62 protein-coding genes (1 of these 62 running past the window's edge) are annotated in these 57,671 nt (G+C 46.7%); 15 read left to right on the top strand and 47 right to left on the bottom strand.

Annotated features, from left to right (window positions below; all coding sequences use genetic code 11):
• The 5 genes in view from ribBA to glyA are tightly spaced (at most 54 nt apart) and all read right to left on the bottom strand, a layout consistent with a single transcriptional unit that may run on beyond the window.
• Positions 1 to 487, bottom strand: the start of a protein-coding gene (ribBA, locus tag DN062_RS13220; protein ID WP_112159783.1) for a bifunctional 3,4-dihydroxy-2-butanone-4-phosphate synthase/GTP cyclohydrolase II. The gene continues 638 nt to the left of window position 1, outside the view; 487 of the gene's 1,125 nt are visible here — the first part of the coding sequence; its start codon is at positions 485 to 487; its stop codon lies off the left edge, out of view.
• A 17-nt stretch (positions 488 to 504) separates the two neighbouring features.
• Entirely contained in the window at positions 505 to 1,173 is a 669-nt protein-coding gene (locus DN062_RS13215) for a riboflavin synthase (RefSeq protein ID WP_112159782.1), read from the bottom strand.
• Positions 1,174 to 1,175: 2 nt separating this feature from the next.
• Positions 1,176 to 2,267, bottom strand: a complete 1,092-nt coding sequence (gene ribD / locus DN062_RS13210; protein ID WP_112159781.1) for a bifunctional diaminohydroxyphosphoribosylaminopyrimidine deaminase/5-amino-6-(5-phosphoribosylamino)uracil reductase RibD — start codon at positions 2,265 to 2,267, stop codon at positions 1,176 to 1,178.
• A 27-nt stretch (positions 2,268 to 2,294) separates the two neighbouring features.
• Entirely contained in the window at positions 2,295 to 2,804 is a 510-nt protein-coding gene (gene nrdR, locus DN062_RS13205; protein ID WP_112159780.1) for a transcriptional regulator NrdR, read from the bottom strand.
• A gap of 54 nt (positions 2,805 to 2,858) precedes the next feature.
• Positions 2,859 to 4,112, bottom strand: coding sequence for a serine hydroxymethyltransferase (gene glyA, locus DN062_RS13200; RefSeq protein ID WP_112159779.1), 1,254 nt, complete (start codon positions 4,110 to 4,112; stop codon positions 2,859 to 2,861).
• A 197-nt stretch (positions 4,113 to 4,309) separates the two neighbouring features.
• On the opposite strand from glyA, the gene ettA reads away from it, so the two are divergent.
• Positions 4,310 to 5,968, top strand: coding sequence for an energy-dependent translational throttle protein EttA (ettA, locus tag DN062_RS13195; RefSeq protein WP_112159778.1), 1,659 nt, complete (start codon positions 4,310 to 4,312; stop codon positions 5,966 to 5,968).
• A 159-nt stretch (positions 5,969 to 6,127) separates the two neighbouring features.
• Entirely contained in the window at positions 6,128 to 6,508 is a 381-nt protein-coding gene (locus tag DN062_RS13190; RefSeq protein ID WP_239995786.1) for a PilZ domain-containing protein, read from the top strand.
• Here the strand turns inward: DN062_RS13190 and radA are convergent.
• From radA to hemE, 3 genes are read right to left on the bottom strand one after another with little or no spacing between them, the layout of a single operon-like run.
• Positions 6,499 to 7,893, bottom strand: a complete 1,395-nt coding sequence (gene radA / locus DN062_RS13185) for a DNA repair protein RadA (RefSeq protein ID WP_112159777.1) — start codon at positions 7,891 to 7,893, stop codon at positions 6,499 to 6,501. The genes DN062_RS13190 and radA overlap by 10 nt on opposite strands.
• A 15-nt stretch (positions 7,894 to 7,908) precedes the next feature.
• Positions 7,909 to 8,568, bottom strand: coding sequence for a carbonate dehydratase (gene can / locus DN062_RS13180; RefSeq protein WP_112159776.1), 660 nt, complete (start codon positions 8,566 to 8,568; stop codon positions 7,909 to 7,911).
• A gap of 21 nt (positions 8,569 to 8,589) precedes the next feature.
• A complete protein-coding gene (gene hemE / locus DN062_RS13175; protein WP_112159775.1) occupies positions 8,590 to 9,657 on the bottom strand; it encodes a uroporphyrinogen decarboxylase in 1,068 nt (355 codons plus the stop codon).
• Positions 9,658 to 9,860: 203 nt separating this feature from the next.
• On the opposite strand from hemE, the gene DN062_RS13170 reads away from it, so the two are divergent.
• The 12 genes from DN062_RS13170 to DN062_RS13115 all read left to right on the top strand — a co-directional run bounded on the left by DN062_RS13170 (position 9,861) and on the right by DN062_RS13115 (position 26,429).
• Positions 9,861 to 10,655 (top strand): helix-turn-helix domain-containing protein, encoded by a 795-nt coding sequence (locus tag DN062_RS13170; protein ID WP_112159774.1) that lies wholly within the window; start codon positions 9,861 to 9,863, stop codon positions 10,653 to 10,655.
• 100 nt (positions 10,656 to 10,755) lie between these two features.
• Positions 10,756 to 13,875, top strand: a complete 3,120-nt coding sequence (gene putA, locus DN062_RS13165) for a bifunctional proline dehydrogenase/L-glutamate gamma-semialdehyde dehydrogenase PutA (protein ID WP_112159773.1) — start codon at positions 10,756 to 10,758, stop codon at positions 13,873 to 13,875.
• Positions 13,875 to 14,576, top strand: coding sequence for a delta-1-pyrroline-5-carboxylate dehydrogenase (locus DN062_RS13160; protein ID WP_112159772.1), 702 nt, complete (start codon positions 13,875 to 13,877; stop codon positions 14,574 to 14,576). The genes putA and DN062_RS13160 overlap by 1 nt, the downstream gene beginning before the upstream one ends.
• 127 nt (positions 14,577 to 14,703) lie before the next feature.
• Positions 14,704 to 17,643, top strand: a complete 2,940-nt coding sequence (locus tag DN062_RS13155; RefSeq protein ID WP_112159771.1) for a transporter substrate-binding domain-containing diguanylate cyclase — start codon at positions 14,704 to 14,706, stop codon at positions 17,641 to 17,643.
• A 183-nt stretch (positions 17,644 to 17,826) separates the two neighbouring features.
• The gene (locus tag DN062_RS13150; RefSeq protein ID WP_112159770.1) at positions 17,827 to 18,846 is read left to right on the top strand and encodes a sensor histidine kinase; all 1,020 of its coding nucleotides are present in this window, start codon (positions 17,827 to 17,829) and stop codon (positions 18,844 to 18,846) included.
• Between the two features lie 12 nt (positions 18,847 to 18,858).
• Positions 18,859 to 19,584, top strand: a complete 726-nt coding sequence (locus tag DN062_RS13145; RefSeq protein WP_112159769.1) for a LytR/AlgR family response regulator transcription factor — start codon at positions 18,859 to 18,861, stop codon at positions 19,582 to 19,584.
• An 89-nt stretch (positions 19,585 to 19,673) separates the two neighbouring features.
• Positions 19,674 to 20,171, top strand: a complete 498-nt coding sequence (locus tag DN062_RS13140) for a GspH/FimT family pseudopilin (RefSeq protein ID WP_051514483.1) — start codon at positions 19,674 to 19,676, stop codon at positions 20,169 to 20,171.
• Positions 20,168 to 20,590: a type IV pilus modification protein PilV gene (gene pilV / locus DN062_RS13135; RefSeq protein ID WP_051514482.1), complete on the top strand. Its 423-nt coding sequence runs from the start codon at positions 20,168 to 20,170 to the stop codon at positions 20,588 to 20,590. Before DN062_RS13140 ends, pilV begins: the two co-directional genes overlap by 4 nt.
• Positions 20,591 to 20,593: 3 nt before the next feature.
• Positions 20,594 to 21,682, top strand: coding sequence for a PilW family protein (locus DN062_RS13130; protein ID WP_112159768.1), 1,089 nt, complete (start codon positions 20,594 to 20,596; stop codon positions 21,680 to 21,682).
• On the top strand, positions 21,679 to 22,149 hold the full coding sequence (locus DN062_RS13125; protein WP_112159767.1) for a pilus assembly PilX family protein: 471 nt from the start codon (positions 21,679 to 21,681) through the stop codon (positions 22,147 to 22,149). The genes DN062_RS13130 and DN062_RS13125 overlap by 4 nt, the downstream gene beginning before the upstream one ends.
• A gap of 144 nt (positions 22,150 to 22,293) precedes the next feature.
• Positions 22,294 to 25,995 carry a PilC/PilY family type IV pilus protein gene (locus DN062_RS13120; RefSeq protein ID WP_112159766.1) on the top strand — a complete coding sequence of 1,234 codons (3,702 nt, stop codon included), beginning with the start codon at positions 22,294 to 22,296 and terminating at the stop codon, positions 25,993 to 25,995.
• A complete protein-coding gene (locus DN062_RS13115; protein WP_112159765.1) occupies positions 25,992 to 26,429 on the top strand; it encodes a type IV pilin protein in 438 nt (145 codons plus the stop codon). Before DN062_RS13120 ends, DN062_RS13115 begins: the two co-directional genes overlap by 4 nt.
• 95 nt (positions 26,430 to 26,524) lie before the next feature.
• Here DN062_RS13115 and DN062_RS13110 read toward each other — a convergent pair whose 3' ends face one another.
• From DN062_RS13110 to pilM, 10 genes are all read right to left on the bottom strand, one after another.
• On the bottom strand, positions 26,525 to 27,958 hold the full coding sequence (locus tag DN062_RS13110; protein WP_112159764.1) for an FAD-dependent oxidoreductase: 1,434 nt from the start codon (positions 27,956 to 27,958) through the stop codon (positions 26,525 to 26,527).
• A gap of 61 nt (positions 27,959 to 28,019) precedes the next feature.
• A complete protein-coding gene (gene gltB, locus DN062_RS13105) occupies positions 28,020 to 32,474 on the bottom strand; it encodes a glutamate synthase large subunit (RefSeq protein ID WP_112159763.1) in 4,455 nt (1,484 codons plus the stop codon).
• A 206-nt stretch (positions 32,475 to 32,680) separates the two neighbouring features.
• On the bottom strand, positions 32,681 to 34,276 hold the full coding sequence (locus DN062_RS13100; RefSeq protein ID WP_112159762.1) for an SPOR domain-containing protein: 1,596 nt from the start codon (positions 34,274 to 34,276) through the stop codon (positions 32,681 to 32,683).
• A 28-nt stretch (positions 34,277 to 34,304) separates the two neighbouring features.
• Positions 34,305 to 35,381 (bottom strand): 3-dehydroquinate synthase, encoded by a 1,077-nt coding sequence (aroB, locus tag DN062_RS13095; RefSeq protein ID WP_112159761.1) that lies wholly within the window; start codon positions 35,379 to 35,381, stop codon positions 34,305 to 34,307.
• A gap of 35 nt (positions 35,382 to 35,416) precedes the next feature.
• Positions 35,417 to 35,932 carry a shikimate kinase AroK gene (aroK, locus tag DN062_RS13090; protein WP_272944841.1) on the bottom strand — a complete coding sequence of 172 codons (516 nt, stop codon included), beginning with the start codon at positions 35,930 to 35,932 and terminating at the stop codon, positions 35,417 to 35,419.
• Between the two features lie 12 nt (positions 35,933 to 35,944).
• Positions 35,945 to 38,044 (bottom strand): type IV pilus secretin PilQ, encoded by a 2,100-nt coding sequence (locus DN062_RS13085; RefSeq protein WP_239995785.1) that lies wholly within the window; start codon positions 38,042 to 38,044, stop codon positions 35,945 to 35,947.
• Positions 38,045 to 38,077: 33 nt separating this feature from the next.
• Positions 38,078 to 38,644 (bottom strand): pilus assembly protein PilP, encoded by a 567-nt coding sequence (locus tag DN062_RS13080; protein WP_133256764.1) that lies wholly within the window; start codon positions 38,642 to 38,644, stop codon positions 38,078 to 38,080.
• Positions 38,631 to 39,233: a type IV pilus inner membrane component PilO gene (locus DN062_RS13075; protein ID WP_112159759.1), complete on the bottom strand. Its 603-nt coding sequence runs from the start codon at positions 39,231 to 39,233 to the stop codon at positions 38,631 to 38,633. The genes DN062_RS13080 and DN062_RS13075 overlap by 14 nt, the downstream gene beginning before the upstream one ends.
• On the bottom strand, positions 39,230 to 39,778 hold the full coding sequence (locus DN062_RS13070) for a PilN domain-containing protein (RefSeq protein WP_112159758.1): 549 nt from the start codon (positions 39,776 to 39,778) through the stop codon (positions 39,230 to 39,232). The genes DN062_RS13075 and DN062_RS13070 overlap by 4 nt, the downstream gene beginning before the upstream one ends.
• Before the next feature lie 9 nt (positions 39,779 to 39,787).
• Positions 39,788 to 40,843, bottom strand: coding sequence for a type IV pilus assembly protein PilM (gene pilM / locus DN062_RS13065; RefSeq protein ID WP_112159757.1), 1,056 nt, complete (start codon positions 40,841 to 40,843; stop codon positions 39,788 to 39,790).
• A 147-nt stretch (positions 40,844 to 40,990) separates the two neighbouring features.
• On the opposite strand from pilM, the gene DN062_RS13060 reads away from it, so the two are divergent.
• Positions 40,991 to 43,363, top strand: a complete 2,373-nt coding sequence (locus tag DN062_RS13060) for a penicillin-binding protein 1A (protein WP_112159756.1) — start codon at positions 40,991 to 40,993, stop codon at positions 43,361 to 43,363.
• A gap of 175 nt (positions 43,364 to 43,538) precedes the next feature.
• Here DN062_RS13060 and rplQ read toward each other — a convergent pair whose 3' ends face one another.
• From rplQ to DN062_RS12915, 29 genes are all read right to left on the bottom strand, one after another.
• Complete coding sequence (gene rplQ / locus DN062_RS13055) at positions 43,539 to 43,934, bottom strand: 50S ribosomal protein L17 (RefSeq protein ID WP_036512012.1); 396 nt, start codon at positions 43,932 to 43,934, stop codon at positions 43,539 to 43,541.
• Between the two features lie 38 nt (positions 43,935 to 43,972).
• Positions 43,973 to 44,977, bottom strand: coding sequence for a DNA-directed RNA polymerase subunit alpha (locus DN062_RS13050; protein ID WP_036512011.1), 1,005 nt, complete (start codon positions 44,975 to 44,977; stop codon positions 43,973 to 43,975).
• A 25-nt stretch (positions 44,978 to 45,002) separates the two neighbouring features.
• Positions 45,003 to 45,623 carry a 30S ribosomal protein S4 gene (gene rpsD / locus DN062_RS13045; RefSeq protein ID WP_112159755.1) on the bottom strand — a complete coding sequence of 207 codons (621 nt, stop codon included), beginning with the start codon at positions 45,621 to 45,623 and terminating at the stop codon, positions 45,003 to 45,005.
• 15 nt (positions 45,624 to 45,638) lie between these two features.
• Positions 45,639 to 46,028 carry a 30S ribosomal protein S11 gene (rpsK, locus tag DN062_RS13040; protein ID WP_036512009.1) on the bottom strand — a complete coding sequence of 130 codons (390 nt, stop codon included), beginning with the start codon at positions 46,026 to 46,028 and terminating at the stop codon, positions 45,639 to 45,641.
• 19 nt (positions 46,029 to 46,047) lie between these two features.
• Complete coding sequence (rpsM, locus tag DN062_RS13035) at positions 46,048 to 46,404, bottom strand: 30S ribosomal protein S13 (protein ID WP_112159754.1); 357 nt, start codon at positions 46,402 to 46,404, stop codon at positions 46,048 to 46,050.
• A gap of 134 nt (positions 46,405 to 46,538) precedes the next feature.
• On the bottom strand, positions 46,539 to 46,655 hold the full coding sequence (gene rpmJ / locus DN062_RS13030; RefSeq protein WP_007021200.1) for a 50S ribosomal protein L36: 117 nt from the start codon (positions 46,653 to 46,655) through the stop codon (positions 46,539 to 46,541).
• 18 nt (positions 46,656 to 46,673) lie between these two features.
• A complete protein-coding gene (gene secY, locus DN062_RS13025; protein ID WP_036512002.1) occupies positions 46,674 to 47,999 on the bottom strand; it encodes a preprotein translocase subunit SecY in 1,326 nt (441 codons plus the stop codon).
• Positions 48,000 to 48,434, bottom strand: coding sequence for a 50S ribosomal protein L15 (gene rplO, locus DN062_RS13020; RefSeq protein ID WP_112159753.1), 435 nt, complete (start codon positions 48,432 to 48,434; stop codon positions 48,000 to 48,002).
• A gap of 13 nt (positions 48,435 to 48,447) precedes the next feature.
• Complete coding sequence (rpmD, locus tag DN062_RS13015; protein ID WP_112159752.1) at positions 48,448 to 48,630, bottom strand: 50S ribosomal protein L30; 183 nt, start codon at positions 48,628 to 48,630, stop codon at positions 48,448 to 48,450.
• A gap of 3 nt (positions 48,631 to 48,633) precedes the next feature.
• Positions 48,634 to 49,137, bottom strand: coding sequence for a 30S ribosomal protein S5 (rpsE, locus tag DN062_RS13010; RefSeq protein WP_036511994.1), 504 nt, complete (start codon positions 49,135 to 49,137; stop codon positions 48,634 to 48,636).
• Between the two features lie 12 nt (positions 49,138 to 49,149).
• Positions 49,150 to 49,500: a 50S ribosomal protein L18 gene (gene rplR / locus DN062_RS13005; protein WP_112159751.1), complete on the bottom strand. Its 351-nt coding sequence runs from the start codon at positions 49,498 to 49,500 to the stop codon at positions 49,150 to 49,152.
• 9 nt (positions 49,501 to 49,509) lie between these two features.
• On the bottom strand, positions 49,510 to 50,043 hold the full coding sequence (gene rplF, locus DN062_RS13000) for a 50S ribosomal protein L6 (protein WP_112159750.1): 534 nt from the start codon (positions 50,041 to 50,043) through the stop codon (positions 49,510 to 49,512).
• Positions 50,044 to 50,053: 10 nt separating this feature from the next.
• Positions 50,054 to 50,446 (bottom strand): 30S ribosomal protein S8, encoded by a 393-nt coding sequence (rpsH, locus tag DN062_RS12995; protein ID WP_036511991.1) that lies wholly within the window; start codon positions 50,444 to 50,446, stop codon positions 50,054 to 50,056.
• Between the two features lie 87 nt (positions 50,447 to 50,533).
• Complete coding sequence (gene rpsN / locus DN062_RS12990) at positions 50,534 to 50,839, bottom strand: 30S ribosomal protein S14 (RefSeq protein ID WP_112159749.1); 306 nt, start codon at positions 50,837 to 50,839, stop codon at positions 50,534 to 50,536.
• Positions 50,840 to 50,854: 15 nt separating this feature from the next.
• Complete coding sequence (gene rplE, locus DN062_RS12985) at positions 50,855 to 51,394, bottom strand: 50S ribosomal protein L5 (RefSeq protein WP_112159748.1); 540 nt, start codon at positions 51,392 to 51,394, stop codon at positions 50,855 to 50,857.
• Positions 51,395 to 51,408: 14 nt separating this feature from the next.
• Positions 51,409 to 51,732 carry a 50S ribosomal protein L24 gene (gene rplX / locus DN062_RS12980; protein ID WP_036511987.1) on the bottom strand — a complete coding sequence of 108 codons (324 nt, stop codon included), beginning with the start codon at positions 51,730 to 51,732 and terminating at the stop codon, positions 51,409 to 51,411.
• Positions 51,733 to 51,831: 99 nt separating this feature from the next.
• Positions 51,832 to 52,200 carry a 50S ribosomal protein L14 gene (gene rplN, locus DN062_RS12975; protein ID WP_036511986.1) on the bottom strand — a complete coding sequence of 123 codons (369 nt, stop codon included), beginning with the start codon at positions 52,198 to 52,200 and terminating at the stop codon, positions 51,832 to 51,834.
• A gap of 75 nt (positions 52,201 to 52,275) precedes the next feature.
• Entirely contained in the window at positions 52,276 to 52,572 is a 297-nt protein-coding gene (gene rpsQ / locus DN062_RS12970) for a 30S ribosomal protein S17 (protein WP_036511984.1), read from the bottom strand.
• Positions 52,572 to 52,763 (bottom strand): 50S ribosomal protein L29, encoded by a 192-nt coding sequence (gene rpmC, locus DN062_RS12965; RefSeq protein WP_036511982.1) that lies wholly within the window; start codon positions 52,761 to 52,763, stop codon positions 52,572 to 52,574. The genes rpsQ and rpmC overlap by 1 nt, the downstream gene beginning before the upstream one ends.
• Positions 52,763 to 53,176: a 50S ribosomal protein L16 gene (rplP, locus tag DN062_RS12960; RefSeq protein WP_036511980.1), complete on the bottom strand. Its 414-nt coding sequence runs from the start codon at positions 53,174 to 53,176 to the stop codon at positions 52,763 to 52,765. The genes rpmC and rplP overlap by 1 nt, the downstream gene beginning before the upstream one ends.
• An 11-nt stretch (positions 53,177 to 53,187) precedes the next feature.
• Positions 53,188 to 53,871: a 30S ribosomal protein S3 gene (gene rpsC, locus DN062_RS12955; RefSeq protein ID WP_112159747.1), complete on the bottom strand. Its 684-nt coding sequence runs from the start codon at positions 53,869 to 53,871 to the stop codon at positions 53,188 to 53,190.
• Positions 53,872 to 53,897: 26 nt separating this feature from the next.
• The gene (rplV, locus tag DN062_RS12950; protein WP_112159842.1) at positions 53,898 to 54,227 is read right to left on the bottom strand and encodes a 50S ribosomal protein L22; all 330 of its coding nucleotides are present in this window, start codon (positions 54,225 to 54,227) and stop codon (positions 53,898 to 53,900) included.
• Positions 54,228 to 54,240: 13 nt separating this feature from the next.
• Positions 54,241 to 54,519, bottom strand: a complete 279-nt coding sequence (gene rpsS / locus DN062_RS12945) for a 30S ribosomal protein S19 (protein WP_112159746.1) — start codon at positions 54,517 to 54,519, stop codon at positions 54,241 to 54,243.
• Between the two features lie 12 nt (positions 54,520 to 54,531).
• A complete protein-coding gene (gene rplB / locus DN062_RS12940) occupies positions 54,532 to 55,359 on the bottom strand; it encodes a 50S ribosomal protein L2 (RefSeq protein ID WP_112159745.1) in 828 nt (275 codons plus the stop codon).
• Between the two features lie 13 nt (positions 55,360 to 55,372).
• Positions 55,373 to 55,669, bottom strand: a complete 297-nt coding sequence (gene rplW / locus DN062_RS12935; protein WP_112159744.1) for a 50S ribosomal protein L23 — start codon at positions 55,667 to 55,669, stop codon at positions 55,373 to 55,375.
• The gene (gene rplD / locus DN062_RS12930) at positions 55,666 to 56,271 is read right to left on the bottom strand and encodes a 50S ribosomal protein L4 (protein ID WP_112159743.1); all 606 of its coding nucleotides are present in this window, start codon (positions 56,269 to 56,271) and stop codon (positions 55,666 to 55,668) included. Before rplD ends, rplW begins: the two co-directional genes overlap by 4 nt.
• A gap of 10 nt (positions 56,272 to 56,281) precedes the next feature.
• The gene (rplC, locus tag DN062_RS12925; RefSeq protein WP_112159742.1) at positions 56,282 to 56,920 is read right to left on the bottom strand and encodes a 50S ribosomal protein L3; all 639 of its coding nucleotides are present in this window, start codon (positions 56,918 to 56,920) and stop codon (positions 56,282 to 56,284) included.
• Positions 56,921 to 57,029: 109 nt separating this feature from the next.
• On the bottom strand, positions 57,030 to 57,341 hold the full coding sequence (gene rpsJ / locus DN062_RS12920; RefSeq protein WP_036511965.1) for a 30S ribosomal protein S10: 312 nt from the start codon (positions 57,339 to 57,341) through the stop codon (positions 57,030 to 57,032).
• A gap of 211 nt (positions 57,342 to 57,552) precedes the next feature.
• A partial coding sequence (locus DN062_RS12915; RefSeq protein ID WP_205126735.1) for an EF-Tu C-terminal domain-related protein occupies positions 57,553 to 57,671 on the bottom strand: 119 nt, incomplete at its 5' end.

Here is a 57,671-nt window from a genome sequence, read left to right as displayed (position 1 = left end):
CAATCACTGACGCAGGTGTCAGACCTGCCAAGCGCGCCAAATCGCATCCCGCTTCGGTATGTCCTGCACGGCTTAAAACACCACCGGGCTGCGCCATTAACGGAAAAATATGTCCCGGCTGCACGATATCATCTGGCTTGGCATCTTTTTTAACCGCCGCATGCACCGTATGAGCACGATCCGCTGCAGAGATTCCAGTTGTAACGCCAGATGCTGCTTCAATCGACATTGTAAAGTTTGTCGAGAACTGCGCACCGTTGCTCTGCACCATTAACGGCAACTGCAACTGTTCGCAACGCTCACGCGTGAGCGTTAGACAAATCAGACCTCTTGCATGCGTTGCCATGAAGTTAATGTCTTCCGGCCGTACTTTTTCCGCCGCTATGACAAGATCGCCCTCATTTTCGCGGTCTTCATCGTCCATCAGAATAACCATTTTACCCTGACGTATATCTTCAATAATCTCTTCGGGGCTGTTCAGCTCCATGATTGACTCCACAACGCTCAGCGGCGTGATAAATAACCTTGTTCAGCCAGTTTTTCCATGGTCAGACCTGTGTCTGATGGCTCATGATCCTGATGACTTGCAGAGAGAAGACGCTCTAGATATCGAGCAATCAAATCCACTTCAAGATGTACTTTTCGACCTGCCGTGTAACCATCAATAATGGTTTCTTTGGCAGTATGAGGCACTATATTGAGCCCAAAACAGTCATTATCAACCGTATTGACGGTTAAACTCACGCCATCCACGGTAATGGATCCTTTAGCAGCAATATAACGTTGCAGTGATGCAGGTGCACGCAACGTAAAGCGTATCGAGCGAGCATCATCATGACGCTCAACCACTTCACCGACACCATCCACATGACCACTAACAAGATGACCACCGAGGCGACTCGTTGGCATTAATGCTTTTTCAAGATTCACCTTTTCACCCACTTTAAGCAGGTCAAAACGTGTATGAGCCAGCGTTTCACGTGAGACATCGGCAACAAAACCATCACCTGGTAACTGCACGGCCGTTAAGCAAACACCATTAACCGCAATACTGTCGCCTAATTTAACATCTACTAGGTCTAACTGCCCTGTGCGAAGGTACAATTGCATGTCACCCTCTCGCATTTGGATATCCGCAACCTGACCTACCGCTTCTATTATACCTGTAAACATTATTACTTCTCCGAAAGAAAACGCCATGTCATACGTATATCTTGACCGATCAGACGACAATCATCCAATTCCAAACGCTTTTGATCCTTCATTTGCGACAAAGGCAGCGTCATTAACGGGCGAGCCTCACTGCCTAATAAAGTCGGTGCCATGTACACCAGCAATTCATCGACACAGTTGGCCTCAACAAACGCACCCACTAAGTTCGCACCGGCTTCAACTAGAACTTCATTAATTTGATACACCTCAGCCAAATGAGTCAGCAAAGACACCAGATCAATCCGGTTATCGACGGTGTTCAGCTGGAGGGTCGTGCAGTGGGTCGGCCAATCCTCTGTTTGTGTAACGGAAGAGGAAGTGACATGCAAAATCGGGCCGGTTGACTGTAGCATTTTAGCCGTCAGAGGCATGCGCCCTTGACTGTCCAACACAACACGCAAAGGCTGCGGCAAATCATTGCCAATCCGAACCGTCAGTTCAGGATCATCAGCCAACACCGTGCCTATTCCCGTAATGACCGCTGCACTTCGCGCACGCCATTGCTGAACATCCTGACGCGCGTCAGCGCCCGTGATCCATTTTGATTCACCACTTTGCATGGCCGTTCGGCCATCTAAACTCATCGCCATTTTGATACGGACGTAGGGCAAACCTTTTTCCATCCGCTTAATAAAGCCTGGATTAAGTGCACGCGCTTCAGATTCTAACAACCCTGAACTCACCTCAATACCAGCCTGTTTAAGCTTTGCCAAACCTCGCCCTGCGACAAGAGGGTTCGGGTCTGTCATCGCCGCCACCACACGACTCACGCCCGCGTTGATTAACGCATCGGCACAGGGTGGCGTCCGACCAAAATGACTGCAAGGCTCTAAGGTCACATACGCCGTTGCGCCCTTCGCATGCTCTCCTGCCATTGCAAGCGCCAAGGCTTCGGCATGCGGTAACCCCGCTCTCTCATGAAAGGCCTCTGCAACAATGGTATTTTCACGCACTAACACGCAGCCAACGCGAGGGTTAGGATGGGTTGTAAACAAGCCTTTTCTTGCCAACCTAAGTGCTTGAGCCATGTAGCGATAGTCATCTGCGCTAAACATAAGAATCACTTGTTAGGAGGAATGAAATTAAAGCCGGACATTGTCACTGCTCTGCTGATCTTCTTCAAGATCAACCTGCCCGTCTTTTTGTAAGGAGAGACGATCAATTTCGCGACGAAACTCGTCTATATCTTGGAAACAACGATAAACAGAAGCGAAACGAACATACGCAACTTGATCGAGTTTGCGCAGTTCGGCCATCACGGCTTCGCCCACTTGACGTGAGGGCAACTCTCGCTCCCCTGCTGCACGCAAGCGGTGTTTTATTCGGGTTAAGCTAGCTTCAACATCTTCGACACTGACGGGACGCTTTTCCAGCGCACGCTGAATACCCGCACGCAACTTTTCTTCATCAAAGGGCTGGCGCGTGCCATCGGTTTTGACAACCTTAGGCATCAGCAGCTCAGCCACTTCAAATGTCGTAAAGCGCTCATGGCAACTGATGCACTCCCGGCGACGACGGATTTGCTGACCCTCGGCAATCAGCCGAGAATCAACAACTTTGGTTTCATTGGCGCCACAAAATGGACAGTGCATGCATGCCTCAAAGCTAAAGAGCGTTGCTAATGCCGGCCGTTCGCCGGCACAGACTTAATTATAAACAGGGAAACGAGCACAGATTGCTTTAACCTGCTCTTTTACCCTTTCAATCGTACTTTCATTGTTGATATCGTCAAGAATATCACAAATCCATCCAGCCAACTCCGTCACTTCGGCCTCTTTGAAGCCACGACGCGTCACGGCAGGTGTGCCAATACGCAGACCCGATGTTACAAAGGGTGAACGTGGATCGTTGGGGACAGAATTTTTATTGACCGTAATATTAGCACGACCTAGGGCCGCATCGGCATCTTTTCCTGTGATGTCTTTTTTGATCAAATCAACTAGGAACAAGTGGTCATCCGTTCCGCCAGACACAATATCAATACCACGCTCTAAGAAGACCTTGACCATGGCTTGAGCATTTTTGACAACCTGTGCTTGATAGGCTTTCCACTCAGGCTCCATCGCTTCTTTAAAGCAAACCGCCTTCGCTGCAATCACATGCATTAAAGGGCCGCCCTGAGATTCAGGGAAAACGGCAAAGTTAAGCTTTTTCTGCAGATCTTCATCGGCGCGTGCAGACAGAATCAAACCACCGCGCGGACCGCCTAGGGTTTTATGAGTTGTCGTGGTGACCACATCAGCAAAAGGCAAAGGCGATGGGTACACATCGGCTGCAACCAAGCCCGCGATATGTGCCATATCAACAAACAGATACGCACCCACTTTGTCCGCAATATCACGGAAACGCTGCCAATCAACGACACGCGAATAGGCAGAAAAGCCGGCAATGATCATACGCGGCTTATGCTCTAACGCCAGCGCTTCAACCTGAGCATAGTCAAGTTCGCCCGCTTCGTTCAGACCGTATTGAACGGCATTGTAAATACGGCCAGAGAAAGACACGGCTGCACCGTGGGTTAAATGCCCGCCATGAGCCAAACTCATCCCTAAAATGGTATCGCCTGGCTGACACAATGCCATAAAGACAGCGCCATTGGCTTGGGAGCCGGAGTGCGGCTGTACGTTAGCATAGGTTGCACCAAACAAAGCTTTAGCACGGTCAATCGCTAAATCTTCGACAACATCAACGTACTCGCAGCCACCGTAGTAACGCTTACCAGGGTAGCCTTCAGCGTATTTATTGGTTAGCTCAGAGCCTTGCGCCTGCATAACGCGCGGGCTGGTGTAGTTCTCTGATGCGATCAGCTCAATGTGCTCTTCTTGACGCGTCGCTTCTGACTGCATCGCGGCCCATAGATCCGGATCATAACCGGCAATTGTCATCTCTTTGCTGAACATGGCTTTCCTCTGAATATAAGCGCTAGCATCCGTAAACGGGATACCTCTTTAAAGTGCGTTATTATAGTACAAAATCTTTACGTTCTGCACATGAAAGCGGGTCAGGTTTGCATGAGTAATTAGCATTCAGCCTAGCCAAGAGGTAGAATTCAAGCCTATATTTCCCGTAACCCATAAACAACAGCAGGCATTGTCTGATGGCTCAGTACGTTTACAGCATGAATCGCGTGGGTAAAGTAGTACCACCCAAGCGCGAAATTCTCAAAGACATTTCATTATCGTTTTTTCCTGGCGCCAAAATTGGTGTGCTCGGTCTTAACGGCTCCGGTAAGTCGTCCTTACTCAAAATCATGGCAGGCGTTGACCAAGAATATATTGGTGAAGCACGCCCCATGCCCGGCATCAAGGTGGGTTACCTCCCGCAGGAACCTGAGCTTGATGACAGCAAAACCGTTCGCGAAATCATTGAAGAGGCCGTGGCCGATGTTAAGTCAGCTCTCTCCGAGCTAGATGCGGTCTATGCCGCCTATGCCGATCCTGATGCCGATTTTGATGCACTTGCAAAAAAACAAGGCGAACTTGAAAACCTAATTCAAGCCAAAGACGGCCACAACCTCGATAACGCACTTGAGAGAGCGGCGGATGCCCTGCGCCTTCCCCCTTGGGATGCGAAGGTTGGCGTTTTATCCGGAGGTGAACGTCGCCGTGTAGCTCTCTGCCGTTTACTGCTCGACAACCCTGACATGCTACTCCTCGACGAGCCCACCAACCATTTAGACGCCGAGTCGATTGCGTGGATTGAGCGCTTTTTGCAGGAATACCCAGGCACCGTCGTGGCCATTACCCATGACCGTTACTTCCTAGACAACGCTGCCGGCTGGATTCTGGAGCTTGACCGTGGACGCGGCATTCCTTATGAAGGCAACTATTCTTCTTGGCTTGAACAAAAAGATCAACGTCTAGCAACCGAAGCCAAACAAGAGGCCTCTCACCGCAAAGCCATTCAAGCCGAGTTAGAGTGGGTGCGCCAAGGCGCCAAGGGCCGTCAAGCCAAGTCCAAGTCTCGTTTGAAGCAGTTTGAGGAAATGAACTCACGTGAATTCCAACAACGCAACGAGACACAAGAAATCTACATTCCACCTGGACCTCGCTTAGGCGACAAGGTCATTGAGTTACGTAACGTCACCAAATCCTATGGCGACAAGTTGTTGTTTGAAAACTTAGACCTGTCCATTCCACCCGGTGCAATTGTCGGCATCATTGGTCCGAACGGTGCGGGTAAGTCAACGCTCTTTCGCATGATCAGCGGTGAAGAAAAACCCGATTCTGGCGAAATTGAACTCGGCAGCACCGTAAAACTGGCCTATGTTAACCAGTCACGTGAGCTTGAAGGCGACAAAACAGTTTTCGAAGAAATTTCGGATGGCCAGGACATCATCACGGTTGGCACCTATCAAACCCCAGCACGTGCCTACTGTGGTCGCTTCAACTTCAAAGGCTCTGATCAGCAAAAGTTTGTCAAAGACCTATCAGGGGGTGAACGCAACCGCTTACACATGGCGAAACTGCTCAAAGAAGGCGGCAACGTCCTCTTACTCGATGAGCCAACCAACGATCTCGACGTTGAAACACTGCGCGCACTCGAAGAAGCCATTTTAGCCTTCCCAGGGTCGGCCGTGGTTATTTCGCATGACCGCTGGTTCCTAGACCGTGTCTGTACACATATGATTGCTTATGAAGGGGAATCTAAAGTCGCGTTCTTCGAAGGCAACTATACCGAATACGCAGAAGATTATCGCAAGCGTTATGGCAAAGACCATCAACCTGAGCGCATCAAATACAAGCGTATGACCTGAAAAAGCGGGTCTGGTGCAAACGACTAATCTCTGCACTAGACCCCCTTGACTTAAGTCATTTTATTTTATTCGCGGAGCCATTTGCGAACTCTCTAGATATACGAAACACAATTCATCGTCTAGAATGTTATTTAGAACCTGACCAAAAGGTAGCAGAACGTGAGCAAGATTATCAATGACCGTCGTCGCTTTACACGCATTCACTTTGATGCAGAGTGTGAGGTTCACTTTACGGGTAAAGCAGCCGTTATGCAGCTCGTCGACATTTCGTTTCGCGGCGCATTACTGACCTGCAACGACACGCTTGACTTATCACTTGACGAACCCGCTGAGCTTTGCATTTATTTAGCAAACGACATCTTAATAAAAATGCAGGTTTCACTTTCCACTCGCGAGCATCCTCACTATGGCTTCGTCATTGAAGAAATAGACATTGATAGCATGTCGCATCTGCGTCGTTTAGTTGAACTTAACCTAGGAGACGAAACGCTGTTAGAAAGAGAGCTTGAACAAATGATTCTCGATGAGCCTCAAATCTGATCCAGCGCATCAGACAAACGGGCAACACCAATAATCTGCAGACCCGCAATCGGCTCTTTGGGCACATTGGCTTTTGGCACAATGGCTCGTTTAAATCCGTGCTTAGCCGCTTCTCTTATGCGCTCTTGGCCATTTGGAACAGGACGAATCTCGCCAGATAAACCGACCTCACCAAACACAATCAAATCCTGTGATAAAGGCTGATCTCGAAAGCTAGAGACGATGGCCAACAAAAGAGCGAGATCCGCGCTCGTTTCGAGCACCTTCACACCGCCAACGACATTCACAAACACATCTTGGTCACCCGTCATTAAACCACCATGACGATTCAACACGGCTAACAACATCGCCAAGCGATTCTGATCAAGCCCAACGGCTACTCGGCGTGGGTTAGACACATGAGACGTATCGACCAAGGCCTGCAACTCAACCAATAGCGGGCGAGTTCCCTCCCAGACCACCATCACCACACTACCTGCACTCGCCTCTTCTCCACGACTTAAGAAAATCGAGCTGGGATTGCGCACTTCTTTGAGGCCCGTTTCGAGCATGGCAAATACACCCAGCTCATTGACCGCTCCAAAGCGATTTTTATGACTTCTCAGAGTACGAAAACGGCTATCTGAGGAGCCTTCAAGCTGCAGCGAACAATCGATCATATGCTCCAGCACCTTGGGTCCAGCCAAAGAGCCATCTTTCGTCACATGCCCAACTAGAAACAAAACCGTTCCTGTTTGTTTCGCGAAACGAGTCAAATAGGCGGCTGACTCTCTCACCTGAGACACAGACCCAGGTGCCGACTGCACATCCGCCATATGCATAACTTGTATCGAGTCAATCACCATCACTTTAGGTTGCAACTGCATAGCGACATCGCAAATGGTTTCGACTGAGGTCTCAGACAGCATCTTAAGATGATCCGCTTTTAAACCCAGCCGTGCCGCCCTCATCGCAACCTGCTGCAATGACTCCTCGCCCGTAACATAGAGTGCGGGATACTGCATGGCCAAATGACAAAGAGTTTGTAACAGCAACGTACTCTTGCCTGCACCTGGATGACCACCGATGAGTACCGCAGACCCTGGTACTAAACCGCCCCCTAACACACGATCCAGCTCACCTGCTCCCGATGATATGCGAGGCATCTCGGCCAAATTCACATCACCTAAACTGATCACTCTCTGAGAGGTTTGATTTCCGGCGGTGCCCGTCGCCCCGGCATAACCATCAAAACGTGCACCTCGCGAAGACGACGAGGCTGTCGCACTGCTTAAACGAACCTCGGTTAGCGTATTCCATGCCTGACAAGCCGTACACTGCCCCTGCCACTTTGAATACTCGGCACCACAGTCATTGCACACATATGCCGTCTTCGCTTTGGCCACGTAACCCTACCTGTTTTAGTTTGCTTGCAATTGGTGAACTCGCTGCACAGCGCGCTCATATTCCACGTCGGTTTCGTCAATCGAACCCACGCAAAAGTTAAGGTCCGTGATCAAGCCATCGTTTAAGCTGTAAATCCAACCATGAACCGTCAGCTCCTGACCACGCGCCCAAGCTTCGCGCACAACCGTCGTATTGCACACATTTTCAGCTTGCTCGATTACGTTTAATTCACACATCCGATCAAACTGCTGATCAGTTGCCTGCCAGTCACCGATGACCGCTCTATGCTTCGCATAGACATCACGGATATGACCCAGCCAATTATCAATCAAGCCGTGCCCATGCCCATCTAACGAGGCTTTCACCCCGCCACAACCGTAGTGACCCACAACCATGACATGCTTCACCTTCAACACCTGAACGGCATACTGCAAAACCGACAAGCAATTCATATCCGTATGAATGACCAAATTGGAAACATTGCGATGAACAAACAACTCGCCCGGTAACAGATCAACGATTTCATTTGCCGGAACACGACTGTCAGAACAGCCAATCCATAAATACTCGGGTGCTTGTTGCGCCGCCAAGGTCGGAAAAAATTCTGGACTCTCTTCCCGAATACGTGCAGACCAAGCCTGATTACTTTGAAATAGCTGTGTTAGTTTTTTCATTGAAAATAATGGCCCATATTATTATGACTGATGATATTGGGCGCTAAGTTCATGTACAGCATCGACAAAAATACCAGCATGCTCGGGATTAACAAATTGATGAATACCATGACCCAAATTAAAGACATGGCCAGCACCGGAACCATAGCGCTGAAGAATATCCGCAACCTCGGCACGTATCCGAGCAGGCGACGCATATAAAACCGACGGATCCATATTGCCCTGCAAAGCAACCTGCTGCCCCACACGACGACGTGCATCATCAATATGCGTTGTCCAATCCAAACCTAACGCATCGGCCCCAGTTTTTGCCATGACCTCCAGCCATTGTCCACCATTTTTTGTGAACAATATGACCGGAACTCGACGTCCATCATATTCGCGAATCAAGCCTTTAACGATCTGCTCCATATACGCCAAAGAAAAGGTCTTGTACATTTCAGGACTGAGTACACCGCCCCAAGTATCAAAAATCTGGACGGCCTGAGCACCACTGCGAATTTGTTCATTCAAATAATCGGTGACAGATAAGGCCAGCTTGTTCAGTAGCTCATGCATCACATCCGGCGTCGCATACATCATTTCTTTTATATGACGGAAATCTTTGCTAGACCCACCTTCAACCATATAGGTGGCTAGTGTCCATGGGCTGCCTGAAAAACCGATCAAAGGAACGCGACCGTTCAACGCCGAACGTATGGTTTTAACCGCACTCATTACGTAATCAAGATCACTGGCCGCATTCGGCACCGGCAGTGCGGCAACATCTGCCTCCGTGCGCAGCACTTTTTTAAAGCGTGGCCCTTCTCCCGCTTCAAAATAAAGACCCAGCCCCATTGCATCAGGAATGGTCAGAATATCGGAAAAGAGAATTGCCGCATCTAGATCGTATCGCTCCAACGGCTGCAAAGTAACTTCACAGGCCAGCTCAGGATTTTTACAAAGACTCATAAAGTCTCCAGCCTGTGCACGTGTTGCTTTATACTCGGGTAAGTAACGCCCCGCTTGGCGCATCATCCACACAGGGGTAACATCGACCGGCTCACGCAATAAGGCCCTTAAAAAACGATCATTTTTCAATTCGGACATAGGGGAAAGATCCTATTTCTAAGCAATAATGAATTTGCGCACATTGTAACCTTTTCGTGAACAAAAAGGGGAAGGAAAACACTGGACCGTCACAAACACGACGATAGTAGGATGCAAATTAGACTTGTTATCTCTAACCACTTATTATGGAATGAATAGTTTGATATTGTTCTATTCAAACACCCGATGCCGATGTCCTTATTATGGTAAAGAAAGCAGAAGTCGTCAGTTTGCCCGAAAAAGCTGACCATCATGATCACAGTTACCACCAGCTTGTATTTGGTTTGCAAGGGGCAACTGAGTTTGATGTCGCTGGGGCCGCACAGCCCGTTAGCCTAGGGCAAGGGTGTGTTTTACCCTGTTCAACTGATCACGCCTTCTGGGGCATGGGTGATAATCAAATTATCGTCATTAACCTACCCATCCAAGCGGAAGATCCCTCTTTACAAAAACGCATTGACCTACTCTTCAAACAATCAAAATTCATCAACTGTAGCAGCGAACTGCAGATTCTGATCAGTGCGCTTAGCCGTGAAATGCAACAAAGCCCAAACGACCCTTTTCTACAAAGCGCATGCAGCCACACGATCGTCTGTGCACTTCAACGACACCTCGAACAACAGCACCCTTATCCGGCACGTTTTTATGGTCGGATCAACATGTCACTGATCGATAGCTACATAGACCTACACATTGATCGCAAAATTCTGGTTAGCGAGTTAGCAGGGTTGGTTTTCTTAAGTTGTAGTCAGTTTTTTGACCGATTTCGTGAGCAAACGGGAACAACACCGCAGCAATACGTTTTAAATCGACGTTTTGATGCCGCTCTTAAGGCGCTCACAGAAACACGAGAGCCGCTTGCTCAAATCGCCAGTCGTTTTGGCTTTGCCAATCAAAGTGCCTTAACACGTGCATTTAGCCAACACCTCAACATTTCCCCCGCCCGTTATCGCAAACAGTTTTCAATGATATCGGAGAATACGCCAAAAACTCCGTAGAAACTGGCAAGACCTGTACTAGCTTTTATTATTAGAGTGTCGTCATTGTCGGTTATCAGCAACATTTAGCTTGCTGACACTAAATTCTGAGGGTTGCACTATGTTTAAAGCAAGCAATGTTCTTGATTCGACCTGGGTTAACCAGTCGACATCAGAGATCTGGTCATCTATCTCTCCTCTTTACTCCATTGATGAAGACACTTGGCTAAGAGAGTTAATGCCTTTAGCCGAGCCCAAGGATCAAGAGCTGCAAAAAGCTGAACAGTTGGCAACATCCTTAATTGAACAGGTCAGAGCCGATGGCGATGCCATCCACATGATTGATGCACTCTTATTGGAGTACAGCTTAGATACGAAAGAAGGCATTCTTTTAATGTGTCTAGCTGAAGCACTGATGCGCATTCCGGATGCCGACACGGCAGACGCACTTATTCGAGACAAACTCAGTGTCGCTGACTGGAAAAAACACTTACGTAACTCTGACTCTCTTCTCGTAAACGCCTCAACTTGGGGGCTTTTGCTAACAGGTAAAGTCGTCAGCATGGATGAACGTGAAGATGGGTCACCTGCTGGCATTATTAACCGTTTAGTCAATCGCATGAGCGAGCCTGTTATTCGTGCCGCTATGCAACAAGCCATGAAAGTGATGGGACATCAGTTTGTTCTGGGACGTACGATTAGTGAAGCCATGAAGCGCGGTTCTGATTATCGCAAGAAAGGCTACACCTACTCCTTTGATATGCTCGGAGAAGCAGCGCTTACGGCTAAAGATGCTCAGAAGTACTTTAATGATTATATGAGCGCCATTGAGTTCACAGGAAATTTCCAAGATCCGAAGGCAAAAGGGCCTAGACCGAGTATTTCCATCAAGCTCTCTGCATTGCATCCACGTTATGAAGTCGGCCAAGAACATCGTGTCATGACCGAACTCTACGACCGTGTCCTAACGTTAATTCAAAAAGCACGTTCACTGAACGTCGCGATTACCGTTGATGCTGAAGAGATGGATCGTCTGGAGATGTCCCTTCATCTCTTCGAAAAACTCATCCGCAGTGAAGCCTGCCAAGGCTGGGGCGGTTTTGGTTTAGTTGTTCAGGCCTATTCAAAGCGGGCTTTACCCGTTTTGGCATGGCTGAATGCGCTGGCTCGTGAAGTGGGCAATATCATCCCTGTGCGACTGGTGAAAGGCGCTTACTGGGACAGCGAAATCAAGCTTTGCCAGCAGCGTGGTTTGAGTGGATACCCCGTCTACACCCGCAAAGAAGCCACCGATGTGTCCTACTTAGCCTGCGCACGCTTTTTATTAAGTGAATCTGTACGAGGCAATATTTGGCCACAATTTGCCAGCCACAACGCACATACTGTTGCCAGCATCCTGACACTCGCTTCACACAGAGATTTCGAATTCCAGCGCCTGCACGGCATGGGAGACGCCCTGTATGATCGAGTATTGACTCAATCCGGTGTCACCGTTCGGATCTACGCCCCAGTGGGGAGCCATAAAGATTTGCTGCCTTATCTGGTTCGCCGCTTACTTGAAAATGGTGCGAACAGTTCGTTTGTCCATCGTCTTGTTGATGCGCGCTGTCCAATTGCAGAATTAGTACAACACCCTTGGACGACACTCAACAGCCGTCAAACACTGCATAACCCGAATATTCCCTTACCTTGTGCTATTTTTCACGATCGCAAAAATTCGTTCAGCCCCAACATTGAGATTGAAAGTGAGTGGTTGCCCTTCCGTGACAGCGTGAGCTCTTTCTTCACTAAAACCTGGTCAGCACAAGCACTCATTAACGGTCAGCCTCACTCAGGTCATCCGAGCCACAGGGTCCTTGCTCCACACGACCATAACCTTCATGTGGGTGAGGTCAGCTTCGCCAATGCCGAGCTCGTCTCACTCGCCATTAGAACGGCAAAAGACGGCTACGAGAACTGGAATAAAACGTCCGCTCACACTCGCGCAGACGCCTTACGCCGCCTAGGTGACCTCCTTGAAGAGAATCTTGCTGAGCTCGTTGCAATTTGCCATCTGGAAGCGGGAAAAACGATTCAAGATGCCATAGATGAGGTCCGTGAAGCGGTCGATTTTTGTCGTTACTATGCCAATGAAGCCGAACGCATCAGCGAAGCTCCCATGATGCTTAAAGACATTGATGGCCATGCACGTCCTTGGCAACGTCAGGGTCGCGGTATTATTGTCTGCATTAGCCCTTGGAACTTCCCTCTAGCCATTTTCCTCGGTCAAGTGACAGCAGCTTTGGTTGCAGGCAATAGTGTGATTGCAAAGCCTGCCGAACAAACCAGTTTAATCGCCTATAGAGCGACCGAACTGATGCTTGAGGCGGGCATCCCCGACAATGCCATATCACTACTGCCAGGTGATGGCGCTGGTGTTGGTGCACCATTGACAAGCGACGTAAACATCAATGGTGTTGCGTTCACGGGTTCTACCGAAACAGCGCAACTCATTAACCGCTCTCTGGCCGCACGAGGATGCGCGCCTGTTCCATTTATCGCCGAAACAGGTGGCCAAAATGCCATGATCGTCGACTCAACAGCCCTACCAGAACAGGTCGTCAATGATGCCGTCTTATCTGGCTTTGCATCGGCAGGTCAACGCTGCTCAGCGTTGCGTGTTTTATGTGTACAAGCTGATATCGCCGATCGCATCGTAGAGCTCTTACAAGGCGCGATGGTCGAGTTGAGTGTTGGTGACCCTCGACTTCATCAGACAGACGTTGGTCCGGTGATTGATGCCGAAGCACAAACAGGATTGTTGAACCATATTGAAGCCATGAAAAAGAACGCCAAGCTTTTAGGGCAAACACCGCTGAACGCCGCCTGTAAAGAAGGGACATTTGTCGCGCCCACTGCATTTGAAATTAACGCCCTCAGCGAACTAGGACGTGAGCAATTTGGTCCGATCATTCACCTGCTGCGATTTAAGGCGAGTGAAATGGACAGCTTGATCGACCAAATCAATGCATCCGGGTATGGTCTCACTCTCGGCATCCACACCCGAAACGAGCGCACCGCGGCTCAGATCGAATCCCGTGTCCGTGTGGGCAACTGCTACATTAACCGCAATCAAATCGGCGCAAGTGTCGGTGTCCAACCCTTTGGAGGCCAAGGTTTGTCCGGCACAGGTCCAAAGGCAGGTGGTCCACACTACGTTCAACGTTTTACAGAATTAAGACTTGTTGAGGAGCTGCACTAATGGCTAGCCTATCCGATAACCGAATTGCAAACGCACTGTCTGCCTGGGATGCATGGAATCATCAAGGATTTATCAAGCGCAGTGAACGTTTACAGAAAATACACACGCAAATACCTCAAGCAAACGATGTCAGAAGCGTTGGCCTACTTAAGCATTTGTTGGAGCAGGCGGCAACGCTTGAGCAAATTATCACGTTGCCTGGGCCAACTGGCGAAAGCAACGAACTTTACTTAAATGGACGCGGTATTTGTTTAGTTAGCGCCGATCAAACATCGACCTACACCGCCTTTTTAGGTCAAACCTTTGCCGCACTTGTCGCAGGCAATGCAGTATTGCTGCACTGGCCTGAAGAGCAAGCCTGGTGTGAACAACTTGCCAGACTGCTTCATCAAGCGGGTGTTCCTGAAGCCATTTTGCAAGCGGTCTCCGATCTTTCTTTAAATCAAGCACTGGGGCTTGATCACTTAGCTGTGATTGCTTGCGTCTTGCCGATGAATCGAGTGATCGAAATAAATGCCTTGATCGCTAAGCGTGCAGGCCTATTGGTACAGATGGTTGCCGAAACAGACCCTGTGCAATGCACTCATCTTCTTCAACCCGATCATTTGTCACGTTTTGTCACCGAACGCACGCGTACAATCAACACCACCGCCGTAGGTGGTAATGCAACCTTACTCGAACTCGGCAGCAGTGCTGTCTGACTCGTCACTCTACTTGATTTAGTCCTCAAGTTTTAGCCATCTTCGGATGGCTTTTTTACTTGCGAACTCCAGCTCAATAAGGCAAGGTTAGTTCATCATATGACTGGACGTTCAGATCCTAAACAAAATGGACAGATGCTCTTTTATTTTTAAGCCTTTTTTACTCTTGTTGCTCGTATTAATTGCGCTAGCATCTAATGTAAACGCGAGCTTGCTGAATTCTGAAGAACGTGCATTTATAGACAGGCACGGCCCCATCTCATTAGCGGTGATGTACGACTTTATTCCTTTTTCATTTGTTGAAAATGGGCAACACACAGGCCTAGTTGCCGACCTTGTAAAGCTGTTAGAAAACAAAGCCGATATTCAAATCAAGATTGAAATCGATGAATGGGCCAACAACCTTCGCAAGCTTGAAGAAAAAGAAGTAGATGCCATTGCCGACATTTCCTATCGGCCAAATCGAGCCCATTTTTCTTTATTTACCACCCCTTATTTTGAGATACCAACCGTTATTTTTACGCGGGCTGATTTTGGTGGCTATCGCGGCTTTGAAGACTTCTCAGGCAAACGAGTAGGTGTGCTCAACAATATTTTTTACTTGGATTTATTAAAGGCCGTTCCTGGTATTGATATCGTTGAATTTCCGGACTATGAACACCTGATCAAAGCGGTTGCCTTTGGCTCAATCGACGCATCTATTCAAAATTTAACATCAGCGCAGCATTATGCCACTCGCCATGCATTAACCAATATTCGAGTGGCTGGTGAATTCCGCATTGGGGGCGTGGGCCGAGAAGATTTACGCTTTGGCGTACAATCTGAACTGGTGATAATCCACGACATCCTACAGAAGGCAATGGATGCCATCACGAGCGAAGAATGGCGGCAACTCAGCCAACGCTGGACTGATGTCGTGACCTTAGAGCGCATCAAACAACAAACCTTGGCACTGACCCCTGAAGAACGTGAGTACGTCCGACAAAACCCAGTCATTCGCGTCCAAAACGAAGCCAACTTCGAGCCTTACAATTATAATGAAAACGGTTTTCCCACGGGGCATTCCATTGACCTTATTCGTTTGCTTGCTGCGCGTGTGGGTTTAGAAGTTGAACCTATTTCAGGCCATACCTGGAGTGATTTCATGCAAATGATGGCACAGGGTGAACTTGACGTCATGATGAACATTGCGCCTAACGAGTCCCGCCAAGAAATCATGGCGTTTACTGGCCCCTACATTCGCCTTGCTCAAGCAGTTTATCAGCATAAAGATCAACAACCCATTCAAAGCCCAGAAGACTTCATAGGCAAAACCCTAGCCCTCCCTGATGCGTTTTACAACTATGAGTTTTTCAAAAACCAACCTGACATTCAGGTCATCCCAACCGAGGATAGCATCGCAGCGCTCATTCTCGTCAGTACACAAGAAGCCGACGCGACCTTAGAGCTGCTGAGTGTTGCTAACCATCTGTCAACAAAATATGGCATTCCTGATTTACGTTCAAATAGCTTACAAGACACACGTTTTGGTCGCCCTATTCCCCTCCATATTGGCGTACGTAAAGATGACCCGATGCTGAAAACCCTTCTTCAAAAGTCAATGGATACTTTAACAGAACAAGAGAAAAGAGAGCTGCAAGAGCGTTGGATTTCACGTACTCATGCCTCAGCCCACCATGTTCATTTAACTCGTGAAGAACTTGAATGGCTGGATCAGATACCTGCCTTAAGAATCTGCGCTATTAGTGAACGCATGCCCTATGAGCGCATCGATCAGAATGGACAATACTATGGCGCGATCGCGGATATTATCGAAGTGTTAACGAATAACGCAGGCCTCACGACACGACTGAGTCGACAACCCCACTGGCAGGCCGCCTTAGATGCCTTAGAAAACAATTTATGTGACTTCATTGCAAATGCCCCCTCTATCGACGGTCATCAACCGAGCGTTTCCATTACTTCCAGCTATTACGAGACCCCCATTGTCATTGCCACTCGCCAAGATGCATTTTTTATCAACAACCTTGATCAAACTAAAGATCAAACCTTTGCAGTCCTCGCGTTTAGTGAAATTGAGACATTGATCCGCTCACGCTTTCCGGACACGAAGCTGGTTTCTTACCCAAGCGCTGAGGCGGGATTGGATGCCGTGCGTAAATACGAGGTCTTTGGATACATCGATAGCCTACCTTCACTGGGCAATACCCTGAATCGCTCAGGTCGAGACAATTTAAAAATTGGTGGACAACTGGATATTGCCTATCAGTTTCACTTTGCCGTGCAATCTCAACACCAACTCCTACTCGACCTGCTCAACAAGGCACTTCTATCCATTACCGATGAAACCAAAGCCCAAATTGAACAGCGATGGATGCAAATTGCGATCAGCAAGCCTGCCGACTATCGACTCATATGGCAGATAGGCGTCGTTGCATTGTTGATTATTATCGCGTTCATTATCTGGAACATTAAACTGGCCAAGTTGAACATTAGAGTGCAACGCGCCAACACTCAGCTGTTAGAAGTGCAACGAGAACTTGAAATCAAAAACCGCCAGTTAGAGCAATTGGCCATCACCGATCGTCTCACCCGCTTGTATAACCGAATGCGCCTTGAAAAAGCCTTTGAGGAGATGATTGACGAGTCAGAAAAATCGGGACGTATTTTTTCCGTTCTGCTGATGGATATCGACTTTTTTAAGCGAGTAAATGACACCTACGGCCACTTATGTGGAGATGCGGTACTAACCGACATTGCCTCGATCTTGAAAGGCCATTGCTCAGCCAACGCAACACTTGCGCGCTGGGGAGGAGAAGAATTTATGGTTATTTGCCCAGATATGACCTTGGATGAAGCGACAACACATGCGGATATGCTTCGACAGTTAATTGCTGATCATCAATTCCCAGACGTCGGAAGCTGTACGGTTAGTATTGGTGTGACCCAGTGGCAATTGGGGGACAAGCAAAAGAGCCTTACGCTTAGAGCGGATACCGCTTTGTATCATGCGAAAGAGCAAGGGCGGAATCGGGTTTGTGCTTTAGAAGCAGGACAGAAAGCATGAAACGTCAATCGACCTTCATCATAAAAGAACGTGAATACATCCGATTTCAGGGCCAAACTGACCTTTAGGTTACTCAAGTAAATAACACTCCCCTATTAAATTAATTTGACAACTTGAACTTGCTTGGCCCCTCTCTCAACCCACCTTATACTGGTACAATTATTTAACCCGATTGGGGTATGTATGAATCAAACGATCCAAACCTCGGTATGCCAGAGTAAAATTGTGCTTCGTGCCATTGTGCTCGCACAAGCGGTTGCGATTCTCATGACACTTGCACCGGGAGTGCTTGAGGATCGATGGTATCGTCTAGGCTTAACAACCTTGTTCGTTCAGTGGGTAAATCTGTTGACGCTTTTACTCTTGTGTCAGTACCAAAAACATTTTGGTCAAAACTCTCCACGCCAACTAGCAGCTGTGGCGTTCTTATTGCTATTGAGTAGCACGGCAGCTGTCAGCTTGATTGCCTTTCATCTACTCACACAGCAAGGTTGGCAAACACAGGCGGAGCTTAGTACCTTTATTTTTCACAACCTATTGATTGCATCTATTGTCGGCGTGATTGGATTACAATTCTATATTATGCATCATGAACGCCAGCAGAGGATTGCCGCTCAATCGCGAGCAGAGTTAGATGCACTTCAGGCACGGATTCGTCCACATTTTTTATTTAACAGCCTGAATACGGTCGCCGAGTTAACCCAACAAGATCCACAGGCCGCTGAAGAGGCGTTACTTAACCTGTCAGCACTCTTTCGCGCGGCTCTCAAAGCAGGTGAAACCAGTACGCTCGTTGATGAGTTACGTATTGTGGACAGTTATCTGTCACTGGAGCATTGGCGTTTAGGCACTCGATTACAAGTGTCTCGACATTTTCCTGAACAATTACCGTCAATACTGCTGCCAAGCTTGACCTTACAACCCTTGATCGAAAATGCTGTAAGACATGGTGTTGAAGGGTTTAGTCAACCTAGCTTGATCAGAATAGAGCTAATGTTCAGTCAAAAAAACCTGACACTATTGATTGAAAACCCTTTGCCTCCTCACTGCAAGGCACGATTTGAAGGAAACGGGATTGCCATCGATAATATTAGACAACGACTCGCACTCCTTTATGATGACCGAGCCAAATTAACCACTGGAGCGATAGAGAATCAGTATCGTGTTAAGTTGGTCATCCCTTTCGATGACACTAAAGCCTAAGGAAATGAACAGATGCGAACCCTGATCGTTGATGATGAACCCTTAGCCCGCGCTAGACTGAAGCGTTTACTGTCAGCGCATACACAAATTGACTGTATAGGCGAGGCAGAGAATGCTACTGATGCTCTAGATTTAGTGCAACAGTTGCAACCTGATCTGGTGATGCTGGATATCGAAATGCCGGATACGGATGGTTTAGCCTTGGCTGAAACGATCAATCAACTACCACTGCCCCCTGCAATTATTTTTGTCACCGCCCATCCGCAACATGCTCTGGATGCATACAGTGTCGGCCCTAGCGACTATCTGCTCAAGCCTGTCGATGCCAGTCGATTAAAGACCGCCTTAGAGCGCGTCGGCACACCAACCCGTGCGCATATTGAAAAGCAGGATGAACTCAATCCTTGGATCAGCTATCAAGTCGGCAACAGTTTACGACGTATTCGTTTTGATAAGGTTCAGTACTTTATGGCAGAAGATAAGGTGGTGAAGATGGTGTTTGATGGGGGGGAGGCGATATTAAATGAAAGCCTTAACCGCATAGAAGCTAGCTATCAAGGATTGGTGGTCCGGGCTCATCGACATTTATTAATTAATATTTCACGTATGAACACTTTGAACAAAATAGATGGCTTATATTTCGTATCACTTTATGGATGTGATGAACGACTCAATATAAGCCGAAGAAAAGCCTCCGAACTAAAAATCTATATCTTCCATAACCATTCATCTGCTTAATCCAACCATTCAACTGCTCTGCACTGGATTACTCAAAGCTAAAAATCTATGCTTATAAGTAGAAATTTCTATACAGAGATATGTAAACCATGAAGCAAGGTAGCAGACAATCTGGCGTTTCTTTAATTGAATTAATGGTATCTATTGCCGTACTTGCGATCATTCTGTTTATAGGTGTTCCAAGCTTTCAAAGCACTCTCGAAAGTTCTAGGGCAAGAGCTATTACTAACGACCTTGCTGGGGCGCTTCAGCTGGCGCGGTCAGAGGCCCTTAAACGCAGAGTAGTTGTTGCGGTCTGTATCAGTAATCAAGCTCAGAATGGTTGTGACCCAACAGGTAATTGGAGTGATGGTTGGCTGATTACTGCCTTAGGTAGTAATGAAGTGGTACGCGTGTGGGATGGCGTTTCGGCAAGTTTAGGAGGAAACGTCATACAAGCACCTGCTGGTGGAATCGCTTTTTCACGAGAAGGTTTTATTGTCGGTGCAGTGCCTCATCAAATAGCCATTAACATTGATAATCATGACCGCTGTATCAACATTAATGCAACTGGACAGGTGACCGTATCAATTGGAGCATGCACATGATTGATATAAATATTTTCAAGAAACAATCCGGCACTTCTCTCATTGAGGTACTTATTGCGGTACTAGTCGTTACCGTTGGTTTGTTGGGACTAGCGGCTTTACAAACGCAATCATTAAAAAGTAATCACAGTAGTTTTATTCGCTCTAATGTCACGCATATGGGATATGACCTAGGCGAGCGTATGCGTCTATTCGAAGCAGAGGCACTGAATGGTGAGTTTAATACTGGCTCTGCACGACTTACTACATGGCAAAACCGATTAACGGATATTGTTGGTAATGGTGTCACAGCCACAGTGGCTCAAAATGGTAATGCGTTTACGATTAGTATTCAGTGGTCCGAAAGCCGAGGTCGAATACAAGGACCACAAGCTGGTGCAAATGAAAATGTCACCTTTAGCTATATTTTGGAGTTATAAATTATGCCCACAAAAGCCAGAGGATTTACGCTAATCGAGTTAATGATAAGCCTTGCCATTGGTGTGATTATTTTGAGCGCAGTTGTCTATATTTTTTTAAGTAACTCTCAGACTTATCGTCTCAATGAAGCACAATCAAGAGTGCAAGAAAACGGTCGGTTTGCATTAGAATATCTAACTCGCGAAGTACGTCAGGCTGGATTTAACCCAACAATTGAGTTCTGTGGCGGTGTTGGTGAAAATAGAGGTAATCCAGTTAATGAAAATTTCGAATCCGCTTCAGCGGATATAGTTTCTTCACAAATGCGCTTCATGGTTAACTGGAGTCGACCTGATGATGCGGCACTGATTGAATCCGTTATTAATCCCTTTAAAATTGATAATTCTGGTGTTGTAGTTGAGAGTAAAAACATAAACACATTAAATACAGTAGCAACGGCTCTAAATCCCATCGCAGGAAGTGATGTTTTAGAGGTCACAAAGCCAAATTCAACGAGGGGTTTACGCTGGCACGGACTTACCGCACATAACTCAACCTCTTTCACAATTGATGCTCCGAACATACTAGACGACCAATTAACGGATACAAACAACGCTATTGATCAGGGATTGCTTGCAAACTCTGATCTTAAAAACATACTTATAGCTCTTGATCAGGATTGTACTAGGGGTACTGTATTTAGTGGTGAAGTATCAGGTGGTACGGTTGTTTTTCCCACCAACTCAATTAATGATAACAGCGGCAATAACTCGACAAGACAAATGGGATTTGACTATACAGGTGGTCGATTGGTTGTCGCGGCTGAACTCACTTCAACAAACCAACTCTCTACTGTTCGTTATTTCATAGCACAACCCGTTGGGGCAGAGGTACCTTCACTTTACAGACAATTTAACAACGGCAATCCACAGGCATTGGTCGAGGGTGTTAATACATTCACCGTCAACACCTTCCAGGGCACGAATAATAGAGGCGTAACGCTTACTCTAAATATTGTTAGCCAGTTGCGTGGATTTACAGAATCTTCGCACCCTCAAGGCCGACTACAACAGACGTTTGAAACCACCGTTGCCGTGAGGAACCCTATATGAGCAAAAAAACGCATCAATCAGGGTCCGCATTAATCGTTTCATTAATTGTTTTATTATTGGTCACGATTTTAGGCGTTAGTTCTATGCAAAGTACCACCATACAAGAACGCATGACGGGTAATACCAGACAATCACATCTCAGCTTTCATGCTGCAGAGGCAGGGGTAAGAGCAATTGAATCACAACTACCACTCAGTCCTGTAGACTGTAACGGTTTTATTAGTAGTTTTTTTAATGATCCGCAAACTATCGCTGTAGATTCGGGCCAGTTTGTTACACCAAATGCTAATGAATTACCCGCCACCTTTCACAGTGCCTATTGTGGACCAATGAAAAAAGAATTCATTAATCTAGGAAGTGGTTTGACCAACCAAGCTTTTTCTGAAATCTATACTGTCGTTAGTGTAGGTAGTGTAGGCCCTGTTGAAACTCGACTTATTTCTACTTTTGCGATCGAAGTAAATTAATTAGGGGAGCTTGAGTATGAATTTTTTTAATCCTTTCAACAAATCTTCCGAGACTATGTTTGTATTAAACCAAGTATCTCTTTCATGTGCAGTTAATATCTGCGTAAAAGGTTTTCAAGGAGCCAAAGCTCTAGAGGAGTTACAATGAACAACCTATACAAGCTAATCGCTTTGATATATTTACTATCTCTGAGCTTTACTGCCATATCAGCATCGAACAATGTTGCACGAAGTGGTAACGCTACTCAGTCATCCACTGGTTTTCAAGGAGTTGCTTCTCGTGCGATTGACGGTGATACGCGCAAACTTTACAGCAGTGGTACCATAACTCATACTAACGGCAACACATCTCGCGATTGGTGGCATTTAGACTTAGGGAAGGTTTATGACATATCACAGATTGTAATCCATAATCGTGATGAGAGTGGTTGTAGTAATGGATGGTTGGTGAGCAATGAATGTCGCTTAAGGCTCGCGAACGTGTATGTTATGCTCAGCGAGTCACCCTTCGCATTAGGTACTTCATCTTCATCACTAAGCACAGCACGTTCCACCTCTAACTGGCAAACCCAAATTGGAAGCAATCCCAGTGCTACCATAAGTTTTAATTCAGTCAACACCAGTGGCCGTTATTTATTGATACAGAAATCTGGCAATAACAACATCACAGATTACTTATCACTTGCAGAGGTTGAAGTTTTCGGTAGCGAAGTGAGTGGAAAACTTGATATCGCACAAAAACCTCTATTTTTAAGCAATACAGTTCCTCCTAATTTACTGTTTATTATTGATGACTCTGGTTCTATGAAGTGGTCACACATGCCAGATTCAATAGTTGGTGTTTGCAACAATAGTTCAGATATCAATCAGCGTGCACGTGGTCGTTCAAGTGATTATAACAAAATTTACTTTAACCCAAACTCTACCTATTTGCCGCCAAAAAAAGCAGATGGAACAAGACTACCAAATGCAAATTTCTTAAGTGCATGGGAAGATGGATATCAGCAAACAGGCAATGTAAATTTATCTACTAGTTTTAGGGCGACATGGCGGTTTCCATGGACAACAGCAACAAACTCACAAGCCTATTGTGGAGGAACCGGAGCGGCTGATTACTATACATTCAATGAGGGCTGTGCTGGTGGCCTTGAGGACAATGGCTGCTACACACGGCACACTGTATCGACTGAACAACGCCAAAACTTCGCCAATTGGTATTCCTATTATCGTACTCGTACACTAGCATCTCGAGCCGGTATTGGAGACGCTTTCAATAGTCTACCAAATGATTTTAGACTAGGATGGGGCAGAATCAATCAAGACACGATTAGCGTGGATGGTAGCTCTCAACGCGCTGTGATGCAGGGTGTTCGCCCTTTGACAGCAACACATAAAAGTAACTTCTACACTTGGCTGCATAACTCACCTGATACAGGTAGTACGCCACTAAGGAGAGCACTTCAAGGTGCTGGAGACTACTTTACTAATGTCACAGATACTGGTCCTTACAGTACAACTCCCGGTCAAGCTGGAGGTGATTTGATCTCATGTCGCCAGAACTTTACCATTTTAATGAGTGATGGCTATTGGAATGGTGGCAGTCCTGGTGTTGGTAATGTCGATGACAATATGGGTGCACCTTTTGCGGATACTTTTTCCAATACATTAGCTGATGTGGCTGCTTATTACTGGAAAACGGATTTAACTAATTTGACCAATAACGTACCAACCTCTGATCGTAACCCTCAAAACCAGCAACATATGGTTACCTATGCTGTTGGGCTGGGCGTTTTTGGTACTATTGATCCAGATGAGGCTTTTGAGGCTATATCCACAGGCGCAACTATTAATTGGCCGAACCCTGACGACAGTGATGAATTTAAAATCGACGATATGCTCCATGCAGCAGTAAACTCACGAGGTGGATTCTTCAGCGCAGCTGACCCATCAACCTTTGCATCCGAATTAGAAAACGTGCTTCTTGACATCGTAGCCCAAGTAGCACCATCTGGTACTTCTGTTGTTTCATCTTCTTTTTTCCCAAGCACTTCTACCCTGCTCTTCTCAACGAGTTTTGATATAAACTCATGGACTGGCGATGTATCTGCTTATAGGCCCACTTTTAATAATGGGGTGGTATCAGTACAAAAGGAATGGAGTGCATCAAGTAATCTTCCTGCACCAAATATGAGAAAAATTTATAGTTTTAGCGATGAAAACCAAGCTATAGAGTTTTCTTGGGGTACCAATGGGCTCACTTCCACTCAGAAGGCTTTACTTAACGATAACGAAAATATTCTAAAGTTTATTAGAGGACAACAAATACAAGGAATGCGTAATCGCGGCAACTCAGTAATCGGAGACATAATTAACTCTAACCCTGTGTTTGTTCACCGTGAGGACTTTGGTTACCATCGTTTAGGCAGCAAAGTTAGTGAAGCTAAAAGCTATCAAAATTTTGTTTTTCAAAAACGCAACCGTACACCACTTCTTGTCGCAGGTGCAAACGCTGGAATGCTTCATATTTTTAATGCAGATTCACAAGTCAATGGAGGGGGTGTAGAACTATTTTCTTATGTTCCAAGAGCGGTCATACGAAACTTATCGCTTTTGACTGACGAAGATTATGATCATGCTTATTTTGTTGATGGTAACACTCATGTATCGGATGCTTTTATAAACGGTAGCTGGAGAACCATATTAGTTGGTTCACTTCGTGGTGGGGGTCGCAGTATATTCGCCATAGACATCACCAACCCCACTTCATTGGGTAAAGATAATGTGCTTTGGGAGTTTGAAAGCCCTGAACTCGGGTTTAGTTTCTCTGAGCCTATTATTGGTAGACTCAAAAACGGAAAATGGGTTGTCATTACTGGTAATGGTTATAACAGCAATTCCTCTAAGGCAAAGCTGCTTGTAATAGACCTTGAAAGTGGTACGCTTTTATCTTCAATTGACACCAATGTAGGTGGCAGTAACGCAAATGGATTATCTTCGCCTGCTATTCTCTATGGTTCTGAAGATGGGCAGTCCTTCATAAACCATGTTTATGCTGGTGATTTACTCGGTAACCTTTGGAAGTTTGATTTGAATCATAATAATCCAAACGATTTCCAAATTTCCAACGGAGCCTTACCATTATTTACAGCAACTAATGCAGGAAAACCGCAACCCATTACTTCTAGACCAAGCCTAAAACTTCACCCCCAAGGTGGAATGATGGTCATGTTTGGTACTGGTAAATACATAGAAACACGTGACAATTCTGATGTTAACATTCAAAGCATCTATGGCATTCGCGATACTGGATCCGTTGTTACAGCTGGTGATTTAGTATCACAGCAAATTATCTTTAGAGGTAAATTCCCAAATACTCAAACTCAAGTTACCGCACTAAGCGCAAATAGCGTGAACTATAACTCTAAAAAGGGCTGGGTTTTAAATCTAGTTTACAACAACAAACTGGAAGGTGAGCGTGTGATAACAAACACACAGATTCTAAATGATCGGTTACGTGTTGCCACTCTAATCCCTAATGATGACCCCTGTTCCCCTGGTGCTACGTCATGGAATATGGAGCTAGACTTCCTTACTGGCGGTAGATTAATTTATAGCATCTATGATCTTGATGGTGACGGTAAGGTTAATCAGGACGATTTTGTTGATGTTAATGGAGTACCGACACCAGTGAGTGGAAAGCAATTTAATCGCCCTCCAAGTTTAACAACTCCTCTGGGTGATTATTACGTTTCAGATGCATCTGACGATGATGGTTTTATAAAAGGAAATACGGGCTTAGATAGACCGCCAGAGGGTAGACTATCATGGAGAGAGGTTTTCGAATGATGATTTATAAACATGACAAAGGGTTCACGTTGATTGAACTAATGATTGTCGTTGCAATTATTGGAATTATTGCTTCAGTGGCTTATCCGTCTTATCAAGACTCGATTGCTAAAAGCCGTCGTGCAAATGCTCAAGCTAGCTTACTTGAGCTCGCACAGTTTATGGAGAGACATTACACTGCAAACAATCAATACACTGTGGGAAACACTAATCCAGTCACACCACCGGCATTACCTTTTACAGTCTCGCCTAAAGATGGCGGAGCTGTGTTTTACAATATTGATCTAGCGATAATCACTGCAACCACTTACACATTAAGAGCAACCCCAGCTGGCGCGATGGCCGGAGATAATTGTGGCAATTTGACATTAACCCATACTGGCGTTAAGGGACGAACAGGCTCTTTGGCGTTAAATCAATGTTGGCGCAACTAACGCAGCAATCAAACATATGATTTGCTAGGACTCTGATTGATTTAATAAAGGCACTATCCAGATTTGATAGTGCCTTTTTATTCAACTTTGTAGCGTTACACTTGTAGGTAATCCAAAATTCCCTCAGCCGCCTTACGGCCTTCATCAATTGCCGTCACGACTAAATCAGAACCTCTGACCATATCGCCTCCCGCAAAGATTTTTGGATTAGTGGTTTGAAACGCAAAACGATCAATTGCCTTAGGTTCAGCACTGGCATCAACACGGCCATCGTCATGCAAAGATATATTGAAGTCTGCAAACCAAGGCGCAGGGCTCGGCCTAAAACCAAACGCAATGAGCACCGCGTCCGCTTTCAGAATCTCTTCAGAGCCTTCGACCACTTCAGCACGTTGGCGGCCATTTTGATCTGGCTCCCCCATCTGCGTTGTCACGACTTTTACGCCAACGACCTTGCCATTCTCCCCGACGATTTCAACGGGTTGACGATTGAAGACAAACTTAACGCCTTCTTCTCTCGCGTTTACAACTTCGTTTTTCGACCCTGGCATGTTGGCTTCGTCTCGACGATAGGCACAGGTCACAGACTTAGCACCCTGACGAATCGAGGTACGGTTACAGTCCATTGCGGTATCACCACCACCAAGGACAACAACACGCTTGCCTTTCATGCTGACGTAATCTGACGGATCTTTTTCATAGCCCAGGCAATGGTTCACATTCGAAATCAAGAACGGCAGTGCTTCGTGCACCCCTTCCAAGTCTTCACCTGGAAAACCGCCTTTCATCGATGTGTAGGTGCCCATCCCTAAGAACACGGCATCAAACTCTTCGAGCAAGGATTGCATCGTAACATCTTTACCCACTTCCGTGTTCAGGCGGAACTCAATGCCCATGCCCTCAAAGATTTTACGACGACGCGACATCACTGACTTTTCAAGTTTAAATTCAGGGATACCAAAGGTTAGCAAACCACCAATTTCTGGATAGCGATCAAATACGATGGGACGTACACCGTTACGAACCAGAATATCGGCACACCCTAACCCCGCAGGACCTGCACCGATAATGGCAACGCGCTTATCTGTCCAAATAACATTAGACATATCTGGCGTCCAGCCCATCGCAAAAGCAGTGTCTGTGATGTACTTCTCGACCGAGCCAATCGTGACAGCACCAAAACCATCATTGAGCGTACACGCACCTTCGCACAAGCGGTCTTGCGGGCAAACACGACCGCACACTTCTGGGAGGGTATTGGTCTGATGGCTCAGTTCAACGGCTTCGAGAATATTGCCTTCAGATACCAGCTTCAACCAGTTCGGGATGAAGTTATGCACAGGGCACTTCCATTCGCAGTAAGGGTTGCCACACTCAAGGCAACGGTGCGATTGGTTTGATGCATCTTTCGGTTTAAACGGTTCATAGATCTCAGCAAACTGTTTTTTACGAACAGTCGCTTTAACTTTCACAGGGCCTTTTCGGCCCACATCCATAAATTGGAAATCATTACTTAGACGGTCAGCCATCTTTACACCTCATTCGGTGGTGCTGCAGCGCAGCACCGACCAAGATTCATTACCCTGCTGATTATTCAGGACGCTTACGGATACTGTTTAGCAAATCATTGATACCCGTTGCGTAGGGTTTTACTAACCAGAACTTACCAATGAGCTCATCAAAGTTTTCAAGGATCTCTTGTCCCCAAGCACTTCGAGTTTCACGGGTGAACTCAATAATGGTTGAACGTAAATGGTTTTTATGTGCTTCCATCTGCTCAGTTGCGATACGATGGATATCCACTAGCTCATGGTTATACTTATCCACGAAGCTATTGTCTAAATCCAACACATAGGCAAAACCACCCGTCATCCCAGCACCAAAGTTGTAACCGGTACTACCGAGTACCGTGACAACACCGCCCGTCATGTACTCACAGCAGTGATCACCTGCGCCTTCAATAACCGCATGGCAACCCGAGTTACGAACAGCAAAACGCTCACCCGCCTGACCCGCTGCAAAAAGCTTACCGCCCGTTGCACCGTAGAGACAGGTATTCCCCATAATCGAGGCTTCTCGGGTTTTGTACGTCACTTGTTCGAAGGCTCTCAGTACGATTTTGCCACCGGCCATGCCTTTACCCACATAATCGTTCGCATCCCCTTCAAGATAGAGATACTGACCACCCGCATTCCATACACCAAAGGATTGTCCTGCATGGCCTTTGAAGTTGAAGATCACAGGCTCATCCGACATACCCAGGTTGCCATGATGCTTCGCAATCAAACCAGAGGTTCTGGCACCGACAGAGCGATCACAGTTGGTAATCTTAAGCGCCCACTCACCGCCAAGCTTCTCAACGATACTAGACTCAGCCAAGACTTGCATCTGGGAGTTGAGCCCACCTGCATCATATGGCTCATTTCGAGCTTGCTGACAGGTATGTGGGTAATCCTGTGGTATCCCGGCTTGGCTGAGGATCGGAGATAAATCAAGGTTAGCTTGTTTAGCTGTTTCACCTTCGATAATTTCAAGTAAGTCGGTACGACCTACCAGCTCTTCGATACTGCGAACACCCAGTTGCGCCATGAGTTGGCGAGTTTCTTCGGCCACAAAACGGAAGAAGTTTTTCACCATTTCAACGGTGCCACGGAAATGATCATCACGTAAATCAGCGCGTTGCGTAGCAACACCCGTTGCACAGTTGTTTAAGTGACAAATACGCAAGAATTTGCAGCCCAAGGACACCATTGGCATGGTTCCAAAACCAAAACTTTCTGCGCCAAGCATGGCCGCTTTCACGACATCAAGACCTGTTTTTAAACCCCCATCCGTTTGTAAACGGATTTTTCCACGCAATTGGTTGCCACGTAATGACTGATGTGCATCCGCTAAGCCTAGCTCCCAAGGAGAGCCTGCATAATGAATCGAGGTTAAAGGCGAAGCCGCTGTGCCACCGTCATACCCAGAAATGGTAATTAAATCCGCATAGGCTTTCGCAACACCGCACGCGATCGTACCCACACCTGGACGTGATACGAGCTTAACGGAGACTAAGCCCTCCGGGTTGATTTGTTTTAAGTCAAAAATCAACTGCGCCAAATCTTCAATCGAGTAGATATCATGATGCGGTGGTGGAGAGATCAAGGTGACGCCCGGCACAGAATAGCGTAAGCGCGCAATCAGTGCGTTCACTTTTCCACCTGGTAGCTGTCCACCCTCACCGGGTTTCGCCCCTTGAGCCACTTTGATTTGCATAACATCTGCACTCATCAAGTACTCAGGTGTCACACCAAAACGCCCAGACGCGATTTGTTTGATTTTAGAGCGTTTGATCGTGCCATGGCGCGCAGGATCCTCACCGCCCTCACCAGAGTTCGAACGACCGCCCAGTTCATTCATCGCCACTGCTAACGCTTCATGCGCCTCAGGTGATAAGGCACCCAATGACATAGCTGCGGTATCAAAGCGCGTGAACAGTGCCTCAGCAGGCTCCACTTCAGATAAAGGAACTGGCTTAATATCCTTACGAATACTAAAAAGATCGCGAAGCGTCGCCACGCCACGTTTGTTCACTAAATCCGCATAACGCTGATAGTGCGCAGGATCGCCCGTTGATACGGCTTGATGGATCGCGGTAACAACATCTGGGTTGTACGCATGATACTCACCACCATGAACATACTTAAGCAAACCACCCTGCTGGATAGGTTTACGTACACTCCAGGCTTCTTTGGCAAGCAGCGACTGTTCTAAATGGAAGTCTTCAAAACGCGCACCTTCTATACGACTGGTCACACCTTTAAAACAGAGGTTAACCACCTCGCTCGAAAGACCAACCGCCTCAAACAGCTGTGCAGAACGATAAGATGCAATGGTCGATATGCCCATTTTGGACATAATTTTCAACAGGCCTTTATTAATGCCTTTACGGTAATTTTCATGGCTAATTAAGGGTTCTAACGTGATTTCGCCAGTGCGGCATAAATCATTGAGAACACGGTAGGCCAGATAAGGGTATACCGCCGTCGCACCAAAGCCAAAGAGCACCGCAAAGTGGTGGGGATCACGGGCCGTTGCCGTTTCGACAATAATATTGGCACTGGTTCTTAGGCCTTTATCAACTAGATGCTGATTGACAGCACCCGTCGCCATGGCCGCATGAATCGGTAACATACCGCGTTTAATATACGCATCGGTCAAGACCAAAATCACTTTTCCACTGCGTGCCGCTTGCTCTGCTTTCTCGCACAGCTGCTCTATCGCTGTTTTCAGACCCACTTCAGGATCGTATTGCATATCCAACATGGCGGACTCAAACCCTTCAAGGTTCGATTCACACAAACGACGGAACTTACTCGCAGACAAAATAGGCGATTTTAAAACGATTCTACGCGCATGTTCTGGGGTTTCTTGGAAAATGTTTTTCTCTGTTCCCAAGCAGGTTTGCAAAGACATGACGATTGCTTCGCGCAATGGATCAATCGGCGGGTTTGTCACCTGCGCAAATTGTTGGCGGAAGTAGTCATAGACAGAACGGATACGTTTAGACAATACTGCCATAGGCTTATCGTCACCCATAGAGCCCACGGCTTCCATTCCAGACTCACCCAACGGCCGCAATACCTGATCACGTTCTTCAAATGTCACTTGAAACATTTTCATGTGCGTTTTTGTTTCTTCAGGGTCCATTTCGCGGAAAGAAACAGACTCTTCAGTAAAACTCATCGTTTGCTCAAGTGGAACAGCATTTTCTTTTAGCCATTTACGGTAGGGCTGGCGCGACTTCAGCTTTTCATCAACATCAGCGGTGTGAAGTACGTCGCCTGTTTGCGTGTCAATAACGAGAATCTGCCCAGGACCGACGCGGCCTTGAGCCTCTATATTCGCGGGATCATAATCAAACACACCGATTTCAGAAGCCGTGCAGAGCAAACCATCTTTTAACATGACCCAGCGAGATGGACGCAAGCCGTTACGATCTAGCATACACACGGCGTAGCGACCATCGGTCATTACCATGCCGGCAGGGCCATCCCAAGGCTCCATGTGCATGGAGTTATATTCGTAGAAAGCACGGAGATTGGAGTCCATGGTTTCAACATTTTGCCAAGCCGGTGGGACGATCAGGCGCACTGCCCGGTAAATATCCATTCCTCCGACCATCAGGAACTCAAGCATATTATCCATACTTGAGGAGTCAGAACCCGTTGTGTTGACAATCGGTTGTAAAGACTCAACGTCGGGGATGAGAGGGGTTGCAAATTTACTGCTGCGTGCACGTGCCCAATTACGATTGCCTTCAATCGTATTGATTTCGCCATTATGCGCTAAGAAACGGAAGGGCTGAGCTAGAGGCCAGCGAGGTGCCGTGTTAGTAGAGAAGCGCTGATGATACGTACAAATTGCTGTTTCAAGCCGTGGATCACCTAAGTCTCTATAAAAAGTCGGCAAGTCCACTGGCATCATTAAGCCTTTATAGGAAATGACCTTGTCGGACAAGCTACAAATATAGAAATCAGGATCATTCGTCAGCGCAATCTCTGCTTTACGTCTAGCGGTGAAAAGACTGATGGAGAACTCGCGTTCATTTTTCCCACAAGCATCAACAAAAACCTGCTCAATCGCTGGCATTGTATCCTTAGCGATGGGACCAAGACAGGCATCATCAGTCGGCACAATACGCCAACCGTAGACTTTCAGCCCTTGCTTTTCCAGCTCAGAATTCAGGCAAGCGCGTGCCGTCTGTGCTAATGCAGACTCACGGGACAGAAACACCATGCCAACCGCGTAGCGGTCAGCCAATTCTGTTTGCAAAGTCTCTCTAGCAACCGCACGCATAAATGCATCCGGCTTTTGCATCAGCAGACCACAACCGTCTCCGGTTTTACCATCTGCTGCGATACCCCCGCGGTGAGTCATGCAGGCTAGAGCCTGAATAGCTTTCTGCAGGAGACCATGACTTGCGTGTCCTTGCATGTGTGCCATCAGGCCAAAGCCACAGTTGTCTTTAAATTCACCTGGGCGATACAGACCATTGCTCATAAGCCAATCTCACTAAAAAATCATAAATATCATGGCATTTAAAAACACCACACACCACTGAGCCCTTATCTTAGCGATAAAAAAGGGGAGTCTATGCTACACCCCTAAAGGGAACAGAACAATTTTTTAGCAGTCGAGGGGCAGCTGAAATTTTTTCAGCTAAAGAGGTCTATACTTTGTAGACCTCTATAATTTATGTATTTGCTTTATCGCGGTAGCTTTTGTATATCCGCTTTGACACTGGCAATCGATCGCGCCCAAGGGTTGGTATCCCTGAGTTCTTTGGGCAATTGGTTAACTGCCTCCATCGCTGCCGACCTAGTATTATACTGTCCGTAAACCACAACATGCCATGGTTCATCCCTAAAAACTGTCCTAAAATAATAGAATCGGTGGGGCTGCTGCTGGGAACGTATAAATTTAACCACGCTATCTTCTGATCGAGCGCCTAATACTTGCAACGTATAGCCATTATCCGGCCAAGCCATCAGTTCTTCTGAGCGAAGCGCACCTGCATTTGCATTTGCAGCCACCGACGTGACAGGAGCGGTCGGCGGATCTTGACGCTCGACTCTCGGTGCTGGCTGTACAGGCTCCGGTGCTGGCGGCCTCGCAACAGGCGGCTCTGGAGCGGGTGCAGGCGCCGGAGGTGCTGGCGCCTGTACAACGGGAGCAGGAGCAGGAGCTGGCGCAGGAGGCTCAGGGGGTGCAGACACAGCCTGAGCAGCCTCGGCAACAGGAGGTCTGACTTCAGCCTCCACGACCGACGGCGCAACCTCTGCCACAGGTGCGGGTGATATGCTCACTTCAGCTTGCGCCAACACTTCATCAACCGCATCCATTTCAGACACAGGCGCATCTAGAACTTCTTGTAGCAATGCCTCTTGCTCAGCTAAACGCTCAGCCAATTCATTACGCGCCACTTCTTCAGCACCTTGTTGCAATGAATCCGTCACTACTGGTGGCATTGGCGGAACACTTATTTGCGCTACAACGTCAGCTTGGTGCTCATTAGAGGGTAAGTAGTGCCAAACAGCAAATCCTGTAATCGCAAGCAGCACGATGCCAATTCCTGCCAAATGCAATGGAGGAATTGGAAAGGCAGCAGAGCGAGAGCTCAACTCACCACTTTTTAACAACTGAACAACACCTAAGGTTAAAGCGGATAGATTCCCTTGACTACGCTCTATCACTTTTTTAAGGTGCTTAGCATTTAACTCTGCATCATTAGGAAGTAACGAGGCTATAAAAGCCTCTGATTCTTCATCATCTAGGGGGAGCAGAAGCTGCAAATGGATTCGGCCTTCAAGTCGATCATAGAAGCCTATATCTTGCAAACGCTCTTCAAAATCAGCCAACCCTGTCATTAATAAGTGCGGTGCTGATTCGCCTGTCTGCAATAGCCCGACTAGCAACTCTAATGCGTTATCACTGAGGTAATCAGCGTTATCAATTAAAATCTGACAGCTTAGATCGACTTCAAATAAGGCGCGCACATGTTTATGCACAGCAACTAAACGCTGTCGATTATCATTTAAATCCGGATCATCTAAACCAAACGCATCAACCAAGGAGATCAGTAAGCCTGTCACATCGGTTTTAGAGTCTAAATCGATACGGACTAACCGTTGAGTGCGCTCTGACGCCAGATTCTCAACCTGGGTCATGAGCGTCGAGCGCCCACTCCCCTCCTCACCCAGCAGCAAGGTAATAAAGTCTGAAAACCGCACCATATGGTGTAGTTTTTCTGCTAATTGCAGCCTAGAACGTGTTTCAACATATGCATGATGAGACAAAGACATCTTATAAACCTATAGCCAGCAAATACATTTACGCCGTCATCTCAGTGATTGTGGCAGACAAATGCTCAGATGAAAAAGATCCAGTGACGACACCTCTACCAATCTGTTCCAATAAAATTAAACGCAAACTTCCATCAACGACTTTTTTATCAACCGCCATTAGTTCGCGAAAGTGTGACTCTGTCATATCTCTAGGTGGCTTGACTGGTAATCCTGCAGCAACAAATATGCGCTCAATACGCTCAGCATCCGCAATACTTAACCAACCTTCTTTAAGAGACAAGTTAACGGCCATCATTGTTCCCGCTGCAACGGCTTCACCATGCAACCAAGCACCATACCCTGCATGAGCTTCGATAGCATGACCAAAGGTATGCCCGAGGTTTAGTAAAGCACGCACGCCAGACTCCCTCTCATCCTGAGCAACGATATCCGCTTTAATACGGCATGATTTGTAAATCGCAGTGGCCAAAGCAGTCGGCTCTTTTTCGCGCAAGGCTTCCATGTTGTGCTCTAACCAGTCAAAGAAATCAGGATCATAAATCAGACCATACTTGATCACTTCAGCCAAACCGGCAGACAGCTCTTTATCAGGTAAAGTATTAAGCACCTGAGTATCCGCAATAACCGCTACAGGTTGATGAAAAGCACCGATCATGTTTTTACCCATGGGGTGGTTTACGCCTGTTTTTCCACCCACAGAGGAGTCAACCTGCGACAGCAATGTCGTGGGGATCTGGATAAAGGGAACACCACGCTGATAACACGCTGCAGCAAATCCCGTCATATCGCCCACAACCCCTCCACCCAAAGCAATCAAGGTTGTGGTTCGATTATGGCGGCAGCTTAGCAACGCATCAAAGATCAGTGTCCAGTGCTCAAGTGTTTTATAGGCCTCACCATCAGGCAAACGTATCACATCAACTTTAAAGCCTGGCAATGATGATAAAAGCGTATCAAGATATAAAGGAGCAACCGTTTCATTGGTCACGATCATCACTTGTGATGAAGGGATATGTTGAGCCAACACATCGGCACGTATTAAATCACTGCCAATATAGATGGGGTAACTTCTTTCACCGAGCTCAACGTAAAGGGTTTCCATCAACACTCTCCTGGAATAAGCCAACAACAGGGATATTATGCTTGATTAAGCTGACGAACGTGACGCAATATTTCGTTCACGACGGCTCGCGGATGTCGACGATCAGTCCGCACAATGACATCAGCACAACTCTTATAGAGCGGATCACGTTCAGCCAAAAGCTTTCTCAAGACCAACTCAGGGTTCTCGGTTTGCAAGAGGGGACGATTTCGATCTTTTGCAGTTCGTTCAAGCTGTTGCTCGATTGAGGTCAATAAATAGATAACCTGACCTCGACTTTGTAAGTTTTGACGATTTTTCTCACGTAAAACGGCACCACCACCTGTAGCCAGAATGATGTTATTCATTGACGTTAGATCATCAATAGTACATGCCTCTCGATCACGAAAGCCTTGCTCTCCTTCAACATCAAATATCCATGGGATATCTGCACCCGAACGTTCTTCGATGACTTTATCAGAGTCAATAAACTCAAGACCCAGCTCATGAGAAAGCAAACGCCCTATGGTGCTTTTTCCAGCTCCCATAGGGCCAATGAGAAATATATTCAATCAGCAAACCTACTACTGTACTACAAGGGATTCCCGAATCATGGTTGGCGTAATGAAAATCAATAACTCACGTTTGGTTTCACGTTCACGCTTGTAGCGGAACATATTTCCAACAACAGGCAAGTCACCCAATACTGGTGTCTTACGAATTTCGTTTTCAATGTCATTTCTAAACACACCACCCAACACAATGGTATCACCATCGTTAACCACAACAGAAGTCTCTAATTGGTTGGTATTAATTAAGAGTTCACCACCTAAACGGTTGGGATCAAGCGAATCCTGAAGAATTTTCAAATCCATCGAGATACGATCACCTGGATTTATTTGTGGCGTCACTTCAAGACTCAACACAACTTCTTTAAATTCAAGGCTGACTTCACCGTTTTCAACCGTCTGGAACGCAACTTCTTGACCTGATTTAATCACAGCAGGACGTCCATTGGTGGTAATGACTTTTGGTTGAGAGATGATTTCAACTTTATTATCACTCTGTAAGGCGGAAAGTTCAGCTGAAAGCAACAAACCACCCCCTAAGTAACCCACACGCAAAGCGGATGTGGGGTTACCCACGCCGAAATCGACCATTCCAGGCATAGATGGAATCGAGGTATTACCCGATCCTGGAACGGAAGGTACTCCAGGAACCGAGCCTGCTCCACCGCCTATTGAGAAATCATTCCCACTTGGCGTGGAGTTATGCAACGCTCCCCAACGAACCCCTAACTCTCTTGCAAACTCTGTTGATGCTGTCACTAAGCGAGCTTCAACCAGCACTTGAGATACCTGGACATCAAATCGGCGCAGAGTTCTACGAATTTGCTCCATTTGTTCGCGTGTTTCACGAATCATCAAAACATTGGTTTGATCATCAGCGAGCAGGAAACCACGCTCAGTTATCAGTCGAGCCTCTTCTAAGCGGCTTTTCATGTCTGATGCGCGACGGAAATCAATCTGCACAAACTCGGTCAGCAGAGGTGATAATTCAACAGCCTGCTTCTGACTTTCTATTTCAATGCGCTCACGCTCTGCAATTTCTGTAGCAGTACCGACCATCAACACGTTACCAATCATGCGCTGATCAAGATTTTTGGATTTCAAAATAATGTCTAGTGCTTGATCCCAAGGCACATTCTTTAAACGCAGGGTTGTCGTGCCACCAACATTATCACTCACAACCAAGTTCTTTTCAGCAACTTCAGCTATGATTTGCAACACGGCACGCACTTCAACATTTTGGAAATTTAAGTCTATGCGCTCGCCGCTATAAGGGAACTGATTGGCACGTAGCTCTTCCTGCTCATTGCGCGTCAAGGGTATGAAGTCAACGAATAACTGGTTACCCGTTTGATACGCCATGTAATCAAAGGGAGCGGAAGATGGACGCATCAAAATCGTCGTACTGCCACCCACTGACATCATATCAATGAAGGATAGAGGTGTTGCAAAGTCTTGAACATCAAAACGGCGATCCATCCCATCACCAAGACGCGTATCACTTAGCGTGACAACAACATTACCACCTTCACGATTCACATCAAGACGCGCCTGATCATTGCTTAGGTCGATAATCACTCGACCTTGATTGCCTTCAAGGCGTTTAAAATCGAGATCACGAATGGTTGTTCCTTGCGTCTGAGCCGTTGCAGTGCTACTGGCTCGCACAGGTGCATCCGATTGTCTTGCAACAGGTGCTGATGCTGCATCAAGCGTCACAACAACTTGCGAGTTACTCAACTCCACATTATGCCCAACGGTACTGTACAGGTTTGCAACCACCCGCAAACGCCCATCTGCCTCAACAAAGCTAAGGTTATCGACCACGCCAGTTTTTACGTCGATTGCACGGGTTCCTGCACCGTTACTAGCGCCCCAGAAGTCCATAACCAAACGTGGCGGGTTATCGATGACATAACTGGTGGGAACGGTCGGTGTCGAATCAAACTCTAAGTTTAATTCAACCGACTGCCCAGGCAATGAAACAAACCCTGCCCGTTTAAGCTCAGCGCTTTCAGCTATCCCTATGGACGTTAGCACCACCAATGCTGTAGACAAATAGCGGCCAACAATTCGGGGTACCCCCCCCATTTTTACTTTAGTAAATGTGCTCATAGTCATTATATTCACAATTTGCGTCCCTTAAATTTACTCGGGGAGTACGATTATGCGTGGACGTTTCATCCAGCCACCACGTCCGTTTGAGACAATCTCAGACAGTTCAATTCGACGCTCATTCAGCATCACAATCTGCCCATTATCCAAGCCAAGGAAATCCCCCACACTAACGCGGTGAACCTCACCTTTTGGATCAGTAACCAAAGCCCAAAGAGCTTCAGCATCACCAGGCTGAGTAATAGTTCCTACCATCAAAAGATTATCAACAGCGAATTCTTCCAGATAGTCTTTAACACGTGCTGGGTCAGGCGAAACATCAGTAATTTCCTGCGGGATCTCAGCGACAACAGGCAATATTGGCACAAATGGATTACGAAGACTTGATCCTTCGTACACAAACGCCTCATACGGCCTAAAGTCAGGCAAAGGCTCGATTTGCCCTACTGGCCGAGATGATCGCTCAGCGACAAATGCTCGTAAATCACTGGTATCTTCAACATATGTACAACCCGCTGTTAATAACATCAGAGGGAACAGTGAGAGCAACAAGCGCCCCTTAGTGGATGCGTTTCCTTGACCAAACTTAATCTTGTTCATAGCGATAGGTCTTTGCATTAATTGTCATTGTGAGGTTAGATCCTTCAACCTCTCGAATGGAGTAGTCGTGCAGAGTAACAATACGCTCAATAGCGGATACACCACTCACGAACTCACCCATTTGATGGTAAGTACCACTTACTTGAATGTTGATGGGTAACCCTATGTAAAATTGCTCTTTCACTTCTGGCTGCAACGCAATCAACTCGATGTTTAAGCCAGCATTACGTCCGATATCCGAAATATCCTCCAATAAACCTGGAACTTCTTTCTCTGTTGGCAGTTGTTTCAATATTTCAGAAAAGCGCTCTTCAACATCAGCCATTTGCAAACGAAGAGTGTCTAAACGCGCAACCTGAAAGGCTTTCGACTCAAACTGTGCTCGCAAGTCAGGCTCTTGACGTATTTCACGTTCTAAAATCGCTTCTTTATCAACAATGTAAAAATGGATCCCCAAACCAATGACAATTCCAAACACCAACAGGTAAGCGATAGACTTTACGCCAATAGGCCAGTTACCCGCTGCATTGAAATCGAGGTTATTAATATCGAACCCGCGAAACGCATTTTTAAAGACATCAGATTTCATTGCGCACTCCCTGCATTCGGGCGTGTCATGCCGACAGTTAATATAAACTGCCGCATGCCATCAGTCGAGCTTACTCTAGCTAGGTTTGCCTCTGCAAACCAAATTGATGATTGCATATTGCGCATCAAAGCTGAGACGTCTCTATTTTGCTCAGCAAAACCGTTAATCGACACTTGGCTGCCACTGCGAGAAACCGAGGTATAATGAACGCCATCGGGCAATACGCGGACGAGCTCATCGAAGTTACGGACAATCAGAGGGCGTGAACCTTGCAAATCTTCAATTGCGTTAAGACGTTCAAGTAGCTGCTCTCGTCTCCGAGTCAACTCTTGAATTTCAACCAACTGACGGTCAAGATTAGCATTTTCAACGCGTAAAAACTCATTACGTGTTTTTTGCTTGTCCGTTTGCATATCGATGTACATACCCGTTGCAAAAATAGCAAGACCTGCAAATATTGCAGAGCCCGCAATATTGCTAATAAAGCGTTTTTGCAGTGCTTGATTTCGTTCTTCTCGCCAAGGCCTTAAATTAATTCGCGCCATATATCAGTCCTATTGATCAAAGCTGCGCAGTGCCAGCCCGCATGCTTTAGCCAACATAGGGGCAACCCTATGAAGACGTTCCTGATTTAGCCGTGGGCTTACCAGCATATTAGTAAAGGGATCCGTTAAAACAGCTCGAATGCCCAGTTCTTCTTCTAATCTGTTACAAAGATGAGGTATTCCCGACACCCCTCCAGCCAAGTAGCACTTGTCGAGTTGTCCATGAATTCCAGAGGAATAGAAAAACTGAAGCGCTCGAGAGACATGTTGTGCAACCGTATCGGTATAAGGCTCTATGAGAGATTCATACACTTCTTTATCAAAGCTATTTTCTCGAAGTGACAACTCAGCCTCTTCGTGCGACATACTGTAGCTTTGCTGAATTGAAGCTGATAAATCTGCCCCACTAAAGGCTTGCTCACGGTTATACACGAGATTACCGTTTTTAAATACATTCAAGCCTAAGGTTGACGCACCTAAATCAACAACTGCATGTAACTTTTCGCCTGATTTCGGTTCAAGTAGCGAGAGCATACGTTCCATTGAATAGGTGTCTACATCAATAACACCACACTTTAAGCCAGCATTAACAACAGCTTCTTCACGTGATTCAGAACTTTCTTTACGGCAGGCTACAATAAGAATTTCATTAAGGTTGGGATCTTTGGCAACCGGACCAAGCACTTCAAAATCCAGTGCAACCTCTTCAAGCGGGTAGGGAATAAACTGATCAGCCTCAACTTTGACCTGATCTTCGAGATCGATACCCGTAAATAGATTATTTATTTGGAGACGCTTTGTAATTACCGCAGAAGAAGGGACTGAAACAACCGCATGACTATAGCGGCCGCCGCAGATCTTTAGACCCCGTTCAACTGCCGAAGACACCTCGTGAGGAATCTCTATTTTACCGTCAACGACGGCGCCTGCTGGGAGATGCACTATGGCATAGGAATCTATCTGTGTATCCCTTCCCGATCGAGACAAAGCGACCAGCTTCACAGATGAAGAACCTATATCAACTCCAATCCAACCGGCTGACTTTTTCCTGAATAAGCTGACCACTCTAATTTCCTTTTCCGGAGAAGTTCAATTTGCAGGACAAAATCGGACTGTCCTGATGTACAATTAAAACTTCTGTTAACTGTACTGTAAAGCCCTGCAGTCGATATAATTCACTTTACGTTAATATTTTTTTTGTTAAAGGCTAACATGCACGTATTAAAGATTACTATCAAGCTATTTATTGCCTTACTGATTCTCATTCTGATATCTGGCTCGCTAGGCGGCTACTTTATCTGGAAGCATTTTAGTCAAAATCTTCCAGACGTACAGGAACTAAAAGAAGTAAAGTTCCAAACACCGCTTCGCATTTTTTCCGCCGATGGCAAACTCATTGCAGAATACGGCGAACAGCGACGCACGCCCATCGATTATGATCAGATCCCTGAGCATTTGATACAGGCCATTCTTGCAGCCGAAGACAGTCGGTTCTTTGATCACTTTGGTGTAGACATAAAAGGACTTGCCCGTGCTGGCTACCAACTTATTAGTGGCAGTGACGTTCAAACAGGCGGTTCAACCATCACAATGCAAGTTGCCAAAAACTTTTTCTTAACGCCTGCTCGTACCTTAGAACGAAAATTCACCGAAATTCTTTTATCCTTAAGAATTGAGAAGGAGCTTACGAAACAAGAAATAATGGAGTTATACGTTAACAAAATTTACCTAGGCCAGCGCGCCTATGGCGTACAAGCGGCCGCTAACATTTACTATGGTAAAGATATTAGTGAACTCACCCTTGCGCAAATAGCGACCATCGCAGGCCTTCCTAAAGCACCATCCGCTGCAAATCCAGTCAGCAACCCACGTCGATCCATCGAAAGGCGTAACTGGATACTCGGCCGTATGCTATCACTTGGTTATATTAATGATCAAGAATATAGCGAAGCAATTATTGAACCCGAGATTGCACGTTACCACACCAGTGACATCGAACTCTCCGCATTTTATGTTGCTGAAATGGTTCGCGCTGAAATGTTCAGACTCTTTGGAGAGGAAGCTTATCTGGATGGCTACTCCGTCACAACCACCATCGAAAGTGATTTACAGACGGCTTCAGACCAAGCACTAAGAAAAGGCATACGCGCATATGGTGAAAGGCATGGCTACCATGGACCCGAAGCCCAAATTAAAATATTAGACACGGATACGGAAGAGGAGCTATCCCAAAAACTAAGAGAGCACACTACCTTTGCCGACCTTCAAGCTGCTCTAGTTATTAATGTAGGCGAAAGGGATGCAACCGTACTTTTGCGCAACGGAGAAAAAGCCGAACTATCGTGGGATACATTAAAGTGGGCGAGAAAGCATATAAATGTTAACTCTCTCGGACCTGCCCCTACCAAAGCCAGTGACATAGTCGCCATTGGTGATGTTGTTCGTGTCATTATCATGGATGACGAAAGACTGGAGTTTAGCCAATTACCCAAAGTTCAAGGAGCTGTCGTTGCGCTTGAGACTGATACTGGTGCAATTAAAGCCTTATCAGGCGGCTACAGCTTCGCCATGAACAACTTTAATCGCGCCACCCAAGCCTACAGACAACCAGGCTCAACTTTCAAACCCTTTTTGTATGCGGCAGCTATTGATGGCAGCTATACAGCCGCAACTGTCGTTAATGATGCCCCAATTGTCATTGAAGACGTCAGCTTGCAGGGTGAATGGCGGCCAGAGAACAGCTCTCGCGACTTTTCAGGACCTACACGCTTAAGAGAGGCCCTATACCGATCAAAAAACCTAGTTTCAATTAGGCTCATGCGTGATATTGGTGTTCAGCTTGCACGCGACAAAATAGTTGAATTTGGCTTTGAGGCTGAACGGACCCCTGCCAACTTATCCCTATCACTTGGAAGCTCAGACGCAACCCCCCTCCAACTTACGGCGGGTTATGCAGTGTTTGCGAATGGCGGATATAAAGTAGAGCCCTACTTTATTCAAGCAATACACAATGAAAACAATCCCGTTGTGTTACCAGAAAACAGCGGCAACGCCTTCATGGAAACAAATGCAGGTCTGAACGCAAGTAACAGAGAGTCAATGCGTATTATTCAAGCCTCAACCGCCTATATTTTAGCCGACATACTTAAGGATGTAATCAGACGCGGCACTGGTCGTAGCGCACTTAGCCTGAACCGTCCGGATTTAGCAGGAAAAACAGGCACCACCAATTCACAACGTGACGTTTGGTTCAGCGGCTTCAACCGTGACATAGTTGCAACAGCATGGATTGGATTCGACCAACCTGCCCCACTTGGCAGACGCGAATTTGGCGGTACAGCCGCTCTGCCAATATGGATCGAGTTCATGCAAACTGTTTCAAAGCACTACCCAGTAAAAGAGTTTGAAAGACCATCTGATGTTAGGACAGTCTCCGTTGACCCAAATACTGGATTACTAGCCTACCCGGGGCAGTCAAATGCAATTCCTGAGCTTTTCAGACAAGGCAGCGAACCATCACGCCGAGCAAATAGCCCAGAGGCCAGACAACAAGGCTCAGTAATTGAATCTATATTTGATTACTAACCTCTTCTGCAGCATTAGAGTACGACTCTGTGCTGCATTGCCGCAGCATTTGCGTGGAACCTCAGCTCCTGGGGTTTAAAGCTACAGCAGAATATCCACACTGCAGAAGCCGCCACCACAAAATATAGAGTAAAAAAAACCCCGCCTAAGCGGGGTTTTTTATCGATACAAAGAATTAATCTTCAGATGTATCATCAACTGCAACTGCGTTGACTGGACGATCGACCAGTTCAACGTAAGCCATCGGCGCATTATCACCACGACGGAATCCACATTTAAGAATGCGAACATAACCGCCTGGGCGTTCTGCGTAACGAGGACCCAGTTCATTGAAGAGCTTACCAACAGCAGCATCAGAGCGCGTGCGAGCAAAAGCAAGACGACGATTTGCAACACTGTCAGATTTAGCCAATGTAATTAAAGGCTCAGCCACTCGACGAAGTTCTTTAGCTTTTGGCAGAGTAGTTTTGATGAGTTCATGCTCAAACAAAGACACTGCCATATTCTTAAACATCGCCTTGCGGTGTGCACTTGTACGATTTAAGTGACGACCAGATTTACGATGACGCATTTTCTAAATCCTTAACAACTTAGTGTTAGAAGGCTAACTTAGGAGGCAGCTTTATCATCATTCCGGAGACTGGCAGGTGGCCAATTCTCAAGACGCATGCCTAAAGACAAACCTTTAGATGCAAGTACATCTTTGATTTCCGTTAGCGACTTCTTGCCCAAGTTAGGAGTCTTCAACAACTCTACTTCGGTGCGTTGAATCAAATCACCGATATAGTAAATTTGTTCTGCTTTAAGACAGTTAGCCGAGCGAACTGTCAACTCAAGATCATCAACCGGACGAAGAAGTACGGGATCAATCTCAGGATCATCAGATTCAGTGCGAGATTGCTGCCCTGCATCTTCTAAATCAACGAATACAAGTAGTTGCTGCTGCAAAATTGTAGCTGCACGACGAATGCATTCTTCTGGATCAATTGTACCATTCGACTCTATGTCAATGATTAACTTATCAAGATCTGTACGTTGCTCAACACGCGCACTCTCTACTTGATAGGATACACGTAAGACCGGACTATAGCTGGCATCCAGCAACAATCGACCAATCGTACGAGACTCATCCTCATCAGTATTACGCGAGTCAGCTGGCACATAACCGCGACCACGCGTAACGCGCAATTGCATATTAAGACTGCTGTTGCCATTTAAATGCGCAATCACATGTTCAGGGTTCGCAATCTCAACATCTTGTGTCAGCTGAATGTCAGCTGCAGTCACTACGCCAGGTTCGGATTTGCTAATCGTAAGTGTTGCTTCATCTCCATTAAAGAGATTTACAGCAACACCTTTGAGATTCAGGAGGATCTCAATGACATCCTCCTGAACACCTTCAATGCTGCTGTATTCGTGCAATACACCGTCGATTTCGACTTCAGATATTGCACAACCAGGCATTGACGATAGCAAAATACGGCGCAGCGCGTTGCCAAGGGTATGGCCAAAACCACGCTCAAGTGGCTCTAAAGTCACCTTTGCGCGAGTTTTGCTGATTTCTTGCACGTCAATATGACGTGGACTAAGAAACTCGTTTACTGAACGCTGCATAGTTCCACCAGTCTGTGTTCAACAATTACTTCGAGTAAAGCTCGACGATCAGATGCTCGTTGATGTCAGAAGCCAAGTCACTACGCTCAGGAAGTGCCTTAAACTCACCTTCCATCTTACCTGCATCAACGCTTACCCATTCAACAGGTGCACGCTGTGCTGCCAACTCGAGCGCATGCTTGATGCGAAGTTGGTTTTTAGACTTCTCACGGACAGCGATTTTATCACCAGCACTTACTTGGTAAGACGGGATATTAACAACTTGACCGTTAACGGTGATCTGACGATGAGAAACAACCTGACGAGCTTCTGCACGAGTTGAACCAAAGCCCATACGGTAGACAACATTGTCTAGACGGCCTTCTAACAACTGTAACAACAACTCACCAGTCGCGCCTTTACGACGCGCGGCTTCTTTGTAATAACCACGGAACTGACGCTCCAGCACACCGTAAATACGACGTACTTTTTGTTTTTCGCGAAGCTGTAAACCGTATTCGGACAAACGGCCACGACGTGCACCATGCACACCGGGAACAACTTCAGCTTTGCACTTACTGTCTAGCGCGCGAACACCACTCTTTAAAAAGAGATCTGTTCCTTCACGACGGGACAGCTTGCACTTAGGTCCAAGATAACGAGCCATTATACCGTCTCCTGATTAAACGCGACGTTTCTTCGGCGGACGACAACCATTATGAGGAATAGGTGTTACGTCCGTAATATTTGTAATTTTGTAGCCACAACCATTCAAGGCGCGAACAGCAGATTCACGACCAGGTCCTGGACCCTTTACAAACACGTCGAGATTCTTAAGTCCGTATTCCAAAGCCGCCTGACCAGCACGCTCAGCCGCTACCTGAGCAGCGAAAGGCGTACTTTTACGCGAACCACGGAAACCGGAACCACCAGAAGTCGCCCAAGAAAGTGCATTTCCTTGACGATCGGTAATGGTAACAATTGTGTTATTGAAAGAAGCATGGATGTGCGCGAGCCCATCAGCTACTTGCTTTTTAACTTTTTTACGAGTGCGATTACCTGGCTTAGCCATATTCGGGAATTCCTATCGCTTACTTACGGATCGGCTTGCGCGGACCTTTACGGGTACGTGCATTCGTTTTGCTGCGCTGACCGCGAACCGGAAGGTTACGACGATGACGCAGACCACGGAAACAACCAAGATCCATAAGACGCTTGATGTTCATGTTGACTTCACGACGAAGGTCACCTTCAACTGTCAACTTGGCAATTTCACCACGAACATTATCGAGCTGTTCTTCAGACAGATCACCGATCTTTACGCTTGGATCAATACCAACTGCTGAACAAATTTGTTTAGCAGTGGTGCGGCCGATCCCGTAAATGTAAGTCAGAGAAATTACCGCATGCTTATTGTCAGGAATATTGACGCCAGCTATACGGGCCATTCAATGTACTCCATATTAATGCTCCATCACAATGACAGAGTCTTACCATTCATTTGTTCGTGGAAGGCGCGCAATAATACACGCTGGTTAAAAATAAATCAACCCTGCGGCCCCCACGGCCATATATTACTTTGTTAACCTTGACGTTGTTTATGTCTTGGTTCAACTTTGCAGATCACGCGCACGGAACCGTTGCGACGTACGATCTTGCAGTTACGGCAAATCTTTTTAACAGACGCGCGTACTTTCATGATCCACCTCAATCGAGCTTAGCGCAGCAAACCTGCGCCGCCCTTAAGATTTGATTTCTTCATCAAGGACTCATACTGGTGTGACATCAAGTGTGATTGCACTTGAGCCATAAAGTCCATAACCACTACAACAACGATCAGCAATGATGTACCACCAAAATAGAACGGTATGTTCCACGCCACCACTAAAAACTGGGGCATCAGTGATACTGCTGTGATGTACAGTGCGCCAAACAAAGTAAGACGCGAAAGCACTGTATCGATGTAGCGTGCCGACTGCTCACCAGGACGAATCCCTGGAATAAATGCACCTGATTTTTTCAGGTTATCTGCCACTTCTTTCGGATTAAACATAAGAGCCGTATAGAAGTAGCAGAAAAATATAATTGCAATACCAAAAAGCAAAATATGCAGAGGCTGCCCTGGACCTAAGGCCAAAGCCATATCCTGCAACCAATCCATCCCTTCGCTCTGACCAAACCACTGCCCCATTGAAGCGGGAAATAGAAGGATACTTGAAGCAAAGATCGGCGGAATTACACCGGCCATATTCACTTTTAAAGGCAAATGACTACTTTGCGCCGCGTAAACACGACGACCCTGCTGACGCTTAGCATAATTTATGGTAATGCGTCGCTGGGCGCGCTCCATAAACACTACAAACGCAACAGTAGCCATTGCAAGCACTGCAATCAGTAGCAAAGCAAAGATATTGAGATCGCCTTGTCTAGCCGCCTCGAAAGACTGGCCAATAGCACTTGGCAGACCCGCAACGATACCAGCAAAGATCAGAATTGAAATACCGTTACCTATGCCTCGCTCAGTTACCTGCTCACCGAGCCACATCAAAAAGACTGCTCCGGAAACAAATGTAACAACCGCAACGAAGTAGAAACTAAAATCAGCGGCAAACGCAACACCCTGACTGGCTAGTCCTACGGACATACCAAACGCCTGAATAGTTGCCAATACAACCGTACCATAACGTGTGTACTGGTTAATTTTGCGCCGACCTGACTCACCTTCCTTCTTCAATTGTTCAAGTGTAGGACTCACCGCTGTCATTAACTGCATAATAATTGATGCAGAAATGTAGGGCATTACACCCAATGCGAGAATACTCATACGCTCTAGAGCGCCACCTGAAAACATATTGAAGAGACTCAGGATCGTTCCCTGGTTCTGATCAAACAATGCAGCAAGACGATCAGGGTTAATACCAGGTACAGGAATATGAGCCCCTATACGGTAAACAATGATCGCTATCAAAACAAATCTGAGACGAGCCCAAAGCTCTCCTAAACCGTTTTGTCTTCCTGCCGGTATTTGCCCTTGCTTAGCCATTTACGCCTCGACTTTACCGCCTGCAGCTTCAATCGCAGCCTGAGCACCTTTAGTGACTTTAAGTCCACTAACTGTGACTGGCTTAGTGATTTCACCAGACAGAATGATACGAACAGTTTTAATTTCCTGCTTAATAACATCTGCTGCTTTAAGCGCATCGATGTTGATCAACTCAACATTCATGCTGCTTAGCTCATTTAAACGAACTTCAGCTACATAGCGTGATTTACGTGAAGTAAAACCAAACTTTGGCAGACGGCGATGAATTGGCATCTGACCGCCTTCAAAACCTGGATTTACGCTTCCGCCAGAGCGGGATTTAAGACCCTTGTGACCACGGCCACAAGTTTTTCCAAGACCGGAACCGATACCGCGACCAACGCGCTTTGGAGCCTGCTTGGCACCAGCACCCGGGCGTAATGTATTCAAACGCATAGGGTTACTCCTATTACTCGCTAACAACACGAACCATGTAGTTAACTTTGTTGATCATACCGCGCACAGCAGGGGTATCTTCTACCTCTACTACGTGACCGATACGGCGCAGACCTAACCCCTTTACGCACAACTTGTGTGCTGGCAGCTTACCAATCGTGCTGCGGAACAGGGTAACTTTGATTTTATTTGACATCGCTTAGTTCCCCAGGATCTCGTCAACAGACTTGCCACGTTTCGCTGCAATATCTTCAGGTGCTTTCATTGAAGAAAGACCATTGACTGTTGCACGAACTACGTTTACAGGGTTTGTTGAACCGTAGCATTTAGCCAATACGTTCTGCACTCCTGCAAGCTCAAGGACCGCACGCATCGCACCACCGGCGATGATACCTGTACCTTCAGATGCTGGCTGCATGTAAACGCGTGAAGCACCATGACGAGCTTTAACTGGATACTGTAGCGTATGACCATTTAAAGACACGCTCACCATATTACGACGAGCCTGCTCCATTGCCTTTTGAATTGCAACAGGAACTTCACGCGCCTTGCCGCGACCAAAACCGATACGGCCATTGCCGTCACCGACTACAGTCAGAGCTGTGAAACCGAATATACGTCCGCCCTTCACAACTTTTGCAACACGGTTAACCTGGACCAGTCTCTCCTGGAGTTCACCGTCTTTCTGTTCGTGATTTGCCATATTAAGAAACCTTTAGAATTCCAGGCCGCCTTCGCGGGCGCCCTCAGCCAAAGCCTGAACTCGGCCATGGTATTTATAACCAGAACGATCGAAAGCAACTTTAGTAACACCAGCAGCTTTGGCACGATCTGCAATCAGTTCGCCAATCTTACGAGCAGCTGCAATGTTGCCTGTAGCACCAACACGCAGGTCTTTCTCAATAGTTGAGGCGGCCGCAATAATTTTAGAACCATCTTCAGAGATGATTTGCGCATAGATATGACGCGGAGTGCGGTTTACGCACAGACGTACAGCACCGAGTTCACGCATTTTAAGGCGAGAGCGACGCGCACGACGAATTCTAGCTTGATTTTTTTCGTTCATGACCCAGCCTTACTTCTTCTTAGCCTCTTTACGGCGTACTTGTTCATCAGCATAACGAACCCCTTTACCTTTATAAGGCTCAGGTGGACGGAACGCGCGAATTTCAGCTGCAACCTGACCGACTCTTTGCTTATCTGCACCAGACAAGATAATAGTCGTGTTGTTTGGTGTTTCAGCTGATACACCTTCAGGCAGTTCATAATCTATAGGATGAGAGAAGCCAAGTGTAAGGTTGAGAACATTACCTTTAGCTGCAGCACGGTAACCAACACCGATCAACTGCATGGTTTTCTGAAAACCTTCATTCACACCAACAACCATGTTGTTGACTAACGCACGCGTCGTACCAGAAAGCGCTATTGACTGCTTACTTCCATCACGAGCGGCAAAGGTTAACTTACCATCGACTTGCTCTAAGCTTACAGAAGGATGGACGTTTAGATTTAACTGTCCTTTGGCACCCTTAGTAGTAATCTGCTGTCCGTTGATTTGGATCTCAACTCCAGCTGGGATTACTACGGGGTTCTTGGCAATACGTGACATAGAACTCCCCTTAGAATACCGTACAGATAACTTCACCGCCGACACCCGCTTCACGAGCGGCGCGATCGGTCATTACACCCTTGCTAGTTGAAATGATGGCAATACCTAGACCATCAGACACCTTTGGCAACTTAGAAACGTGACGGTAAATACGAAGACTTGGGCGACTTACGCGCTTAATCTGCTCAATTACCGGCTTGCCTTCAAAGTATTTGAGCTCAATGCTCAAAACAGGCTTTACATCACCTTCAACTTTGAAGTCAGCAATATAACCTTCATCCTTCAGAACTTTTGCAACTGCAACTTTCTGCTTGGAAGAAGGCATAGAGACTGCTGACTTTTCAGCCATATTACCATTACGAATACGTGTAAACATATCCGCGAGGGTATCTTGCATACTCATGCTTATATTTCCTCAAATGTGCAGCGCGGTGCGGTAGCAAAAAACGGATTTTTTTTGCCCAGACCACCGTGCTTACCGTTTACAAGCTTACCAGCTTGCTTTTTTCAAACCAGGTACATCACCGCGCATAGCTGCTTCACGCAACTTGTTACGACACAGACCGAACTTACGGTATACACCGTGTGGACGACCAGTGATTTGGCAACGACGAACTTGACGTACTGGACTTGCATCACGCGGCAATTTCTGCAGCGAAACTTGTGCTTCCCAACGCTCATCATCAGAGCTGTTTGGGTTAGAAATAACTGCCTTGAGTGCAGCGCGCTTAGTTGCAAACTTAGCAACTGTTTGTTCGCGCTTATACTCACGGTTTTTCATGGATGTCTTAGCCATTAGTCTACCCTTGAATTATTTACGGAACGGAAACTGCAAGGCAGTCAACAGAGCACGACCTTCATCATTCGTTTGAGCCGTTGTCGTGATAGTAATATCAAGACCGCGGATCTTATCGACTTTATCGTAATCGATTTCTGGGAAGATGATCTGTTCTTTTACGCCCATGCTGTAGTTACCACGTCCGTCAAATGACTTAGGGTTAAGACCACGGAAGTCACGAACACGCGGAATAGCGACATCAACCAAGCGATCAAGGAATTCCCACATACGCTCACCGCGCAGAGTTACCTTACAACCGATAGGCCAACCTTCACGAACTTTAAAGCCTGCAATTGACTTGCGAGCAAGAGTTACGATAGGTTTTTGACCTGCAATTGCCGTCATATCAGCAACAGCATTTTCAAGTTGCTTTTTATCACCAAGAGCTTCACCAACACCCATGTTCAGAGTGATTTTAGTGACGCGCGGAACGGCCATAATATTTGGGCTGGCCAATTCTTCTTTCAATTTAGCTTTAACTTCGTTTTCGAATAGCGCTTTTAATCTAGACATTGCACCAACCTCTCTCACTTATCACCAACGACGATTTCGCCGTTAGACTTGTAGAAGCGAACTTTGGTGCCGTCTTCGAGCTTCTTAAAGCCTACACGATCACCCTTGCCAGTCGCAGGATTAAAAATAGCAACGTTAGAGGTCGCGATAGACGCTTCCTTCTCAACAATACCACCCTGCTGACCCAACATTGGATTTGGCTTAACATGCTTTTTGATCATATTGATGCCTGAAACAATCAGACGATCATCAGATAACACGCGCGACACTTTACCGCGTTTACCCTTATCTTTACCAGCAATTACAATGATTTCATCATCACGACGAATTTTACGCATTTGATTACCTTGTCCTTTCCTGCCTCCCTCTCATGCTCAAAAACGCCAAACCCGTTAGGGCATGGCGTTTTGAAGAAAACATCTGCAAGTGCAGTATTTTCAGAGCACTTCAGGCGCCAGGGAAATGATCTTCATGAACTTCTCTGAGCGAAGCTCACGCGTTACTGGCCCGAAGATACGAGTCCCAATTGGTGCACCGTTGTTATTCAGCAATACTGCTGAATTAACATCGAAACGGATGATTGAACCATCCGGACGACGGACACCTTTACGGGTACGTACTACGACAGCCTTAAGCACTTGACCTTTCTTCACCTTACCGCGAGGAATGGCTTCTTTGACAGTCACTTTAATGATGTCACCAACACTCGCGTAACGACGATGAGAGCCGCCAAGAACCTTAATACACATCACACGCTTAGCGCCGCTGTTGTCGGCGACATCAAGCATCGATTCAGTCTGAATCATGGTCTACCCCACAAACTGTTATGCTGACTGCTCGAAAAACGAGCAATCAGTTTAATGGAGCAAAGGCGCACTATATTACACCTCTGCAGCACGCTCTTCAATCTCTAAGAGGGCTTTATTTGCACTCTCTTGAATTTGAACCAAGTTCCAGGTCTTTGTTTTAGACAACGGACGAGATTCCGCTATCGTAACAACATCACCAACTCGGCACTCATTCTTTTCATCATGAGCATGCAGTTTGGTGGAGCGACGAACAAACTTTCCGTAAATCGGATGCTTTTCCTTACGCTCAACCAGAACTGTGATGGTTTTATCCATCTTGTCACTGACTACCGTTCCGGTGACAGTGCGTACACGTTTTTCTGCGCTCATTAGACACCTGCCTTCTGGTTAAGTAGGGTTTTGACGCGAGCGATGTCGCGACGAACCTGGCCTACCAGGTGATTCTGAGCCAACTGGCCAGTAGCTTTTTGCATGCGCAGATTAAACTGATCCTTTAGAAGACCCAGCAATGTTTGCTGAAGTTCTTCAACGGACTTTTCGCGCAGTTCAGTAGCTTTCATTACATCACCGTCCGTTTAACAATTACTGTAGAAACAGGCAACTTAGCAGCAGCAAGGTTAAATGCTTCAGTGACCAGCTCTTCGCTTACACCACTGATTTCAAACAGCACTTTACCTGGCTGGATCTGTGCTACCCAGTACTCTACGTTACCCTTACCTTTACCCATACGTACTTCAAGGGGCTTGGTTGTTATCGGCTTGTCTGGAAACACTCGAATCCAGATCTTACCACCACGCTTTACGTGACGCGTCATAGTACGACGAGCCGCTTCAATCTGACGCGCTGTAATGCGACCGCGACCGGTCGCCTTCAGAGCGTACTCACCAAAGCTGACCTTGCTGCCACGCTGCGCTAGGCCGCGGTTACGGCCTTTCATCACCTTGCGGTACTTTAGTCGTTTCGGTTGCAGCATTGACGTTTACCTCACTTAGTTCCTTTCTTCTTAGGCGCATTTTTCTCAGCACGTACCTGTTCGATACCACCAAGAACTTCACCTTTGAAGACCCAGACTTTAACGCCAATCACACCGTAAGTTGTGTGCGCTTCATAAGTAGCATAGTCAATATCTGCACGCAGAGTGTGAAGCGGAACACGCCCTTCACGATACCACTCAGAACGCGCGATCTCAGCACCACCTAGACGACCACCCAGCTGAATCTTGATGCCTTTAGCGCCTATACGCATAGCATTTTGTACCGCGCGCTTCATCGCACGACGGAACATTACGCGACGCTCAAGCTGGCTAGCAACGCTTTGCGCAACTAACTTAGCATCAAGATCTGGCTTACGAACTTCTTCGATGTTGATGTGGACTGGCACACCCATCATTTCCGATACAGCAGAGCGCAGCACCTCAACATCTTCACCTTTCTTCCCAATAACAATACCAGGACGAGCTGTGTGAATGGTGATTTTTGCATTCTGAGCCGGACGCTCAATATCAATGCGACTTACAGACGCATTTTTGAGCTTATCTTCAAGGTAGCTACGCACCTTAAGATCGTTCAGCAATTTATTGGCATAGCTTGACTTGTCCGCATACCATACAGAAGTATGATCTTTGACGATACCAAGGCGTATACCGGTAGGGTTAACCTTCTGACCCATATCGAACTCTCCTAGCCGTCAGTTATTTAGTCAGCCACTTTTATAGTGATGTGCGAAGTACGCTTACAGATACGATCTGCGCGTCCTTTAGCACGTGGCCGAATGCGTTTCATAGTCATACCTTCGTCAACGAAAATTACTGAAACACGTAATTCATCAACATCAGCACCTTCATTATGCTCCGCGTTAGCGATAGCAGAATCTAGAACTTTCTTGACTAACTCAGCACCTTTTTTGTTGCTGAATGTCAGGATATCCAGAGCTTCGCCCACAGACTTACCACGGATCTGATCTGCGACCAGACGGGCCTTCTGGGCGGAGATGCGGGCGCCTTTATGCTTGGCGACAATTTCCATCATCTAACCTCCCTTACTTCTTTTTGGCCTTCTTGTCGGCTGCATGACCGCGGAAAGTACGTGTTGCAGCAAACTCACCTAATTTATGACCGACCATATCCTCAGTGATAAACACTGGAACATGTTGACGACCGTTATGTACTGCAATTGTCAAACCCACAAAGTTTGGAAAAACCGTGGAGCGACGAGACCAAGTTTTGATCGGGCGCTTTTCATTTGCATCAATTGCAGCTTCTACCTTCTTCAACAGGTGAAGGTCGATAAATGGACCTTTCTTCAGTGAACGTGGCACAGCTGATTCCCCTTATTTAGCGCTACGACGGCGTACAATGAGCTTATTAGTACGCTTGTTCTTGCGGGTTTTATGACCTTTAGTCGGGACACCCCACGGCGTAACCGGATGACGGCCACCAGAGGTACGACCTTCACCACCACCATGCGGGTGGTCAACTGGGTTCATTACAACACCACGAACCGTCGGACGCACACCACGCCAACGTTTAGCACCCGCTTTACCTAATTGGCGAAGAGAATGTTCAGAGTTGCTGACTTCACCCAGCGTTGCACGGCATTCAGCCAGCACTTTACGCACTTCACCAGAGCGCAAACGCAGAGTTACATAACCTCCATCACGGGCTACTAACTGAGCGGACGCACCAGCAGAACGTGCTATTTGCGCGCCTTTGCTTGGCTTAAGCTCAATACAGTGAACCGTACTACCCAGAGGAATATTTCTCAGCGGCATAGTGTTACCGGTTTTGATATCAACCACGTCACCAGACATGATTTTTGCACCTGCTGCCAGACCTTTTGGTGCGATGATGTAGCGACGCTCACCATCTGCATACTTGATCAAAGCAATATGCGCGGTACGGTTAGGATCGTATTCAATACGCTCTACGATTCCTGGAATACCATCTTTGTTACGACGGAAGTCGATAATACGGTAGCTTTGCTTATGTCCACCACCGATATGACGCGTAGTAATACGGCCATTGTTGTTACGACCACCAGTCTTACTTTTCTTCTCAACCAACGCAGCAAATGGCTTACCTTTATGAAGGTCCGCACTTACCACCTTTACGACGTGACGACGTCCGGCAGAGGTTGGCTTAGTTTTAACGATTGCCATGATTTAACCTCTCTTATTCGCCAGCCAAGAAATCAATTTCTGAACCATCAGCGAGACGAACATAGGCTTTACGAACATCAGAACGCTTACCAAAACCGCGAGCAGTACGCTTAGTTTTGCCTTTAGCATTCAGGATATTCACACCATCAACTTTTACGTTGAAAAGCTGCTCAACTGCTTTCTTGATTTCAGGCTTAGTAGCATCACTCGCTACACGAAATACGACCTGCTGAGTTCCATCAGCAACAATTGTTGCTTTCTCGGAGATGTGTGGACCCAGCAACACTTTAAAAATGCGCTCCTGATTCATGCTAACACCTCGTTAATTTTGCTCAAAGCAGACGCTGTGACTACTACTTTATCGAAGCCTATTAGGCTTACCGGATCAATTGCAGCAACATCACGCACGTCAACATGCGGTACGTTACGCGCAGCCAAATACAAATTGGCCTCAACATCTTCGGTGATAAGCAGCGCGCTTGTCAGATCAAGCTCTTTCATCTTACCGATGAACTGCTTAGTCTTAGGCGTTTCCATCTGAAGTGAATCAACAATAACCAAACGGTCTTGTCTAACCAATTCAGAAAAGATGCAACGCATTGCAGCACGGTACATTTTCTTGTTAACTTTTTGCGAATAGTCACGTGGACTCGCAGCAAAAGTCACACCACCTGAACGCCATAAAGGAGAACGGCTTGTACCAGCACGTGCACGACCAGTACCTTTTTGACGGAAAGGCTTAGCGCCACCACCAGATACTGCTGAACGATTCTTTTGAGCCTTGCTACCTTGACGACCGCCATTTACATAGGCAGTAACAACTTGGTGAACTAGAGACTCATTAAACTCTTTGCCAAAAATCAGCTCGGATACTTCGACCGAACCGTTGGCTCCTGTCAGATTTAAATTCATGTTAACCCCTTCAGCCGCGTGCTTTTACAGCAGGTTTAACGATGACATCACCGCCAGTAGCGCCAGGAACAGCACCTTTAACCAGCAGCAGGCTACGTTCTGCATCTACACGTACAACTTCTAATGTTTGTACAGTGCAACGCTCATCACCCATGTGACCTGCCATCTTCTTACCCTTGAACACACGCCCAGGAGTTTGACACTGACCAATAGAGCCAGGAGCACGATGAGAAAGTGAGTTACCATGCGTCATATCTTGAGTACGGAAATTCCAGCGCTTAACACCGCCTTGGAAACCCTTACCCTTGCTACGACCGGTTACGTCAATTTTCTGACCGACTTCAAAGCGCTCAACTGTTAGCGAATCACCAACGTTGATTTCTTCATCACCGGAGAGACGGAACTCCCACAAACCACGACCTGCTTCAACACCTGCTTTTGCAAAGTTACCTGCCTCAGGCTTAGTCAAGCGATTCGCTTTCTTAGCCCCAGTTGTAACCTGTACAGCAGCATAACCGTCAGTATCGACAGTTTTAATGCAAGTCACGCGGTTCGGATCCACCTCGATGACAGTGACTGGCACGGACACGCCATCTTCTGTGAAGACACGGGTCATGCCCGCTTTACGTCCGATAAGTCCTACAGACATTTTATTACCTCTTGCCAGTTGAGTACGGGGCTGTGACCCACTATGGCTGCCCATTACAGAGCATTCCTCAAATAGCGCTTCATTAAGTTATTAATTCTGCGCAGCTTGTTTAGCCCAGGCTGATCTGCACTTCTACACCCGCAGCAAGATCTAGCTTCATTAGAGCATCAACTGTTTTTTCAGTTGGCTCAACGATGTCTAGAACACGCTTGTGCGTACGGATTTCATACTGATCACGTGCATCTTTGTTCACGTGAGGTGAAATCAGAACGGTAAAACGCTCTTTGCGAGTAGGAAGTGGGATCGGACCATGCACCTGTGCACCCGTACGCTTTGCAGTTTCAACGATTTCCTGCGCGGACGAGTCAATCAGGCGATGATCAAAAGCCTTCAGACGAATTCTGATTTTTTGGTTCTGCATTCTGATCACGCATTTCCTGTTAATTTTGTTACGGCAATAGCCGACCTCCCCTTACTTGAGGGGAGGCAAATTTTACTCATATGAGCCTCTCGGGTCAAGTCATCACGGTATATTTTTTAACCAGCAAATAACTTCGCACGAGCAACTCACATAAAACGAGCCTAAAACAAAAAAACCCTCCGAAGAGGGTTTTCTTAATCAATCATTGCAATTACGCAATGATCTTAGCAACAACGCCCGCACCAACAGTACGTCCGCCTTCACGGATCGCAAAGCGCAGACCTTCTTCCATCGCGATTGGGTTGATCAGGGTAACGGTCATTTGAACGT

It is taken from the genome of Nitrincola tibetensis, from assembly GCF_003284585.1.
In the GTDB taxonomy this organism is placed as follows: Bacteria; Pseudomonadota; Gammaproteobacteria; order Pseudomonadales; family Balneatricaceae; genus Nitrincola; species Nitrincola tibetensis.
This window is presented reverse-complemented; position numbering and strand designations above follow the sequence as displayed.

What these genes read in the sequence shown, in the direction of transcription:
- rpsM (WP_112159754.1), bottom strand. Translation starts at nt 46,404, where the DNA reads ATGGCCCGTATAGCTGGCGTCAATATTCCTGACAATAAGCATGCGGTA.
- DN062_RS13125 (WP_112159767.1), top strand. Translation starts at nt 21,679, where the DNA reads ATGAGCAAAAAAACGCATCAATCAGGGTCCGCATTAATCGTTTCATTA.
- nrdR (WP_112159780.1), bottom strand. Translation starts at nt 2,804, where the DNA reads ATGCACTGTCCATTTTGTGGCGCCAATGAAACCAAAGTTGTTGATTCT.
- can (WP_112159776.1), bottom strand. Translation starts at nt 8,568, where the DNA reads ATGAAAAAACTAACACAGCTATTTCAAAGTAATCAGGCTTGGTCTGCA.
- rplQ (WP_036512012.1), bottom strand. Translation starts at nt 43,934, where the DNA reads ATGCGTCATCGTAAATCTGGTCGTCACTTAAATCGTACAAGTGCACAC.
- ettA (WP_112159778.1), top strand. Translation starts at nt 4,310, where the DNA reads ATGGCTCAGTACGTTTACAGCATGAATCGCGTGGGTAAAGTAGTACCA.
- rpsJ (WP_036511965.1), bottom strand. Translation starts at nt 57,341, where the DNA reads ATGCAGAACCAAAAAATCAGAATTCGTCTGAAGGCTTTTGATCATCGC.
- rplD (WP_112159743.1), bottom strand. Translation starts at nt 56,271, where the DNA reads ATGAATTTAAATCTGACAGGAGCCAACGGTTCGGTCGAAGTATCCGAG.
- rplF (WP_112159750.1), bottom strand. Translation starts at nt 50,043, where the DNA reads ATGTCACGTATTGCCAAGAACCCCGTAGTAATCCCAGCTGGAGTTGAG.
- ribD (WP_112159781.1), bottom strand. Translation starts at nt 2,267, where the DNA reads ATGTTTAGCGCAGATGACTATCGCTACATGGCTCAAGCACTTAGGTTG.
- DN062_RS13130 (WP_112159768.1), top strand. Translation starts at nt 20,594, where the DNA reads ATGCCCACAAAAGCCAGAGGATTTACGCTAATCGAGTTAATGATAAGC.
- DN062_RS13075 (WP_112159759.1), bottom strand. Translation starts at nt 39,233, where the DNA reads ATGAAATCTGATGTCTTTAAAAATGCGTTTCGCGGGTTCGATATTAAT.
- rpsE (WP_036511994.1), bottom strand. Translation starts at nt 49,137, where the DNA reads ATGGCAAATCACGAACAGAAAGACGGTGAACTCCAGGAGAGACTGGTC.
- rplP (WP_036511980.1), bottom strand. Translation starts at nt 53,176, where the DNA reads ATGCTGCAACCGAAACGACTAAAGTACCGCAAGGTGATGAAAGGCCGT.
- DN062_RS13150 (WP_112159770.1), top strand. Translation starts at nt 17,827, where the DNA reads ATGAATCAAACGATCCAAACCTCGGTATGCCAGAGTAAAATTGTGCTT.
- rpsH (WP_036511991.1), bottom strand. Translation starts at nt 50,446, where the DNA reads ATGAGTATGCAAGATACCCTCGCGGATATGTTTACACGTATTCGTAAT.
- rpmJ (WP_007021200.1), bottom strand. Translation starts at nt 46,655, where the DNA reads ATGAAAGTACGCGCGTCTGTTAAAAAGATTTGCCGTAACTGCAAGATC.
- DN062_RS13100 (WP_112159762.1), bottom strand. Translation starts at nt 34,276, where the DNA reads ATGTCTTTGTCTCATCATGCATATGTTGAAACACGTTCTAGGCTGCAA.
- DN062_RS13145 (WP_112159769.1), top strand. Translation starts at nt 18,859, where the DNA reads ATGCGAACCCTGATCGTTGATGATGAACCCTTAGCCCGCGCTAGACTG.
- rplO (WP_112159753.1), bottom strand. Translation starts at nt 48,434, where the DNA reads ATGCGTTTGAATACATTACGCCCGGGTGCTGGTGCCAAGCAGGCTCCA.
- rplW (WP_112159744.1), bottom strand. Translation starts at nt 55,669, where the DNA reads ATGAATCAGGAGCGCATTTTTAAAGTGTTGCTGGGTCCACACATCTCC.
- DN062_RS13060 (WP_112159756.1), top strand. Translation starts at nt 40,991, where the DNA reads ATGCACGTATTAAAGATTACTATCAAGCTATTTATTGCCTTACTGATT.
- rpmD (WP_112159752.1), bottom strand. Translation starts at nt 48,630, where the DNA reads ATGTCAAATAAAATCAAAGTTACCCTGTTCCGCAGCACGATTGGTAAG.
- rplE (WP_112159748.1), bottom strand. Translation starts at nt 51,394, where the DNA reads ATGTCTAGATTAAAAGCGCTATTCGAAAACGAAGTTAAAGCTAAATTG.
- glyA (WP_112159779.1), bottom strand. Translation starts at nt 4,112, where the DNA reads ATGTTCAGCAAAGAGATGACAATTGCCGGTTATGATCCGGATCTATGG.
- DN062_RS13115 (WP_112159765.1), top strand. Translation starts at nt 25,992, where the DNA reads ATGATGATTTATAAACATGACAAAGGGTTCACGTTGATTGAACTAATG.
- aroB (WP_112159761.1), bottom strand. Translation starts at nt 35,381, where the DNA reads ATGGAAACCCTTTACGTTGAGCTCGGTGAAAGAAGTTACCCCATCTAT.
- rpsK (WP_036512009.1), bottom strand. Translation starts at nt 46,028, where the DNA reads ATGGCTAAGCCAGGTAATCGCACTCGTAAAAAAGTTAAAAAGCAAGTA.
- DN062_RS13160 (WP_112159772.1), top strand. Translation starts at nt 13,875, where the DNA reads ATGGCTAGCCTATCCGATAACCGAATTGCAAACGCACTGTCTGCCTGG.
- rplN (WP_036511986.1), bottom strand. Translation starts at nt 52,200, where the DNA reads ATGATTCAGACTGAATCGATGCTTGATGTCGCCGACAACAGCGGCGCT.
- pilV (WP_051514482.1), top strand. Translation starts at nt 20,168, where the DNA reads ATGATTGATATAAATATTTTCAAGAAACAATCCGGCACTTCTCTCATT.
- DN062_RS13120 (WP_112159766.1), top strand. Translation starts at nt 22,294, where the DNA reads ATGAACAACCTATACAAGCTAATCGCTTTGATATATTTACTATCTCTG.
- rpmC (WP_036511982.1), bottom strand. Translation starts at nt 52,763, where the DNA reads ATGAAAGCTACTGAACTGCGCGAAAAGTCCGTTGAAGAACTTCAGCAA.
- DN062_RS13140 (WP_051514483.1), top strand. Translation starts at nt 19,674, where the DNA reads ATGAAGCAAGGTAGCAGACAATCTGGCGTTTCTTTAATTGAATTAATG.
- DN062_RS13080 (WP_133256764.1), bottom strand. Translation starts at nt 38,644, where the DNA reads ATGAACAAGATTAAGTTTGGTCAAGGAAACGCATCCACTAAGGGGCGC.
- rplC (WP_112159742.1), bottom strand. Translation starts at nt 56,920, where the DNA reads ATGTCTGTAGGACTTATCGGACGTAAAGCGGGCATGACCCGTGTCTTC.
- DN062_RS13155 (WP_112159771.1), top strand. Translation starts at nt 14,704, where the DNA reads ATGGACAGATGCTCTTTTATTTTTAAGCCTTTTTTACTCTTGTTGCTC.
- rplX (WP_036511987.1), bottom strand. Translation starts at nt 51,732, where the DNA reads ATGCGTAAAATTCGTCGTGATGATGAAATCATTGTAATTGCTGGTAAA.
- rpsQ (WP_036511984.1), bottom strand. Translation starts at nt 52,572, where the DNA reads ATGAGCGCAGAAAAACGTGTACGCACTGTCACCGGAACGGTAGTCAGT.
- rplB (WP_112159745.1), bottom strand. Translation starts at nt 55,359, where the DNA reads ATGGCAATCGTTAAAACTAAGCCAACCTCTGCCGGACGTCGTCACGTC.
- DN062_RS13215 (WP_112159782.1), bottom strand. Translation starts at nt 1,173, where the DNA reads ATGTTTACAGGTATAATAGAAGCGGTAGGTCAGGTTGCGGATATCCAA.
- hemE (WP_112159775.1), bottom strand. Translation starts at nt 9,657, where the DNA reads ATGTCCGAATTGAAAAATGATCGTTTTTTAAGGGCCTTATTGCGTGAG.
- rplR (WP_112159751.1), bottom strand. Translation starts at nt 49,500, where the DNA reads ATGAACGAAAAAAATCAAGCTAGAATTCGTCGTGCGCGTCGCTCTCGC.
- DN062_RS13110 (WP_112159764.1), bottom strand. Translation starts at nt 27,958, where the DNA reads ATGGCTGACCGTCTAAGTAATGATTTCCAATTTATGGATGTGGGCCGA.
- putA (WP_112159773.1), top strand. Translation starts at nt 10,756, where the DNA reads ATGTTTAAAGCAAGCAATGTTCTTGATTCGACCTGGGTTAACCAGTCG.
- rpsC (WP_112159747.1), bottom strand. Translation starts at nt 53,871, where the DNA reads ATGGGTCAGAAGGTTAACCCTACCGGTATACGCCTTGGTATCGTCAAA.
- secY (WP_036512002.1), bottom strand. Translation starts at nt 47,999, where the DNA reads ATGGCTAAGCAAGGGCAAATACCGGCAGGAAGACAAAACGGTTTAGGA.
- gltB (WP_112159763.1), bottom strand. Translation starts at nt 32,474, where the DNA reads ATGAGCAATGGTCTGTATCGCCCAGGTGAATTTAAAGACAACTGTGGC.
- rpsD (WP_112159755.1), bottom strand. Translation starts at nt 45,623, where the DNA reads ATGGCTCGTTATCTTGGACCTAAGTGCAAGCTGTCCCGTCGTGAAGGA.
- rplV (WP_112159842.1), bottom strand. Translation starts at nt 54,227, where the DNA reads ATGGAAATTGTCGCCAAGCATAAAGGCGCCCGCATCTCCGCCCAGAAG.
- DN062_RS13170 (WP_112159774.1), top strand. Translation starts at nt 9,861, where the DNA reads ATGGTAAAGAAAGCAGAAGTCGTCAGTTTGCCCGAAAAAGCTGACCAT.
- DN062_RS13085 (WP_239995785.1), bottom strand. Translation starts at nt 38,044, where the DNA reads ATGAGCACATTTACTAAAGTAAAAATGGGGGGGGTACCCCGAATTGTT.
- DN062_RS13050 (WP_036512011.1), bottom strand. Translation starts at nt 44,977, where the DNA reads ATGCAGCGTTCAGTAAACGAGTTTCTTAGTCCACGTCATATTGACGTG.
- rpsN (WP_112159749.1), bottom strand. Translation starts at nt 50,839, where the DNA reads ATGGCTAAGACATCCATGAAAAACCGTGAGTATAAGCGCGAACAAACA.
- DN062_RS13070 (WP_112159758.1), bottom strand. Translation starts at nt 39,778, where the DNA reads ATGGCGCGAATTAATTTAAGGCCTTGGCGAGAAGAACGAAATCAAGCA.